Source organism: Pseudomonas sp. PWP3-1b2 (genome assembly GCF_049896045.1).
GTDB lineage: Bacteria > Pseudomonadota > Gammaproteobacteria > Pseudomonadales > Pseudomonadaceae > Aquipseudomonas > Aquipseudomonas antarctica_B.
The window spans coordinates 1-51937 of sequence record NZ_JAFCTN010000041.1; the positions used below are offsets into that span (position 1 = coordinate 1).

At 61.1% G+C, this 51937-nt stretch carries 51 protein-coding genes and 1 pseudogene; 34 read left to right on the forward strand and 18 right to left on the reverse strand.

Annotation, left to right across the window (positions count from 1 at the left end):
- The first annotated feature begins 299 nt into the window (after positions 1–299).
- Genes ACP7A2_RS21805 through ACP7A2_RS21820 form a run of 4 tightly spaced genes read left to right on the forward strand, consistent with a single transcriptional unit; the run spans position 300 to position 4989 of the window.
- Positions 300–773, forward strand: coding sequence for a MarR family winged helix-turn-helix transcriptional regulator (locus ACP7A2_RS21805; RefSeq protein WP_426135908.1), 474 nt, complete (start codon positions 300–302; stop codon positions 771–773).
- Positions 770–2227 carry an efflux transporter outer membrane subunit gene (locus ACP7A2_RS21810; protein WP_426135909.1) on the forward strand — a complete coding sequence of 486 codons (1458 nt, stop codon included), beginning with the start codon at positions 770–772 and terminating at the stop codon, positions 2225–2227. Before ACP7A2_RS21805 ends, ACP7A2_RS21810 begins: the two co-directional genes overlap by 4 nt.
- 15 nt (positions 2228–2242) lie before the next feature.
- A complete protein-coding gene (locus tag ACP7A2_RS21815) occupies positions 2243–3460 on the forward strand; it encodes an efflux RND transporter periplasmic adaptor subunit (RefSeq protein WP_426135910.1) in 1218 nt (405 codons plus the stop codon).
- Positions 3460–4989: a DHA2 family efflux MFS transporter permease subunit gene (locus ACP7A2_RS21820; RefSeq protein WP_426135911.1), complete on the forward strand. Its 1530-nt coding sequence runs from the start codon at positions 3460–3462 to the stop codon at positions 4987–4989. Before ACP7A2_RS21815 ends, ACP7A2_RS21820 begins: the two co-directional genes overlap by 1 nt.
- A gap of 167 nt (positions 4990–5156) precedes the next feature.
- Here ACP7A2_RS21820 and lpxH read toward each other — a convergent pair whose 3' ends face one another.
- Positions 5157–5906 carry a UDP-2,3-diacylglucosamine diphosphatase gene (gene lpxH, locus ACP7A2_RS21825; RefSeq protein ID WP_426135912.1) on the reverse strand — a complete coding sequence of 250 codons (750 nt, stop codon included), beginning with the start codon at positions 5904–5906 and terminating at the stop codon, positions 5157–5159.
- Complete coding sequence (locus ACP7A2_RS21830; protein ID WP_348062013.1) at positions 5903–6406, reverse strand: peptidylprolyl isomerase; 504 nt, start codon at positions 6404–6406, stop codon at positions 5903–5905. The genes lpxH and ACP7A2_RS21830 overlap by 4 nt, the downstream gene beginning before the upstream one ends.
- 247 nt (positions 6407–6653) lie before the next feature.
- Here ACP7A2_RS21830 and ACP7A2_RS21835 point away from each other — a divergent pair, with 247 nt between their 5' ends.
- From ACP7A2_RS21835 to ACP7A2_RS21845, 3 genes are all read left to right on the forward strand, one after another.
- Entirely contained in the window at positions 6654–8354 is a 1701-nt protein-coding gene (locus ACP7A2_RS21835) for a glutamine--tRNA ligase/YqeY domain fusion protein (RefSeq protein ID WP_426135913.1), read from the forward strand.
- A 13-nt stretch (positions 8355–8367) separates the two neighbouring features.
- Positions 8368–9756: a cysteine--tRNA ligase gene (cysS, locus tag ACP7A2_RS21840; RefSeq protein WP_426135914.1), complete on the forward strand. Its 1389-nt coding sequence runs from the start codon at positions 8368–8370 to the stop codon at positions 9754–9756.
- A gap of 538 nt (positions 9757–10294) precedes the next feature.
- The gene (locus tag ACP7A2_RS21845) at positions 10295–10753 is read left to right on the forward strand and encodes an HIT family protein (protein WP_426135915.1); all 459 of its coding nucleotides are present in this window, start codon (positions 10295–10297) and stop codon (positions 10751–10753) included.
- Positions 10754–10878: 125 nt separating this feature from the next.
- Here the strand turns inward: ACP7A2_RS21845 and ACP7A2_RS21850 are convergent, their stop codons facing one another.
- The 7 genes from ACP7A2_RS21850 to ACP7A2_RS21880 all read right to left on the reverse strand — a co-directional run bounded on the left by ACP7A2_RS21850 (position 10879) and on the right by ACP7A2_RS21880 (position 18040).
- Positions 10879–11217 carry a Na+/H+ antiporter subunit G gene (locus tag ACP7A2_RS21850; protein WP_426135916.1) on the reverse strand — a complete coding sequence of 113 codons (339 nt, stop codon included), beginning with the start codon at positions 11215–11217 and terminating at the stop codon, positions 10879–10881.
- Positions 11214–11492, reverse strand: a complete 279-nt coding sequence (locus ACP7A2_RS21855; RefSeq protein ID WP_017527140.1) for a K+/H+ antiporter subunit F — start codon at positions 11490–11492, stop codon at positions 11214–11216. The genes ACP7A2_RS21850 and ACP7A2_RS21855 overlap by 4 nt, the downstream gene beginning before the upstream one ends.
- The gene (locus tag ACP7A2_RS21860) at positions 11489–11977 is read right to left on the reverse strand and encodes a Na+/H+ antiporter subunit E (RefSeq protein ID WP_426135917.1); all 489 of its coding nucleotides are present in this window, start codon (positions 11975–11977) and stop codon (positions 11489–11491) included. The genes ACP7A2_RS21855 and ACP7A2_RS21860 overlap by 4 nt, the downstream gene beginning before the upstream one ends.
- A complete protein-coding gene (locus ACP7A2_RS21865) occupies positions 11974–13656 on the reverse strand; it encodes a monovalent cation/H+ antiporter subunit D (protein WP_426135918.1) in 1683 nt (560 codons plus the stop codon). The genes ACP7A2_RS21860 and ACP7A2_RS21865 overlap by 4 nt, the downstream gene beginning before the upstream one ends.
- Positions 13653–13997 (reverse strand): Na+/H+ antiporter subunit C, encoded by a 345-nt coding sequence (locus ACP7A2_RS21870; RefSeq protein ID WP_003192163.1) that lies wholly within the window; start codon positions 13995–13997, stop codon positions 13653–13655. Before ACP7A2_RS21870 ends, ACP7A2_RS21865 begins: the two co-directional genes overlap by 4 nt.
- A complete protein-coding gene (locus tag ACP7A2_RS21875; protein ID WP_426135919.1) occupies positions 13997–16918 on the reverse strand; it encodes a monovalent cation/H+ antiporter subunit A in 2922 nt (973 codons plus the stop codon). The genes ACP7A2_RS21870 and ACP7A2_RS21875 overlap by 1 nt, the downstream gene beginning before the upstream one ends.
- Positions 16919–17110: 192 nt before the next feature.
- A complete protein-coding gene (locus ACP7A2_RS21880; protein WP_426135920.1) occupies positions 17111–18040 on the reverse strand; it encodes a DMT family transporter in 930 nt (309 codons plus the stop codon).
- Positions 18041–18132: 92 nt separating this feature from the next.
- Between ACP7A2_RS21880 and ACP7A2_RS21885 the strand changes: the two genes are divergently transcribed.
- From ACP7A2_RS21885 to ACP7A2_RS21910, 6 genes and pseudogenes are all read left to right on the forward strand, one after another.
- The gene (locus tag ACP7A2_RS21885; protein ID WP_426135921.1) at positions 18133–18696 is read left to right on the forward strand and encodes a helix-turn-helix domain-containing protein; all 564 of its coding nucleotides are present in this window, start codon (positions 18133–18135) and stop codon (positions 18694–18696) included.
- A gap of 155 nt (positions 18697–18851) precedes the next feature.
- Positions 18852–20048, forward strand: a complete 1197-nt coding sequence (locus tag ACP7A2_RS21890) for an SfnB family sulfur acquisition oxidoreductase (protein ID WP_426135922.1) — start codon at positions 18852–18854, stop codon at positions 20046–20048.
- 10 nt (positions 20049–20058) lie between these two features.
- Positions 20059–20385 (forward strand): acyl-CoA dehydrogenase, encoded by a 327-nt coding sequence (locus ACP7A2_RS21895; protein WP_426135923.1) that lies wholly within the window; start codon positions 20059–20061, stop codon positions 20383–20385.
- Positions 20385–21764: an LLM class flavin-dependent oxidoreductase gene (locus ACP7A2_RS21900; protein WP_426135924.1), complete on the forward strand. Its 1380-nt coding sequence runs from the start codon at positions 20385–20387 to the stop codon at positions 21762–21764. The genes ACP7A2_RS21895 and ACP7A2_RS21900 overlap by 1 nt, the downstream gene beginning before the upstream one ends.
- A 67-nt stretch (positions 21765–21831) precedes the next feature.
- Positions 21832–21927: pseudogene (locus tag ACP7A2_RS21905) on the forward strand (ABC transporter ATP-binding protein); the annotation flags it as partial.
- Between the two features lie 12 nt (positions 21928–21939).
- On the forward strand, positions 21940–23334 hold the full coding sequence (locus tag ACP7A2_RS21910; RefSeq protein ID WP_426135925.1) for an FAD/NAD(P)-binding protein: 1395 nt from the start codon (positions 21940–21942) through the stop codon (positions 23332–23334).
- Positions 23335–23734: 400 nt separating this feature from the next.
- On the opposite strand, the gene ACP7A2_RS21915 is transcribed toward ACP7A2_RS21910, so the two are convergent.
- Both ACP7A2_RS21915 and ACP7A2_RS21920 read right to left on the reverse strand, forming a co-directional pair.
- Positions 23735–24796: an FUSC family protein gene (locus tag ACP7A2_RS21915; RefSeq protein ID WP_426135926.1), complete on the reverse strand. Its 1062-nt coding sequence runs from the start codon at positions 24794–24796 to the stop codon at positions 23735–23737.
- An 89-nt stretch (positions 24797–24885) separates the two neighbouring features.
- Complete coding sequence (locus tag ACP7A2_RS21920) at positions 24886–26502, reverse strand: NADP-dependent glyceraldehyde-3-phosphate dehydrogenase (protein ID WP_426135927.1); 1617 nt, start codon at positions 26500–26502, stop codon at positions 24886–24888.
- A gap of 138 nt (positions 26503–26640) precedes the next feature.
- Between ACP7A2_RS21920 and ACP7A2_RS21925 the strand changes: the two genes are divergently transcribed.
- Positions 26641–27516 carry a Dyp-type peroxidase gene (locus ACP7A2_RS21925; protein WP_426135928.1) on the forward strand — a complete coding sequence of 292 codons (876 nt, stop codon included), beginning with the start codon at positions 26641–26643 and terminating at the stop codon, positions 27514–27516.
- 100 nt (positions 27517–27616) lie between these two features.
- Here the strand turns inward: ACP7A2_RS21925 and ACP7A2_RS21930 are convergent, their stop codons facing one another.
- The gene (locus ACP7A2_RS21930; protein WP_426135929.1) at positions 27617–28093 is read right to left on the reverse strand and encodes a winged helix-turn-helix domain-containing protein; all 477 of its coding nucleotides are present in this window, start codon (positions 28091–28093) and stop codon (positions 27617–27619) included.
- A gap of 680 nt (positions 28094–28773) precedes the next feature.
- Here ACP7A2_RS21930 and ACP7A2_RS21935 point away from each other — a divergent pair.
- From ACP7A2_RS21935 to ACP7A2_RS21965, 7 genes are all read left to right on the forward strand, one after another.
- The gene (locus tag ACP7A2_RS21935; protein ID WP_016969018.1) at positions 28774–28935 is read left to right on the forward strand and encodes a hypothetical protein; all 162 of its coding nucleotides are present in this window, start codon (positions 28774–28776) and stop codon (positions 28933–28935) included.
- A gap of 143 nt (positions 28936–29078) precedes the next feature.
- Positions 29079–29966: a SctD/MshK family protein gene (locus tag ACP7A2_RS21940; protein WP_426135930.1), complete on the forward strand. Its 888-nt coding sequence runs from the start codon at positions 29079–29081 to the stop codon at positions 29964–29966.
- Positions 29967–29992: 26 nt separating this feature from the next.
- Positions 29993–30349 carry a hypothetical protein gene (locus ACP7A2_RS21945; protein ID WP_426135931.1) on the forward strand — a complete coding sequence of 119 codons (357 nt, stop codon included), beginning with the start codon at positions 29993–29995 and terminating at the stop codon, positions 30347–30349.
- Positions 30349–30684, forward strand: a complete 336-nt coding sequence (locus ACP7A2_RS21950) for a tetratricopeptide repeat protein (protein ID WP_426135932.1) — start codon at positions 30349–30351, stop codon at positions 30682–30684. The genes ACP7A2_RS21945 and ACP7A2_RS21950 overlap by 1 nt, the downstream gene beginning before the upstream one ends.
- Positions 30681–32819 (forward strand): type III secretion system export apparatus subunit SctV, encoded by a 2139-nt coding sequence (gene sctV, locus ACP7A2_RS21955; RefSeq protein WP_426135933.1) that lies wholly within the window; start codon positions 30681–30683, stop codon positions 32817–32819. Before ACP7A2_RS21950 ends, sctV begins: the two co-directional genes overlap by 4 nt.
- Positions 32816–34096: a type II and III secretion system protein family protein gene (locus tag ACP7A2_RS21960; RefSeq protein WP_426135934.1), complete on the forward strand. Its 1281-nt coding sequence runs from the start codon at positions 32816–32818 to the stop codon at positions 34094–34096. The genes sctV and ACP7A2_RS21960 overlap by 4 nt, the downstream gene beginning before the upstream one ends.
- A 13-nt stretch (positions 34097–34109) precedes the next feature.
- Positions 34110–34490, forward strand: coding sequence for a hypothetical protein (locus ACP7A2_RS21965; protein ID WP_426135935.1), 381 nt, complete (start codon positions 34110–34112; stop codon positions 34488–34490).
- A gap of 569 nt (positions 34491–35059) precedes the next feature.
- On the opposite strand, the gene ACP7A2_RS21970 is transcribed toward ACP7A2_RS21965, so the two are convergent.
- On the reverse strand, positions 35060–35824 hold the full coding sequence (locus ACP7A2_RS21970) for a tetratricopeptide repeat protein (RefSeq protein WP_426135936.1): 765 nt from the start codon (positions 35822–35824) through the stop codon (positions 35060–35062).
- Positions 35825–35872: 48 nt separating this feature from the next.
- Here ACP7A2_RS21970 and ACP7A2_RS21975 point away from each other — a divergent pair, with 48 nt between their 5' ends.
- From ACP7A2_RS21975 to ACP7A2_RS22035, 13 genes are all read left to right on the forward strand, one after another.
- Complete coding sequence (locus tag ACP7A2_RS21975) at positions 35873–36433, forward strand: type III secretion protein (RefSeq protein ID WP_426135937.1); 561 nt, start codon at positions 35873–35875, stop codon at positions 36431–36433.
- A 15-nt stretch (positions 36434–36448) separates the two neighbouring features.
- Positions 36449–36682 (forward strand): hypothetical protein, encoded by a 234-nt coding sequence (locus tag ACP7A2_RS21980; protein WP_078743373.1) that lies wholly within the window; start codon positions 36449–36451, stop codon positions 36680–36682.
- Between the two features lie 9 nt (positions 36683–36691).
- Positions 36692–37126 carry a hypothetical protein gene (locus tag ACP7A2_RS21985; protein ID WP_426135938.1) on the forward strand — a complete coding sequence of 145 codons (435 nt, stop codon included), beginning with the start codon at positions 36692–36694 and terminating at the stop codon, positions 37124–37126.
- Between the two features lie 4 nt (positions 37127–37130).
- Entirely contained in the window at positions 37131–37913 is a 783-nt protein-coding gene (sctJ, locus tag ACP7A2_RS21990) for a type III secretion system inner membrane ring lipoprotein SctJ (RefSeq protein ID WP_395606780.1), read from the forward strand.
- Positions 37910–38524 carry a type III secretion protein gene (locus ACP7A2_RS21995; protein WP_426135939.1) on the forward strand — a complete coding sequence of 205 codons (615 nt, stop codon included), beginning with the start codon at positions 37910–37912 and terminating at the stop codon, positions 38522–38524. Before sctJ ends, ACP7A2_RS21995 begins: the two co-directional genes overlap by 4 nt.
- Positions 38521–39105: a type III secretion system stator protein SctL gene (sctL, locus tag ACP7A2_RS22000; protein WP_426135940.1), complete on the forward strand. Its 585-nt coding sequence runs from the start codon at positions 38521–38523 to the stop codon at positions 39103–39105. Before ACP7A2_RS21995 ends, sctL begins: the two co-directional genes overlap by 4 nt.
- On the forward strand, positions 39102–40424 hold the full coding sequence (locus ACP7A2_RS22005; protein WP_426135941.1) for a FliI/YscN family ATPase: 1323 nt from the start codon (positions 39102–39104) through the stop codon (positions 40422–40424). Before sctL ends, ACP7A2_RS22005 begins: the two co-directional genes overlap by 4 nt.
- Before the next feature lie 85 nt (positions 40425–40509).
- Complete coding sequence (locus ACP7A2_RS22010; RefSeq protein WP_348058436.1) at positions 40510–40956, forward strand: hypothetical protein; 447 nt, start codon at positions 40510–40512, stop codon at positions 40954–40956.
- Entirely contained in the window at positions 40953–41960 is a 1008-nt protein-coding gene (gene sctQ / locus ACP7A2_RS22015) for a type III secretion system cytoplasmic ring protein SctQ (RefSeq protein WP_426135942.1), read from the forward strand. Before ACP7A2_RS22010 ends, sctQ begins: the two co-directional genes overlap by 4 nt.
- Entirely contained in the window at positions 41957–42613 is a 657-nt protein-coding gene (gene sctR, locus ACP7A2_RS22020; protein ID WP_016969170.1) for a type III secretion system export apparatus subunit SctR, read from the forward strand. The genes sctQ and sctR overlap by 4 nt, the downstream gene beginning before the upstream one ends.
- A gap of 36 nt (positions 42614–42649) precedes the next feature.
- Entirely contained in the window at positions 42650–42919 is a 270-nt protein-coding gene (sctS, locus tag ACP7A2_RS22025; RefSeq protein WP_078743366.1) for a type III secretion system export apparatus subunit SctS, read from the forward strand.
- A gap of 6 nt (positions 42920–42925) precedes the next feature.
- Positions 42926–43738 (forward strand): type III secretion system export apparatus subunit SctT, encoded by an 813-nt coding sequence (gene sctT / locus ACP7A2_RS22030; protein ID WP_426135943.1) that lies wholly within the window; start codon positions 42926–42928, stop codon positions 43736–43738.
- A 3-nt stretch (positions 43739–43741) separates the two neighbouring features.
- A complete protein-coding gene (locus tag ACP7A2_RS22035; RefSeq protein WP_426135944.1) occupies positions 43742–44788 on the forward strand; it encodes an EscU/YscU/HrcU family type III secretion system export apparatus switch protein in 1047 nt (348 codons plus the stop codon).
- Positions 44789–44815: 27 nt separating this feature from the next.
- Here the strand turns inward: ACP7A2_RS22035 and ACP7A2_RS22040 are convergent, their stop codons facing one another.
- The 5 genes from ACP7A2_RS22040 to ACP7A2_RS22060 form a co-directional block, all read right to left on the reverse strand.
- Positions 44816–45490, reverse strand: a complete 675-nt coding sequence (locus ACP7A2_RS22040) for an amino acid ABC transporter permease (protein WP_426135945.1) — start codon at positions 45488–45490, stop codon at positions 44816–44818.
- On the reverse strand, positions 45483–46217 hold the full coding sequence (locus ACP7A2_RS22045) for an amino acid ABC transporter ATP-binding protein (RefSeq protein WP_426135946.1): 735 nt from the start codon (positions 46215–46217) through the stop codon (positions 45483–45485). Before ACP7A2_RS22045 ends, ACP7A2_RS22040 begins: the two co-directional genes overlap by 8 nt.
- Positions 46218–46233: 16 nt before the next feature.
- A complete protein-coding gene (locus ACP7A2_RS22050) occupies positions 46234–46881 on the reverse strand; it encodes an amino acid ABC transporter permease (protein ID WP_426135947.1) in 648 nt (215 codons plus the stop codon).
- A gap of 3 nt (positions 46882–46884) precedes the next feature.
- Positions 46885–47628: a transporter substrate-binding domain-containing protein gene (locus tag ACP7A2_RS22055; protein ID WP_426135948.1), complete on the reverse strand. Its 744-nt coding sequence runs from the start codon at positions 47626–47628 to the stop codon at positions 46885–46887.
- 571 nt (positions 47629–48199) lie between these two features.
- Positions 48200–51727 (reverse strand): hypothetical protein, encoded by a 3528-nt coding sequence (locus tag ACP7A2_RS22060; RefSeq protein WP_426135949.1) that lies wholly within the window; start codon positions 51725–51727, stop codon positions 48200–48202.
- Positions 51728–51937: the final 210 nt, after the last annotated feature.

A 51937-nucleotide genomic window follows, 5' to 3' on the forward strand; every position in this document is an offset into this window, starting at 1 on the left:
CGGCCCACGGATTCAAGCCTGCGTGCGGGCACACCGAGCCTAAGCGAGGTGCCGAGTGGTGGGGCGAAGACCTTTTGCTTACTTTTGGGTCTTTCCAAAAGTGAGCCGCTGTAAGAGCGGAACCATAAGCAGCCGTCACCACAGCAACGGATATGCACTCACCCCCCCCCCCCCCCAAAAACCATCCCCATCTTTCGCAAAAATACCAAGCAAGCTAATAATTCCATTTGACATTCGCTGCCTAAGCAGTAACATCTTGTCATACATTCACTGCCTAGGCAGTAATAAGGTGACTTCCGATGACCCACTACACCCCTGACAGCTTCCGCAACTGCCATCTAGGCCTGCTGCTGGGCCGTGCTGCGCTGCTCAAGGACCGCATCATCGACACCCACATGGAACCCCACGGCGTCACCGCCGCGCAGTTCAAAGTGTTGATCATCATCGCCCAATTCGACATCGACACCCCGGCCGAGCTGTGCCGCAACCTGTCCCTGGACAGCGGTTCCATGACCCGCATGCTCGACCGGCTCGAGCAAAAGGGCCTGCTCGCGCGCAAGCGTTCCGAACTCGACCGGCGCCAGGTCCAGCTGGTGCTCACCGAAGACGGCCAACGCCTGGCAGACATGCTGCCGCACATCGGCGCGCAGTCGATGAACGAACTGGCCGGCGCGTTGGCGCCGGGCGAGTTGCAAACCCTGGAAGCCATCCTCACCAAAATTCTCATAGCTGCCGGTGACGCCATCGTCATCCAGCGGGTAGGTAATCAATGAACACACGCGCACTGAGCCTGGTGCTGGTGGCAATGAGCATGGCGGGTTGCGCCAACTTCAGCGGCCTCGATACCCAGGGCAAACGTCTCGACGCCAACACCCTGCAAACCGGCAAGACCCTGAGCGGCGTAACCCTCTCAAGCGCCGCCTGGCCAAGTGCCGACTGGTGGAAAAGCCTGGGCGACCCACAGCTCGACGGGTTGATCGCCGAAGCCTTGCAAAACAGTCCCGACATGCAAGTCGCCAGCGCCCGCGCCCATCAGGCCGAAGCCGCAGCCTATGCCGCCAACGCCGCACGCCTGCCGACCCTGGACGCCAGCGCCGGCGTGAGCCGTTCGCGTCTGGCCAAGGACCAGGACCCACGCGGCGAGGGCGATGCCTACGCCACCGTGCGTAACATCGGTGCCAGCTTCAATTACAACTTCGACCTCTGGGGTGGCCAGCGCGCCGCCTGGGAAGCCGCGTTGGGCGAAGCCCGTGCTGCCGAAGTCGATCAACAGGCCGCGCGCCTGACCCTGGCCGCCAACGTGGCCAAGGCTTACAGCGATCTGGGCCAGGCGCACATCGTGCGTGACCTGGCGAATGACGACCTCAAGCGCACCCGCCAGATGCTCGAATTGAGCCAGCGTCGCCTCAGTTCCGGCATCGACAGCCAGTACCAGTACCAACAAACTGAAAGCCTCGAAGCCAGCTCCCAGTCGCAACTGATCGATGCGGAAAAACAACTGCAGAGCGCCAAGATCAGCCTGGCCGTATTACTCGGCAAAGGCCCCGACCGGGGCAGTGAGCTGGCGCGCCCGAACGTGCTGAAACCCAGCGCTGTGGCCGTGCCCTCCGTCCTGCCCGCTGAGTTGCTCGGCCGTCGCCCGGACCTGATCGCCGCCCGCTGGCGCGTCGAGGCCGCAAGCAAAAACGTCGCTGCGAGCAAAACCCGCTTCTACCCCAACCTCAACCTGAGCGCGAGCGCCGGGGCGGAATCGTTGTTGGGTGACGCGATGTTCGGTTCGGCCAGCCGCTTCTTCAGCATTGCGCCGACGATCTCGTTGCCGATTTTCGACGGTGGCCGCCTGCGTGCCGACCTCGATGCCCGCGATGCCGATTACGACCTGGCCGTGGCGCAGTACAACAAAACCCTGGTGCAAGCCTTGGGCGATATCGGCAACGGCCTGGTGCAGTTGCGTGAAACCGGGCGGCAGATCCAGGCGCAGCAACACGCCGCAGACATCGCCCAGCAGTCCTACGACACCGGCGTTCAGCGTTACAGCTCAGGTATCGGTAACTACCTGGACGTGCTCAGCATCGAGCAGCAACTGCTGCAGGCCCAGCGTCAGCTGGCGACGCTGAATGCCGCGCAAATCGATCTGTCGATTCAATTGATGCAAGCCCTGGGTGGCGGATTTAACGCCGATAACGTGGCCGCGACCACGACCCGTCCCGCCACCCGTACGGAATAATTTGAGGTATTTGTCATGGCCACTGCCGACAGCAACAACACACACGAACAACCCAAAGAGCAACCCAAAGAAGATAGCAACCCGCGCAAACGCAAAGTCTTGCTGATCGGCCTGGCGCTGATCGTGATTCTCTGCGGCGTGGGCGTCTGGGGCTGGTATGAATTCTACGGGCGCTTCAGCGAAAGCACCGACGATGCCTATGTAAACGGCAACGTGGTGGAAATCACCCCGCTGGTTACCGGCACCGTGGTGAGCATCGGCGCTGACGATGGCGACCTGGTTCATGAAGGCCAGGTGCTGATCAACTTCGACCCGAACGACGCCGCCGTCGGCCTGCAAAGTGCCCAGGCCAACCTGGCCCGCACCGTGCGCCAGGTGCGTGGTTTGTACAGCAACGTCGATGGGATGAAAGCCCAGGTCAATGCACAGAAAGCCGACGTGCAGACGGCTCAGGACAACTATAACCGTCGTAAAACTCTGGCCCAGGGCGGGGCGATTTCTCAGGAAGAGCTGTCCCATGCCCGTGACAGCCTGACGGCGGCAAAAAACGCGCTGACTAACCTTGAGCAACAACTCAAGACCAGCAACGCGCTGGTCGATGACACGGTGATTTCATCGCACCCGGATGTGCAGGCCGCCGCCGCGCAATTGCGTCAGGCCTACCTGGCCAATGCGCGTAGCACCTTGATTGCGCCGGTCACCGGTTATGTCGCCAAGCGCACCGTGCAATTGGGTCAGCGGGTCCAGCCGGGCACTGCACTGATGGCAGTGATTCCGCTGAATCAGCTGTGGATCGACGCCAACTTCAAGGAAACCCAACTGCGCGACATGCGTATCGGCCAACCGGTGGATATCGAAACGGATATCTACGGCAGCGATGTGAAGTACAGCGGCACTGTCGACAGCCTCGGCGCCGGCACCGGCAGCGCGTTTGCCCTGCTGCCTGCGCAGAACGCCACGGGTAACTGGATCAAGATCGTGCAACGGGTACCGGTGCGCATCCACGTGAATGCCGAAGAATTGGCCAAGAACCCTTTGCGCGTGGGCTTGAGCACGGTAGTCACGGTGGACCTGCACGACACCAGCGGCCCGGTGCTGGCGCAACAGGCGCCGCAGAAGGCCTCGTTCACCACTAACGTGTACGACCGCCAACTGGCCGAAGCCGACGCCATGATCACGCAGTTGATTCATGACAACAGCAGTGCCGCGGCTCCCAAGGCTGCGCAACGCTGATGAGCAATAACGCCTCCTTCACGCCACCCAGCCTGTTGATGGCCACTATTGGCCTGTCGCTGGCGACCTTTATGCAGGTGCTCGACACCACCATCGCCAACGTGGCGTTGCCGACTATTTCCGGCAACCTGGGCGTAAGTTCGGAGCAAGGCACCTGGGTGATCACCTCGTTTGCGGTGAGTAACGCGATCGCCTTGCCGCTGACCGGCTGGTTAAGCCGCCGGTTTGGCGAGGTGAAGCTGTTTCTTTGGGCGACCCTGCTGTTTGTGCTGGCGTCGTTCCTGTGTGGTATTTCCACCTCGATGCCCGAGCTGATCGGCTTTCGCGTGCTGCAAGGCTTGGTGGCGGGGCCGTTGTACCCGATGACCCAGACCCTGCTGATTGCGGTCTATCCACCGGCAAAACGCGGCATGGCCCTGGCGTTACTCGCCATGGTCACGGTGGTGGCGCCGATTGCCGGACCGATTCTGGGTGGGTGGATCACCGACAGCTACAGCTGGCCGTGGATCTTCTTCATTAACGTGCCCATCGGCATCTTTGCGGTGATAGTGGTGCGCTCGCAATTGAAGAAGCGCCCGGTGGTCACCAGTTACCAGCCAATGGATTACATCGGCTTGCTTAGCTTGATCGTTGGTGTTGGCGCTCTGCAAATCATCCTCGACAAGGGCAACGACCTCGACTGGTTTGAATCGAATTTCATCATCATTGGTGCGGCAATTTCGGTGGTTGCCCTGGCGGTGTTTGTTATTTGGGAAATGACCGACAAACACCCGGTGGTCAACCTGCGGCTGTTCGCGTATCGCAACTTCCGCATCGGCACCATCGTGTTGATTCTCGGCTACGCGGGCTTTTTCGGCATCAACCTGATCCTGCCGCAATGGCTGCAAACCCAGATGGGCTACACCGCAACCTGGGCAGGCCTGGCAGTGGCGCCGATCGGCATTTTGCCGGTGCTGATGTCGCCGTTTGTCGGCAAGTACGCGCACAAGTTCGACCTGCGCTTGCTGGCCGCCCTGGCGTTCCTGGCGATTGGCTTGAGCTGCTTTATGCGGGCCGGTTTCACCAATGAGGTGGACTTCCAGCACATCGCGATGGTGCAGTTGTTCATGGGGATCGGCGTGGCGCTGTTCTTTATGCCGACCTTGACCATCCTGATGTCCGACTTGCCGCCGGCGCAAATTGCCGACGGTGCTGGCCTGGCAACGTTCCTGCGCACGCTGGGCGGCAGCTTTGCGGCGTCGCTGACCACCTGGATCTGGATTCGCCGGGCAGACCAGCACCATGCGTACATGAGTGAAAACATGACCACCTACGACTCGGCGACCCGCGACGCCTTGCAGGCGCTGGGTGGGGCAGGGCAGAAGGCGTATGCGCAGCTGGATCAGATCCTCACCAGCCAGGCGTACATGATGTCCACCGTGGATTACTTCACGCTGCTGGGGTGGATGTTCATGGGGCTGATGTTGCTGGTATGGCTGGCGAAGCCGCCGTTCGGCGCCAAGGCCGGGCCTGAGGCCTCCGGCCACTGATCATGGGATGTACGCGGTCAAAAATGTGGGAGCTGGCTTGTGTGGGAGCTGGCTTGCCTGCGATGCAGACACCTCGGTGTAGCAGATGTACCGAGGTGATGCTATCGCAGGCAAGCCAGCTCCCACATTTTGATCTCTGTTCACATTGGATCGGGGGTGTTTGAGGTTCAGGCGCCAGGCAGTGCCAGCTGTGGGTTCACAAAATCAAACGCCGCCAACTGAAACCCTTGCTCATCCACCTGCAACGCCCAGCCCTGCTTGTCCCAATCCCCCAGCACAATGCGCTTGGCCGCTTGCTCACCAATCTGCAACTTATGGATCGCCGGGCGGTGCGTGTGGCCGTGGACCAGGGTGCGCACGCCGAATTGCTGCATTACCCGCGGCACTTCCTCGGGCGTTACATCAACAATGTCGTTGGCCTTCATGCGCGTCTGCGCGCGGCTTTCACTGCGCAGTTTGCGCGCCAGTTTATGGCGGGTACGCAAGGGCAGATGGCGCAGAATAAACAGTACAAGCGGGTTACGCAGAATGCGCCGCAGCTTCATGTAGCCGACGTCGCGGGTGCAGAGGCTGTCGCCGTGCATCAAGAGCACGGGTTCGCCGTAAAACTGCACGACACTCGGGTCCTTCAGCAAGGTGGCGCCTGCTGCTTTGCAGAACGCTTTGCCGATCAGGAAATCGCGGTTGCCGTGCATGATAAAAACCGGGGTGCCGCTGTCGCTCAGCTCGCGCAGAGCCTCGCCAATCGAACGCTGGAAAGGCGTCATCCCATCGTCGCCAATCCAGGCTTCAAAAAAGTCCCCCAGAATGTACAACGCCTGGGCGCCACGGGCGCGGCCGTGGAGCAAATCCAGAAACGCCCGGGTAATGTCCGGGCGTTCCTCTTCCAGATGCAAATCTGAAATCAGTAATATCACCCAACGATCTCGGCTTTCTCGACGATAACGTCTTCTACCGGAACGTCCTGGTGACCGGCTTTACCGGTGGTCTGCACGCCTTTGATCTTGTCAACGACGTCCTGGCCTTCGGTGACTTTACCGAATACCGCGTAACCCCAACCCTGGGTGTTCTTGCCAGTGTGGTTGAGGAAGGCGTTGTCGGCGACGTTGATGAAGAACTGCGCGGAGGCCGAATGCGGCTCCATGGTACGGGCCATGGCGACGGTGTACTTGTCGTTGGAAAGGCCGTTGTCCGCTTCGTTCTGGATGCTTGGGCGCTTGTCTTTCTTTTCTTTCATGCCAGGCTCGAAACCGCCGCCCTGGACCATGAAGTTGCCGATGACACGGTGGAAAACAGTGTTTTCGTAGTGGCCGGCGTTCACGTACTCGATGAAGTTGGCGACGGTGATCGGCGCTTTCTCGGCGTTCAGCTCGATGACGATGTCACCGTGGTTGGTGGTCAGTTTGACTTGAGTCATGTTCATTACTCTTTTCAGGGAATTCGTGGGTTTGGGTGCCTGGCACCACGACCGGTATGGCGAAATTGCGGCCAAGGCGCGCAGTTTAGCGTGCCCTGCAGGAATTTCGAGGTGGTTTTTTACCGCCGGTGCAATAAATGCAGCAGTTTTTGGCCGCGCTCTGTCAGGTACTTGACAGCATCGGCTATGATATCGCCTTTGTTTTGTCGGCCTAGCCCGGCCACGTACTTGTCTGTTCAAGGATCCTATGAGCAAGCCCACTGTCGACCCTACCTCGAATTCCAAGGCCGGACCTGCCGTCCCGGTCAATTTCCTGCGCCCGATCATCCAGGCGGACCTGGATTCGGGCAAGCACACGCAGATCGTCACCCGCTTCCCGCCAGAGCCCAACGGCTACCTGCACATCGGTCACGCCAAGTCGATCTGTGTGAACTTCGGTCTGGCCCAGGAATTCGGTGGCGTCACGCACCTGCGTTTCGACGACACCAACCCGGCCAAGGAAGACCAGGAATACATCGACGCCATTGAAAGCGACATCAAATGGCTGGGTTTTGAATGGTCCGGTGAAGTGCGCTATGCGTCCAAGTATTTCGACCAGTTGTTCGACTGGGCCGTCGAGCTGATCAAGGCCGGCAAGGCCTACGTCGACGACCTGAGCCCGGAACAGGCCAAGGAATACCGTGGCACCCTGACCGAGCCTGGCAAGAACAGCCCGTTCCGTGACCGCTCGGTTGAAGAGAACCTGGACCTGTTCGCCCGCATGAAGGCCGGCGAGTTCCAGGACGGCGCTCGTGTACTGCGTGCCAAGATCGACATGGCCTCGCCGAACATGAACCTGCGCGACCCGATCATGTACCGCATCCGCCACGCCCATCACCATCAAACCGGTGACACGTGGTGCATCTACCCGAACTACGACTTTACCCACGGTCAGTCGGACGCCATCGAAGGCATCACGCACTCCATCTGCACCCTGGAGTTTGAAAGCCATCGCCCGCTGTACGAATGGTTCCTCGACAGCCTGCCGGTTCCGGCGCACCCGCGTCAGTACGAATTCAGCCGCCTGAACCTGAACTACACCATCACCAGCAAGCGCAAACTCAAGCAGCTGGTGGATGAGAAGCACGTGCACGGCTGGGACGACCCACGCATGTCGACGCTGTCGGGCTTCCGCCGTCGCGGCTACACCCCGGCGTCGATCCGCAACTTCTGCGACATGGTCGGCACCAACCGTTCCGACGGCGTGGTTGACTTCGGTATGCTCGAATTCAGCATCCGTCAGGACCTCGACGCAAACGCCCCGCGCGCCATGTGCGTGCTGCGCCCGTTGAAAGTCGTGATCACCAACTACCCGGAAGGCCAGGTCGAAAACCTCGAACTGCCGCGTCATCCGCAAAAAGAAGAACTCGGCGTGCGCAAGCTGCCGTTTGCCCGTGAAATCTACATCGACCGTGATGACTTCATGGAAGAGCCGCCGAAGGGCTACAAACGCCTGGAGCCGAATGGCGAAGTGCGCCTGCGTGGCAGCTACGTGATCCGTGCCGACGAAGCGATCAAGGACGCCGATGGCAACATCGTCGAACTGCGTTGCTCCTACGACCCGGAAACCCTCGGCAAGAACCCTGAAGGCCGCAAGGTCAAAGGCGTGGTTCACTGGGTGCCGGCTGCGGCCAGCATCGAGTGCGAAGTGCGCTTGTACGATCGCCTGTTCCGTTCGGCCAACCCCGAGAAGGCCGAAGACAGCGCGAGTTTCCTCGACAACATCAACCCTGACTCCCTGCAAGTACTCACTGGTTGTCGTGCCGAGCCATCGCTTGGCGACGCACAGCCGGAAGACCGTTTCCAGTTCGAGCGCGAAGGTTACTTCTGCGCGGATATCAAGGACTCCAAACCCGGTCATCCGGTATTCAACCGTACCGTGACCTTGCGTGATTCGTGGGGCCAGTGATTAAGGAACTCTCGTGCTAACGATCTACAACACACTCAGCAAGACCAAAGAGGTCTTCAAACCGCTGGATGGCAACAAGGTGCGCATGTACGTGTGCGGCATGACCGTGTACGACTACTGCCACATCGGCCACGGCCGCAGCATGGTTGCCTTCGACCTGGTGACCCGCTGGTTGCGATTCAGCGGTTATGACCTGACCTATGTGCGCAACATCACCGACATCGACGACAAGATCATCAATCGCGCCAACGAAAACGGCGAGTCGTTCGACGCGCTGACCGAGCGCATGATTGCGGCGATGCACGAGGACGAGGCGCGCCTCAACATCCTCAAGCCCGACATGGAACCGCGTGCCACGGACCACATCCCGGGCATGCACGCGATGATCCAGACCCTGATCGACAAGGGTTACGCCTACGCTCCAGGCAACGGCGACGTGTACTACCGCGTCGCCAAGTTCATGGGCTACGGCAAGCTGTCGCGCAAGAAAATCGAAGACCTGCGCATCGGTGCGCGTATCGAAGTTGACGAAGCCAAGCAAGACCCGCTGGATTTTGTGCTGTGGAAAGGCACCAAGCCCGGCGAGCCGAGCTGGGAGTCGCCCTGGGGCGCCGGGCGTCCGGGCTGGCACATCGAATGCTCGGTGATGTCCACCTGCTGCCTGGGCGAGACCTTCGACATTCATGGCGGCGGCAGCGACCTTGAGTTCCCGCACCACGAAAACGAAATCGCCCAAAGCGAAGCCGCCACCGGCAAGACCTACGCCAACGCCTGGATGCACTGCGGCATGATCCGCATCAATGGCGAGAAGATGTCCAAGTCCTTGAACAACTTCTTCACCATTCGCGACGTGCTGGAAAAGTACCATCCGGAAGTGGTGCGCTATTTGTTGGTGTCGAGCCACTACCGCAGCGCCATCAACTATTCGGAAGATAACCTCAAGGACGCCAAGGGCGCCCTGGAGCGGTTCTACCATGCGTTGAAAGGCTTGCCATCCGTGGCGCCTGCAGGCGGTGAAGCGTTTGTTGAGCGCTTTACCCAGGTGATGAACGACGACTTCGGTACGCCGGAAGCCTGTGCGGTGCTGTTTGAGATGGTGCGTGAGATCAACCGGTTGCGTGAGAGTGATCTCGACGCGGCGGCGGGTTTGGCGGCGCGTTTGAAAGAGCTGGCCAGTGTGCTGGGCGTGTTGCAGATGGAAGCCGATGACTTCCTGCAAGCGGGCGCGGAAGGGCGTGTGGATGCGGCTGAAGTGGATGGGTTGATTCAGGCGCGTTTGGCGGCTCGGGCGAACAAGGACTGGGCGGAGTCTGACCGGATTCGTGACCAACTGACTGCGATGGGTGTGGTGTTGGAAGACGGAAAGGGTGGGACGACGTGGCGGTTGGCTGATCAAGCCTGATCGCTGATTGCTGAATAGAAAACGCCCCGACTGGTTCGGGGCGTTTTTTTGTGCGGGGTACACGCGATCCAAATGTGGGAGCTGGCTTGCCTGCGATGGCATCAACCCGGTTTGCCCTGATGTACCGAGGTGTCTGCATCGCAGGCAAGCCAGCTCCCACAGAGAAGCGGACCAGTGTATGAAGATGGTGAAGTCTTACTCGGTCAGAACTGTGGGAGCGGGCTTGCTCGCGAATGCGGTGGGTCAGTTGATGGATTTGGTGGCTGATGCACCGCATTCGCGAGCACGCCCGCTCCCACAGTTTTTACGCTCTGAGTTGTGTTGGCGCTGAGGTTCAGGATTCAAATAATGGTTAATCTCTGCGGCGGATTCAGACTGTCTTTAATCATTGCAAATCTCCTGGAGTATGAGATCCACTAGCCAACGCTGAGAAACGATACCCCGGTCACTGTATTTGCAATGACATGTTTGACGCGCCGAATCGTAGCTTTAGATGGCCCACACGACCAAACCCATGATGAAACTGGCGGTGATTTAAATGGATTGTATTTTTTGCAGCATCGTTCGAAAGACCTCTCCCGCCCACATTCTGTGGGAGGACGAGCAGCACATGGCGTTCCTCTCGATCTTCCCCAACACCCCGGGTTTCAGCGTGGTTATCCCCAAGCAACACTACGGCAGCTACGCGTTTGCGCAGTCGGATGAGGTGCTGGCCGGGCTGGTGGTGGCGGCGAAGAAAACCGCGTTGCAGATTGATCGGGCATTTCCCGATGTGGCGCGCACGGGAATGATGCTGGAGGGGTACGGGGTGGATCACTTGCATGCGAAGTTGTTTCCCATGCATGGGACCCGTTCGGACAGTGCGTTCAAACCGTTGAGTTCTAAGGTGGATAAGTTTTTCGAGGCTTATGAAGGCTATATTTCGTCCCATGACCATGCGCGGGCGGATGATGCGGCGCTGGCGGAATTGGCGGCGCACATCCGATCTTTTGCCTGACACCCATCCAAATGTGGGAGCTGGCTTGCCTGCGATGAGGGTGTGTCAGCCACCGAATAGATTGGCTGGGCCACCGCTATCGCAGGCAAGCCAGCTCCCGCATTTGACCGTGTTTACTTCAGGGCTCAGCGGCGGCTGCTGACTTCGGCGGGCACATCGTCACCGGCCATGCGCTTGCGGAACAGCGCCGTACGCGCCAACAGCAACGTGGTCACCGGCACCGTGATCGACAGCAAAATCGGAATCAGCCAGCCGTGCAACACCGGGCCGGATTTGAGCGTCGAAAAGTAAATAATCGACGCCAGCGCCACACACCACGCGCCCAAAGTCGAGGCCAGTGCCGGCGGGTGCATGCGCTGGAAAAAGTCCTTCATGCGCAACAACCCCACCGCGCCAATCAGCGCGAATACGCTGCTCAATAGCAGCAGCACCGCCACCACCACTTCCACCCATAACGGCATCATTCAATCACCTCGCCACGCAGCAGGAATTTCGCCAGGGCAAACGAGCCCACGAAGCCAAACAGCGCAATCAGCAGCGCCGCTTCAAAGTAGGTGTCACTGGCGTAACGGATGCCGAGCACCAGCATCATCAGCATCGCCAGGATGTACAGGTAGTCCAGCGCGAGTACCCGGTCCTGGGCCGAAGGGCCTTTGAACAGGCGCACCAGCGTCAGCACCATGGCCAGGGAGAACAGGAACAGGCTGAACAGGATCGCATTGGCGAGCAGGGCGCTCATTCGAAGATCTCCATCAGGGGCCGTTCGTAGTCGTGTTTGAAGTGCTGGATAAAGCGCGCTTCATCCTCTAGGTCGAACACGTGCAGCAACAGGATGCTGCGGTCCAGCGCCAGTTCCGACCAGACCGTGCCGGGCGTGACGCTGGTGATCATCGCCAGCACGGCCAGCCCGTTGGCGTCGCGCAGGTCCAGGGGGATTCTGATAAAGCCGGAACGTGGCGGCCGCGCGCCGCAGGTCAGGATGCCCCAGGCCACGGCGAGGTTGGAGATGATCACGTCACGCCCCACCCGGAAGAACAGACGAATAATCACCCCAGGGCGACGAATGCGGATCGGCAAAGGCCGCAGCGGCGCCATCAGCAGCGGCGCAAGCAAGCCCAGCAGTGCACCGAGCAACAGGTTGCCGGGGCTCATGGACAGGTTCAGCACCAGCCACAATAGCCACAATGCCAGCGACAACCATGGGGCAGGAAACAGGCGCTTCATGGCTGCACCTCCAGCGCGGCGGCCTTGGCTTCAGGGCTTGGCACCGGGCGTGTTGCCATGACGGCCATCACGTAGTTCTCGGGGTTGTTCAGGCTCTGGGCGGCGCCCTGGGTGTAGCGCATCAACGGTTCGGCCTTGAACGTCAGCAGCACGCTGAGGCCGAGCAGGAAGAAGATCGGCACGCACTCATAACGGCGCAGCAGGGGCGATGGGCGCTCTTCCGGGGTCCAGAAACGCTGGATCCCCAGGCGCGCGAAGGCGATCAGCGAGGCCAGCCCGGAGAGGATCAGCAGCGCCACAAGGCCCCACGCGGCAGGGCGGATCGGCTCATCCACCGCATTGCCCAGGCCCATTGGGTTGATCAGCGCACTCAACAGGCTGAGCTTGCCGATAAACCCGGACAACGGCGGCATGCCGATAATCAGCAGTGCACAGGCCACAAAGCTCAAGCCGAGGAACGCCATGGTCCACGGAATCACCTGGCCGACGACGGCTTTCTGTTCGTCATCAAGGTTCACGCCGGGACGCGGGTGCAGGGATTCCATGGCTTTGGGCAGCGCATCGATTTCCTCATCCAGCGGCAAATCGTTGGCTGAGCGCGAACGCTCGATCAGCTCGGCCAACAGGAACAACGCGCTCAATGCCAGGGTGGAACTGACCAGATAGAACAACGCGCCAGCGGTGAGGCTCGGTTGAGCAAAACCGACTGAAGACAGCAAAATTCCGGCCGAGACCAGAATGCTCAGGCTGGCCATACGCTCCAGCCTCTGGGCTGCGATCATCGCCAGTGCCGCGCAAATAATCGTCGCCATGCCGCCGTACACCAGCCAGTCGCCGCCGAACAACGCCGAGGCACCGGCCTGGCCGGAGAACAGCAGCGTCCACAGGCGCAGCACGGTGTACACGCCGACCTTGGTCATGATCGCGAACATCGCCGCCACCGGCGCACTGGCCGAGGAATAGGCGGGCGCCAGCCAGAAGTTCAGCGGCCACATGCCGGCTTTGGCCAGGAATGCCGTGGCCAGAATCGCCGCACCGGCGTGCAACAGGCCGCGGTCGGCCTCAGGCACCAGCGGGATTTTCAGCGCCAGGTCAGCAAAGTTCAGTGTACCGGTCACGCCGTAGATCATCGCCGCGCCAATCAGAAACAGCGACGAGGCCAGCAGGTTGATCGCGATGTAATGCAGCCCCGACGACACCCGCGCGCGGCCCGAGCCGTGCAGCATCAGGCCATAGGACGCGGCCAGCAGCACTTCGAAAAACACGAACAGGTTAAACAGGTCAGCGGTCAGGAAGGCGCCGTACAGCCCCATCATCTGAATCTGAAACAACGCGTGAAAACTGGTGCCCGCACGGTCCCAGCGCGCCATGGCAAACAGCAGCGCGCTCACGCCGATGACCCCGGTCAGCACCAGCATCAGTGCCGACAATTGGTCGACCACCAGCACAATGCCGAACGGCACTTGCCAGTTGCCGGGCAGGTACACGCCAATCGAGCCGGGGCCGCCTTTTTGCGTCCAGTACAGCAGCAGAATCGCGATACCCAGGCCCAGCATGCTCGAGACCAGATTGATCTGAGCCTTAAGCGGCCGGCGCTTTTCGCCGAGCATCAGCATCAGGCCGGCGGTCAGCAGCGGCAGCAGGATTGGCGCGACGATCAGTTGGTTGACCCAATTCATTCCTTGGGCTCCCGGCCGTCTACATGGTCGGTGCCGGTCAGGCCACGGGAGGCCAGCAGCACCACCAGAAACAAGGCGGTCATGGCAAAGCTGATCACGATGGCCGTCAGCACCAGGGCTTGGGGCAAGGGGTCGGTGTAGTTGAGCAAGTCTTGCGGCACGCCGTCCTTGATGATCGGCTCTTTGCCGATGAACAGGCTGCCCATGCTGAAAATGAACAGGTTGACCCCGTATGACAACAGGCACAGGCCCATCACGACCTGGAAGGTCCGTGGCCGCAGGATCAACCAGACGCCGGAGGCCGCCAGGACCCCAATGGCAATTGCGATGACTTCTTCCATCAGGCGGCTCCTTCCGTAGCGGCAACGGCTTTGGCCTGGTTGCTCGGTTTGTGCGCCCGCACGGATTGGTGACCGAGGGCGGTGAGCATCAGCAGCGTCGAGCCGACGACCATGGCGTACACGCCGACGTCGAAGAACAAGGCGCTGGCGATATGGATGTCACCCAGCACCGGCAGGCTGAAATGCCAGGTATGGGTGGTGAGGAACGGGTACCCGGCAAACAGCGCGCCGAGCCCGGTCAGCGTGGCTGAAAGCAAGCCGAAGCCCATCCAGCGCATCGGCCGCAGGCTCATCTGCGCCTCGACCCACTGCGTACCGGCGACCATGTATTGCAGGATAAACGCCACCGACATCACCAAGCCTGCGACGAAACCACCGCCCGGTTGGTTGTGGCCGCGCATAAACAGGTAGAACGACACCACCAGCGCAATCGGCAGCAGCAGGCGCACCAGCACCGCCGGTACCATCATGAAGCCCAGCGCGGTATCGCTGGCCTGGCGCGGGTTGACCAAATCGGTCGCCACGTCCTGCGCCAGTTGGCGCTGTTGTGCGGGCAGTTGCATGCTTTCCCTGGACGGGCGGAAGCGCCGCAGCAAGGCGTACACGGTCAGTGCCACGGCGCCGAGCACGGTGATTTCGCCGAGGGTGTCGAAACCCCGGAAGTCCACCAGCATCACGTTCACCACATTGCTGCCGCCGCCTTCGGGCAGCGCGCGGCTCAGGTAGAACGAGGAAATGTCGTTGGGCGTCTGGCGCGTCAGCATCGCGTAAGAGAGCAACGCCATGCCGCCGCCGACCACGGTGGACAGCAGGAAGTCGCGCAGGCGGCGAATGCGCGCCTTGCGCAGCGAGCCCGGCAATGGCGAGACTTCTTCGATCCGCCGTGGCAGCCAGCGCAGGCCCAGCAGGATCAGCACGGTGGTGACCACTTCGACCACCAATTGCGTGAGCGCCAGGTCCGGCGCCGAGAACCACACGAAGGTGATGCAGGTCATCAGCCCGCACACACTGACCATGGTCAGGGCTGCCAGCCGGTGGTACTTGGCTTGCCAGGCGGCGCCGAGGGCGCATGCGATTGCCAGCACCCAGAGGGTCACGAACACGATGGAGCCCGGAATCTTCGGCCGGTCGCCCCAGCTGAGGCCGCTGTTGAGCATGGGGATCAACCCGGCGATCACCGCCGCCAGTACCAGCAGGAACAACTGGGTTTGCAGGCGCTTGGTGCTCATGCGTTTTTCGATCTTGCGCACGCCGCGCATCATCACCACCAGGCAGCGCTCGAACATGCGCTTGCCATTGAAGTAGCTGATGATCGGCGGGTATTTGAAGCGGCCGCGCTTGAGTTGCTTGCGCAGCATCAGGTACAGCACCACGCCGCCACACATGGCCACCAGGCTCATGATCATCGGCGCGTTCCAGCCGTGCCAGATGGCCAGGCTGTATTCGGGCAGCACGCCGCCCACCACTGGCAAGGCAGCAGCGGCGAGGATTGAACCGACCACCTGGGCCGGGAAAATCCCCACCAGCAGGCAGGTGAACACCAGCAATTCAACCGGCGCACGCATCCAGCGCGGCGGCTCATGCGGGGTGTGCGGCAAGTCTGTGGCGGCGGGGCCGAAGAACACATCGACCGTAAAGCGCAGCGCGTAGGCCACGCTGAACGTGCCGGCGATGGTCGCAATGGCGGGCAGGGCGATTTCTACCCAGGCTGTCGACGAAATAAACACGGTTTCGGCGAAAAACATCTCCTTGGACAGGAAGCCGTTGAGCAATGGCACACCCGCCATCGAGGCGCTGGCAACCATCGCCAACGTCGCCGTAAACGGGATCAACCGCACCAGACCGCTGAGCTTGCGGATATCCCGCGTGCCGCTCTCGTGGTCAATGATGCCCGCCGCCATGAACAAGGAGGCTTTAAAGGTGGCGTGGTTGAGAATATGGAACACCGCAGCGACGGCGGCCAGCGGGCTATTCAGGCCCAGCAGTAAGGTGATCAGGCCAAGGTGGCTGATGGTGGAGTAGGCCAGCAGGCCCTTTAGATCGTTCTGGAACATGGCGCAGTAAGCGCCGAGGAGGAGGGTAATAGCGCCGGCGCCGCCGACGATCCAGAACCATTCTTCGCTGCCGGACAGCGACGGCCACAGGCGGGCCAGCAGGAACACGCCGGCCTTCACCATCGTGGCCGAGTGCAAATAGGCTGAAACCGGCGTCGGCGCCGCCATTGCGTGGGGGAGCCAGAAATGGAACGGGAACTGCGCGCTTTTGCTCAAGGCGCCGATCAGCACCAACGCCAGCATCACCGGGTACAGCGAATGCGCGCGAATCTGATCGCCCGCCGCCAGCACCTGGTCGAGGTCGTAGCTGCCGACGATATGCCCCAGCAGCATCACGCCCGCCAGCAGGCACAAGCCCCCGGCGCCGGTGACCATCAGGGCCATATACGCACCGCGCCGTGCGTCGGCGCGGTGGTGCCAGTAACCGATCAGCAGGAATGAAAACAGGCTGGTCAGTTCCCAGAAGAACACGATCTGGATCAGGTTGCCGGAGATCACCAGCCCGAGCATGGCGCCCATGAAGGCCAGAAAAAACGCAAAGAAGCGCGGCACCGGGTCGTCCGGCGACATGTAATAGCGCGCATACAGCGCCACCAGCGTACCGATGCCGAGCACCAGCATCGAGAACAGCCAGGCGAACCCGTCCATGCGCAACACGAAGTTCAGCCCAAGGCTGGGCAACCACATGAATTCTTCGCGGATCACGCCACCGTGGGCGATCTGGGGGTAGAGCAGGGCGACTTGAACGGTGCCGATCAGCGCCACCAGGCCGGCGAGCAGGGATTCGGTGTTACGTGCATTGTGCGGCAGCAAGGCCGCCAGACAGCTGCCGATAAAAGGCAGAAGCAGTAGAACTATCAGGGACATAGGCTTCTAATCTGCGGGAGTTTGGGATGCATCATACGTGCCGCTTTCTCGATCACCAAACGGCAAGATGTGGCAGGATCCTACAAGGTAGGCCGAAACTTCCTATATGCAGGTGTTTCAGAGCTGACCGTTCCCTGTGGAAGCCGGGCTTGCCCGCGATAGCGATCCAACGGGCGCCACAGCACTCGGACCTCAGCCCTGACGCTCCTGTTCCAACGCATCCTGCAGTTCAACAGCCTTCTGCGCCTTGGTTTTCATCTCACTCACAATCACCGCCGCCACAATCAACGCGGCCCCCAGCATCGCAATCGGCGGGAAACGCTCGCCGGCAATCCGCCCGACCACGCCAGCCCACACCGGCTCCCCGGCATAAATCAACGTGGCCCGCGTTGGCGAAACACTCTGCTGGGCCCAGTTCATCGCCACCTGAATCACCGCACTGGTCAAGCCCAGGCCCACCGCGCTGAACAGCAGCAGCCACGAGAACCCCGGCAACCGCTCGCCCATCGGCACCACCATCATGAATGACAGCACCGACGCCGTGGCCAGTTGAACCACCGTCACCCGGCGCACATCGACCTGCCCGGCAAATGCACTGATCAAAATAATCTCGGCTGCAATGGCGATTGCGCCGATCAACGTAGCGATTTCGCCGGGGCTGAAATTCAGCGAAGCGCCCGCAGGCCCGGTCAACAGCATCAGCCCGGCAAACGCCAGCATGATGCCAATGCTCGGCATCAACCCCGGGCGACGGCCCAGCACCATCCATTGCAGCAGAGGCACAAACGGCACGTAGAGCGCGGTGATAAACGCCGACTGGCTGCTCAAGATGGTTTGCAAGCCAATCGTCTGCAGGCCATAGCCAAACATGATCGCCACGCCGATAAACACGCCGGCCTTCAATTCAAACAGCGTCAGGTCGCGCAGGGTGCGCAAGGAAAAGAAGCCCACCACAACCGCCGCTGCGGCAAACCGCAGGCCCACAAAAAACATCGGCCCGCTGACGGTCATGGCGTGCTGCACCAGCAAAAAGGTGCCGCCCCAGATCATCGTGATCACCACCAGGATGCATTCGGCTTTGCTGAAACGGTTGAAACGCGAAGGGGAGTTCGGGGCAGTCATGGCGGCTCGGTCTTGCAAGGGAAAGGCACGGACCGCACAATGCGCCGCACGCTGGGCAGTATACTGCGCACACCCACCCATTGAGCAATATAGTGCACAAAGAAAATCCACAACGGGCTTCGGTCCTGCAACACGTGAGCCAGAATGTCCGTCGGCTGCGCCATGCTGCGGACCTGAGCCAAACCGCGCTATCGGAAAAATCCGGCGTCAGCCGGCGCATGCTGGTGGCCATCGAGGCGGGCGAGAAAAATGTCAGCCTGTCCACCCTGGATCGCGTTGCCGAGGCCCTGAACGTGGCGTTCAGCGACCTGATCCAGGCCCCGGACGCGCCCGATCACAGCCGCATCAACGAACTGGCGTGGGCTGGCGATATTCCCGGCAGCAAAGCCGTATTGCTGGCCAGGGCCAATGCCAGGCGTGAAGTGGAATTGTGGGAAATGCGCCTGGAGCCGGGTGATCGCTACAGCCCCGAGCCGGACCCGGTAGGCTGGAGCGTGCAGCTGTTTGTGTTCGAAGGCAGCCTGACCCTGATCGTCGATGGCGACGAAAAACACGTCGCCGCCGGTGAGTTCTTTATGTTCGCCAGCCTTCACGCCCACGGCTATCGCAATGACGGCGAGGTGGCGGTGCGCTTCGTGCGCAATGTGGTGATCTAACTGTTCGCCCCGCAACAGTGGATCGACACTTTGCTGGTTTAACACGCGAATAAGCGCACTGTATTCACCGCAACCCTCTGATTTTATTGCTTATTAAAATCGGGCACGACTCCTGCAATCACTCCGTTATCTCATTCGGAGCCTGGAGTCGGCCCATGTCAGCCCACCCTCAACACCCTGCCCATATCATCCGCTCGGACGCCGAAGCCATCGAGGTTGCCACGCGGTTAGCTGCGCGTTTTGCGGTCGACGCCAGCGAGCGCGACCGCGAGCGCCGCCTGCCGGTGGCTGAACTCGACGAATTTTCCGCCAGTGGCCTGTGGGGCATCACCGTTCCCAAAGCCTACGGCGGCGCCGAGGTGTCTTACGTGACCGTGGCCGAGGTGATCAAATTGATCTCCGCCGCCGACCCGTCTTTAGGGCAAATTCCGCAAAACCATCTCGGCGTGGTGGACATCCTCCTGCAGACCGCGACGGAGCAGCAAAAGCAGGATTACTTCGGCAAGGTCCTGCAAGGCTACCGGTTCGGCAACGCCTTCTCCGAAGCCAAAAGCAAAAACGCCGGCACCTTCGACACACAAATTCGCGTCCACGGCGACACCGCGCAAATCAATGGCGAGAAGTTCTACTGCACCGGCGCGTTGTTCGCCCATATCGTGCCCACTGTCGGTAATAACGAAAACGGCCAGGCGTTTATCGCCTTCGTCGAACGCGATGCTCCGGGCCTAAACGTTGTCGACAGTTGGGACGGCTTTGGCCAGCGCACCACCGCCAGCGGCGGCGTGACCCTCGACGGCGTCAGCGTGCCCCTGAGCGCGGTGATCCCCGCGCACCAGGCATTCGACCAACCCACCGCCAATGGCCCGATCTCGCAAATCATCCAGGCGGCGGTCGACACCGGCATCGCCGTCGGCGCCCTTGAACAGGCCAAGATCTACGCCCGCCAGGCGCGCCCGTGGATCGACAGCCAACAGGATCACGGCTGGCAAGACCCGTTCACCATCGCCGCGATTGGCGACCTGCAGTGGCGCGTGCACGGCACCGAAGCCATCCTCGCCAAAGCCGGCAAGGCCGTGGACCTGGCCCTCGCCGAGCCAAATGAAGACACGGTGGCCAACGCGTCCTTTGTCGTCGCCCAGGCCAAGGTGTTGTCCGCCGAAACCGCGTTGCTCGCCAGCAGCAAACTGTTCGAACTGGCCGGTACCCGCTCGGTCACCGGCAAACACAACCTCGACCGTTTCTGGCGCAACGCACGCACCCACACCCTGCACGACCCGGCCCGCTGGAAATACCACCTGATCGGCAACTTCGTGCTCAACGGCGTGAAGCCTGCGCGCCACGCCTGGAACTGAGGAGCTTGCCATGACTGCACTAAACCTCGCGCGCCAACTGCTGGACAGCACCCGCCGCCACGTCGAGACAAGCGACGACCCTTACGTGATCAGCCGCTTCGGCGATTGGCAGATCCGCGTCGATGTAGCCGCCGCCTTGCTGGAACGCGCCGAAACTCACCCCAGCCTGGTCGCCGCCACCGAAGCGCACATCGCCGCTGCCGAAGCCTTGCTGTTTGCCAGTGCCACCGAATTCGAATTGACCGGCCAGCGCACCGCGCTGCCGCCGACGCTGGATGACCCGCTGCGCGACAAATACAGGGTTGTCGGCAACTACCACCTCAACGGAGTGCTTTGATGTCCCGTGAAATCCGCTTGAATGCCTTCGACATGAACTGTGTTGGCCACCAATCTCCCGGCTTGTGGGCGCACCCGCGCGACCGTTCGTGGCAGTACAAGGACCTGGAATACTGGACCGACCTGGCTAAAATCCTTGAGCGCGGCAAGTTCGACGGCCTGTTCATCGCCGACGTGCTGGGCATCTACGACGTGTACAACGGCAACGGTGACGCGGCGATTCGCCAGGCCACGCAAGTGCCGGTCAACGACCCGCTGTCGCTGATCGCGCCGATGGCGCTGGTCACCGAACACCTGGGGTTTGGCCTGACGGCTTCATTGTCATTCGAACATCCGTATCCGTTCGCGCGCCGCCTCTCGACCCTTGATCACCTGACCAAAGGCCGCATCGGCTGGAACATCGTCACCTCCTACCTGGAAAGCGGCGCGAAAAACCTCGGCCAGAAAGCCCAGACCGAACACGACGCGCGCTATGACTACGCCGAGGAATACCTGGAAGTTTGCTACAAACTCTGGGAAGGCAGCTGGGAAGAGGGCGCCGTGCTGCGCGACCGCGAACGCCGGATCTTCAGCGACCCGAGCAAAATCCACGAGATCCGCCACGTCGGCAAGCACTTCCAGGTGCCCGGCATTCACCTGTGCGAGCCCTCGCCGCAGCGCACGCCGGTGCTGTATCAGGCCGGTGCATCCAGCCGTGGCAAGCAATTCGCCGCCGAGCAGGCCGAGTGTGTGTTCGTTGCCGCCCCGTCCAAGGTGCTGTTGAAAAAGACCGTCGCCGATATCCGCCGTCGCGCCGCCGAAGCGGGGCGTGATCCGAGGAAAATCCTGATTTTCAACTTGCAGACGGTGATCGTCGGCGAGACCGACTCACAGGCCAAAGCCAAGTTCGACGACTACAAAGCCTACGTCAGCTACGAAGGCGCGATGGCGCTGATCTCCGGCTGGACCGGTATCGATTTCAGCCAGTTCAAGCCGGATGAGCCGCTCAAACACGTGCACACCAACGCCATCCAGTCGGCGGTGGAAGCGTTCTCCACGGCCGATCCGAACAAGGTCTGGACGCCGAACGAACTGGCCGATTGGGTGGGCATCGGCGGCTTTGGGCCGCTGTTCGTGGGCGGCCCGCAAACCGTGGCGGACCTATTGCAGGAGTGGATTGAAGAGACCGACGTGGACGGTTTCAATCTCGCTTATGCGCTGACCCATGAAACCTTTGTCGACGCCGTTGACCTGCTGGTGCCCGAGCTGCAAAAGCGTGGCGTGTACAAGACCGAATACGCCCAGGGCACGTTGCGCGAGAAGCTGTTTGGCGACGGCGCACGCTTGGGCGCCCATCACCCCGGTGCGAGCTACCGCGACCTCAAGGCCACCACGCTCTAACTGAAACACCTCGGTCACTGTGGGAGCTGGCCGTGTGCTGATCCAAATAATCCCGCCAGCGGACCGCTTTACGCTGGATACTCGGCGGGTGGCCTTGAGTGGCAGCGCCGCTGAACCGTTGGCGCGGGGCGATCTGCATGATATTTACCTGGGTAAACAGTAAGGGCGAACCTGCATGACTGAATCCATCCGCAACGCTGATGTGCTGATCATCGGTGGCGGCCTGAGCGGCACGATGCTGGCGGTGCAATTGCTGCGCCTGCCTGGGCAGCGGCATATTCTGGTGATCGAACCGCGCGCCGAACTTGGCCGTGGCGAGGCCTATAGCGCGGTCGAACTGGGCCACACCTTGAACGGCAACGCCGCGCGCATGAGCGTTGACCCGGACAACGCCGACGACCTGACCCAATGGCTCACCGACTACATCGGCGCTGGCGGTTGGCCCGAGTCTTTTGAGCAACCTGTGCCGATCAGCGAACTGTTCCCGCCGCGCGGGATTTTTGGTGTGTATGCCCAGCAGCGTTTGGCGCAAGCCAAAGCGTTATCCGCGTCCACCGTCGAGCACGTGCGCGCCGAGGTGGTCGATCTGCAGGTGGACGAGACGTCCACGTTTGTGACCCTTGATAACGGCGAGCAATTGCGTGGCGCTTACGCGGTATTGGCCACCGGTATGTTTCCGGCGGCGCGCACGCCACAGACCGAATCCAGCGGCTTGAACGCGGCGGCGGTGGACCCGTGGGACGTCAAGGCCATGGCCCATATCGACCCACAGGCGACGGTGCTGATCATCGGTTCCGGGCTGACTATGGTGGATGCTGTGGTGTCCCTGGAACAAGCGGGCCATCGCGGGCCGATCGAGATTTTTTCACGCCACGGCTTGCTGCCCCACGTGCGACGGCAGCCGCCGAGCTGGGTGGATTTTCTGGCCGAGGACCACAGCGTGCGCAGCCCTCGGCAACTGTTGCGTGAAGTGCGTCGGCAATGCCGCTTTGCGCAGGCGCAGGGTATTGATTGGCAAGCGCCGCTGGACACCGTGCGGGCGCACATTGGGCGCTTGTGGAGCCAGGCCAGTGAGCGTGAAAAGCGCCAGTTCGTGCGCCATGTGCGGCCGTGGTGGGAAAGCCATCACCATCGCTCGCCGCCGTTGAGCGCGCAGCTGGTGGCGCGCTTGCAGGGGGAGGGACGGTTGCGGGTTCAGGCGGCGTCGTTCAAGGGCTTGGTGCCTTCGCAGGAGGGGGTACGTATCCGTCTGCGTCATCGCGGCGAGCAGGCGATGGTTGAGGTGTCGGGCGCGGCGCTGATCAACTCCAGCGGCATTGAGTACGACTGGCGCCGCGTCGCCAAGCCGTTGCCGCAGCAGTTGCTCAAGCGCGGGTTGATCCAGCCTGGGCCGCTGGCGCTGGGGATTGCGGCAGATACATCGGGGGCGTTGGTGGATGCTCAAGGTCGGGTGAGTCACCGGTTGTTTGCCATGGGCCCGCCGTTGCGCGGAGTATGGTGGGAAAGTACCGCAGTGACGGATGTGGCGATTCAAGCCAAGGCGCTGGCCGCCAAACTTGCACATCTCTAGCTGATGCAGCGCCCTTATGGCATGCAGACTTCCTTGTGGCGAGCGGGGCTGTCGTGGCGAGCGGGCTTGTTGTGGCGAGCGGGCTTGCCCCGCGTTGGGCTGCGCAGCAGCCCCAAAACCCGCCGCCAAAGAGTGCCTGATACACCGCATTCGTCTTCACTGGGGGCGCTGCGCACCCCAACGCGGGGCAAGCCCGCTCGCCACGACAGCCCCGCTCGCCACAACAAGCCCGCTCTAAACCCCAGGCAAAAAAAAGCCCGCTGGGGCGGCGGGCTTGATGTGCAACGTTTGTAACGGATGAGGCTCTACCCTACGTCTCTGAATGTGAATAAAGCGTGAAAAATATGTAAGAGAAACTATGAAAGTAAAGACGGGTGTAAACGCGGCGAAAGGCCATCTCCTAGATCTTCCAATGTCCGGCACTTTTGGCCAGTCGCTGGCGCATACCTTCCACATTCGCTGCCAGCTGTAGCGTCAACAACCGATACCCATCCAGCGCGCTGTAAACCGGCGTATCCAGGATTGGCTCACCACTTCCCACTGCGCTCGGCCGCTCCAACCGCTCCGTCACGCCAGACTTCAACGCCCGCGCCATGCCGACCAGTTGCACCCGAATCTGCCGGTGTTCGGCCTTCAACATCATCTGCATCCTTGCCATCGCCTGCTCATCCCGTGGGTCCGGCCGGGTATTGCCCAGAATCTCCAGCGTGCTGATGCACATCCTCAAATGCCGCTGGATGGCATCCAGCTCCGTCATGGAAATTCTCACTTCCTTGGACACCGACGGCATTAACGAACGCAATTGCAGCATGGCCGCGTTCAGTCGGTTGAGCTGCTTGAGGTGTTCATCGTCGGTGACTGACTGGCCGCTGATGATGCGGCTGTAAATCGCCGCGCAGTCGCGCAGGGCGCTGGCCAGGTTGTAGCGCCACGAGTACACGGCATACAGCGGCAGGGCGAACGAGAAGGCCAGGGCCAGGGCGATGCCGATGAGGATGTCGACGGTGCGCCACAAGCCGTCCGATAGCGGGTTGTCGCCGTGGCCGGCGACGATAAACACAGTGATCGCCGACAGCAACGCGATGTAGCCGCCTTTGCCGATGGCGTGGTAGGAGAAGAACCCGCACACGATGGACATCAGCAAATAGGTCACCAGCGGTTGGCCCAGGTAGGCCTGTTGCGCCACGATCGCCAGGCCGACGCTGGCGCCGATCAGGGTGCCGTAAGCGCGCTCCACGGCTTTTTTGCCGATGTTGCCGTGGTGTTGCAAGCCGCCGATCACGATCAGCATGGTCACCGAGGCCCACTCACCGTGGGGCAGGTTGATGCCGGTGGTGAGGAGGATAGTGGCCAGCAAGCCGATGGACACGCGCACGGCGTGGATCAGCTTGGCGTGGCGGTAGCGGCGGTAGGGATCGAGTAGGGGGCGCAGCAGGCGCCGGGCGAAGAGGGGCAGGTTCATCGTTATTAAAAGGGCCTCGGTGGTCAGGGTGAATAAGATTTACTGCAGGCGCTGGCTTTTGTGGGAGCAGGCAAGCCAGCTCCCACACTTCAGAAGATGTAGTCGGTTGTGAGGAAGCTTGAGTCGCGGTTGCGCAGGATGTCGCTGACCAGCGCCTTGTTGCTCTCCTGAAACTTGGTCGCCACCAGGGTGCGGATCGAAAACACGCGCAAGGCGTCATGCACTGACAGCGTGCCCTCGGCCGAGTTCTTGCGCCCGTTGAAGGGGAACGTGTCCGGCCCGCGCTGGCACTGGGCGTTGATGTTGATGCGGCCGACCTGGTTGGCGAACGTATCCACCAGCCGCCCAACTTCCACGGCATTGGTGCCGAAGATGCTCAGTTGCTGGCCGAAGTCCGAATCCAGCACGTACTCGATCACGCTGTCCAGGTCGCGGTACGGCACGATGGGCACCACTGGGCCAAACTGTTCTTCGTGGTACACGCGCATCTGCGGGTTCACCGGGTACAACACTGCCGGGTAGAAAAACGAGCCACGGCTGCTGCCGCCATTGTCATTCACCACTTTGGCGCCATACAGCGCAGCATCGGCCACCAGCGCGTTGAGGTAATCCACCTTGCCCACTTCCGGCAGCGGGGTCAGCGACACGCCGTCTTCCCAGGGCATGCCGGGCTTGAGCGTCGCCAGCTTCTTGTTGAATTTCTCGATGAAGCTGTCGACCACGTCTTCATGCACAAACAGGATTTTCAGCGCGGTGCAGCGCTGGCCGTTGAATGACAGCGAGCCGGTCACGGCTTCGCTCACGGCATTGTCCAAGTCGACTTCGGGCAGCACGATGCCTGGGTTTTTCGCGTCCAGGCCGAGCGCTGCGCGCAGGCGATGGGGTTTTGGGTGCAGTTTTTTCAGGTCGCTGGCAGCCTTGTTGGTGCCGATAAACGCAAAAATATCGATCTTTCCGCTGGCCATCAGCGCGCTGACGGTTTCACGGCCGCTGCCGTAAATTACGTTGATCACGCCTGCCGGGAAGCTGTCGCGGAACGCTTCCAGCAACGGGCGAATCAACAACACGCCGAGCTTGGCCGGCTTGAACACCACCGTGTTGCCCATGATCAATGCCGGGATCAGCGTGGTGAAGGTCTCGTTCAGCGGGTAGTTGTAAGGGCCCATGCACAGCGCCACGCCCAGCGGTACGCGGCGGATTTGGCCGAGGGTGTCCTGCTCCAGCTCGAAACGGCTGGAGCGGCGGTCGAGTTCCTTGAGGGCATTGATGGTGTCGGTGATGTAGTCGCAGGTGCGGTCGAATTCTTTCTGCGAGTCCTTGAGGTTCTTGCCGATCTCCCACATCAGCAGCTTGACCACCGCATCGCGTTGTTCGCGCATGCGCCGCAAAAAGGCTTCCACGTGCTGGATGCGGTCGGCCACGCGCATCGTCGGCCATTCACCCTGGCCCCGGTCGTAGGCGCGCACGGCGGCGTCGAGGGCAGTAAGGGCGGTCTCGGCATCCAGCAGCGGCGTGCTGCCGATATGCACGCGTTCATCACCCAGTTGTACCGGGCTTTGCACGGTGGCCAATGGGCCGTTCCACACTTGCAACTGGCCATCGACCAGGTAATCACGCTGTTCAATAGGCGCTGCCAGGCGGAACTGTTCGGGAATGTCGGCGGCGCAGGTGGGAAACAGCTGGGCGAGCAAGTCGCTGGTGGTCATGTCGTTACCCCAAGAATAGTTGCAAAACATGACTAGAGAGTCACCCAACACAGGGCTCTATGGCAAGGCCTGTGCGCTTTCTCCTGCGCACGGCGGGCTCTTCGGGATAAACTGCGCGGCTTTCTTGAAGGAGTTCACATGAGTCACTACCAGCCGGGCATTCTTGCCGCACCGGTGCCGTTGCAGGCACGCCATCTGTTTTTCGCCGTTGATGTGCTCGCAGCTGTCCCCGCCGCGTTGGACGCGCTGGTGCACCTGACGGATTCGGCCGCAGTGGTGGGTTTGGGTGAGCCGCTGGTAAACGCGTTGGGCGCGCAGGTTGAAGGGCTGCGTGCATTCCCCGCCGTCAGTGCGCCGGGCGCGCACAACCCGTCGACCCAGCAGGCGTTGTGGGTGTGGCTGCACGGTGTGGATCGTGGTGAGCTGCTGTTGCGCAGCCGCGCAGTTGAAAAGGCTCTGGCGCCGGCGTTTCGCCTGGTACAGATGACCGAAGGCTTTCGCTACAAGACCGGCTTTGACCTGACCGATTACGAAGACGGCACTGAGAACCCCCACGACAGTGCCGCCGTGGACGCCGCGTTGACCGACAGCGGTGCCAGTTTCGCCGCGATCCAGCAATGGCAGCACGACCTTGACGGTTTTGCCGCGTTGCCCGCCCAGGAGCGCGACCACATCATTGGTCGTCGCCATGGTGATAACGAAGAGTTGGACGACGCGCCGGAGTCCGCGCACACCAAGCGAACGGCCCAGGAAAGCTTTACCCCAGAAGCCTTTGTGGTTCGACGTTCCATGCCGTGGGCGGAGAATGGTCAGGCGGGGTTGATGTTTCTTGCGTTTGGCCATTCGTTTGATGCGTTTGAAGCGCAGTTGCGGCGCATGAGCGGGTTGGAGGATGGGATTGTCGACGGGTTGTATCGCATCAGCAAACCGTTGACCGGTGGGTATTACTGGTGCCCACCACTGAAAGATGGGCATCTGGATTTGAGCGCTGTTGCCGTTACACCAGCACTCTAAAATTGTGGGAGCTGGCAACCAGCTCCCACATTTGATTGAGGTTGGCTGTTAGATCACCCCACACACCAGGCGCTCACCGCCGCCCAATGTGCCAGGCAGATCAACTGTTTTGCATATCCATCCGCACCGGCTGCATGGGCGCAAGCAGCGGCATCATGGCGGCGTCGCGGCAGTGTCGGCAGCCATACACGCCGAGCAACACTGGCTCTTTCACCGCAGGCGCCGGCGCACGCTCAAACCAGGTGGGCGCGACAAACCGGTAGCCCTGGCCTGCGGCCGTGGCGATGTAGAACGAGTCATCGTCGCCCAAGGCGCGTCGGATCGCCCTGATCTGCGTGCGTAAGTTGCATTCTTCCACCACCCGTTTGGACCAGGCAATGTCGAGCAACTCGGTTTTGCTCATCAGCTCGCCGGGCCGCGAGGCGAGCGCGAGGAGCAGGGTCAGGGCGCGATTGCCCAGGGCCACGGGTTGCCCGTGCTTGAGAAGCAGACGACGTTGTGGCAGCAGGCGGAACGGGCCGAAGTGAATCTCAAGGCAAGCGTCATCGTTGAAGTGGCTGCGAGTCGAGTACGTCATGTGATTAAACCTTTTCGCGTTGGAAAAACAGCGTGGCGCGGCTCCCTTTTGGGCCAGGCTGCCAGAGAGGATGAAGATGTCGCTTATTAAGCTCCAGGTTCTTTCCTATATAAGCGCGTGCCAACTAACAGTTCCGGCTATTAGTGCAACTGCACTAATCGGTTGTTTGAAATTAGTTGCTCGAAGGCATTAAGGTCGTTCGCGCCGTGCTATCAAACGCGATGAGTAAGTCGCTTTTGTTACAAATGGAAATATCTGGGAAGTTAGGCAAAAGGCTATTAGTGAAAAATGTGAACTCGATCCAGGAAATGGTGCGCACGGAGATCCGGATACCCCTCAAAATCTGACATCAACCTGCAATATCTCCCCTCAGTGGCGTAGAAAGGCCGAGCAAACACTGGGTTTTTTCGTGTTTTGTTTTTTTCATAAAAGTTCAATGCCGTCAACGAGATGAGATTTTCTCAACGCCAGGTTGAGCGAAACCTTTCACGTCTTGTATCTCACACGTTTCACAAGCTTTCACAGCGAAGGCGTTTTGATCGTGAGTAGTATGGATCCCATGCAAACCAACGGCGGTTCGAAGGCTCACTGTCTGACGTTTTGGGCATTCACCGGTTTGCATACTTTCAGCTTGCTGTTGCGCAACTGAATAACTTCCCTATCGATGCAAGGAGATGAACATGGCTGATGTCCCACCAGTAAAAGCAGGCGGCGCCGACGACGCTATCGCGAAGATGGAAGCGACCTTCAACATGGCTATCGAGAAGTCGGCCAAGATCACCGAAATCAGCACCGCGAAAAAAGCTGAGCTTGACGCTACCAAACAGCGTCCGCAGAACTGATTTGCCAAACGGGCGGCGCCGGCGCTGCCCGTTTACCCATCGTTTTCGTTTGAAAAAAACCGAGCTTTGAAAAAACGTTGCACCGTTGTTGATCCACGCAGGCGTGCATGCGGCCTGTGATTCTCAAGGGGGCAAACCCAAACATGACAGCCTTGATTTCCTTGGGCCCGGTCGCCGGTATTGGCGCACCGACCCTGACTGTGACCGGCGGTTTGCACCAGGGCAGTTCCCTGATGCTCGACCGGCCTGTCTACACCATCGGCGCGGACCTCGCGGCCGATCTTGTGCTCAGCGATCCAGGCATTGCCGGTTCTCACCTGCGCCTGCGGTTTTTTGAGGGCGGCCACGTGGCCGTTGAGGCTCTGGGCGGCGAAGTGCTGCTCGGTGGCAACGTGCGTATTCCCCAGGGCAGCGGGCATCGCGCGCGGCTGCCATTGCAACTGCGCATTGGCTCGGCCAGTGTGAGCCTGGCCTTGCCCGAAGGTGCTGAAAAACCGTCGCATGCCCCGCGTAAATACACTCCCTGGATTGTCGCGACCGTGTTGCTGTTCATGTGTGCGGGTGCGTTGGCCTTTCGCAACGACCCACCGCAAAGCCCAGTCGCCGCTGCCGTCGATGCAGCACCCGTGAAAAAGACTTCCCGTGAGCAAGCCAAGGCCTGGCTGGAGCAACAACTTCAGGCCGCTCACCTGGACGCGGTAAAAGTCAGCAACAGCAACGGCCAGCTCAGCGCCGTCGGCAGTTTTGAACAGTCACAAAAACCGCAGTGGCTGGCTTTGCAGCAAGCCTTCGACCAGCGCTACGGCCAGCAAATCGTACTCAACCCCAAGGTGGCCGTGCGCGCTGATGCCGCGCGCCCGCGCGTGCGTTTCCAGGCCGTGTGGTTCGGCACCAACCCTTACGTGATCAACGACAGCGGCAAGCGCCTGTACCCCGGCGCGGCCCTGGCGGACAACTGGGTGCTGGAGCGCATCGAGAACAACCAAGTGATTCTCGCCCGAGGCGAGGAGCGCTTCACTTTCACGTTATGACCACGCTTTTTAGCTAAGGCCCTGGGATGAAAGTCGAACCCCGCCCGTTAATTCCCAGTGATGTGCGCAGCGCACCGGTCGAAGCCATTCGCCCGGTCAACTCGCGCCAGGCCACCGCCTTCGAAGCGGTGCTGAAAACCCGCAAGACCCAAAGTCGCCGCTCCCTGCGCAGTGACCTCGAAGAACTCACCAGCGCCGCCGGCGTCGACTCGTTGCTGTTTGGCAGCGCCCGTTCCCTGGAGCTGCTGGAGCACGTGATGGAACACATCCTGCCGACCCTCGACGCCGAGCCGGAGATCAAGGCGTTGGCGCATGCCTTGATCAGTGAAGAGATCGAAGCACGGCGCAATCTCGAACAGCAACGCTCGGAGGTACATGCCTGATGGCCCGCGAGAACGACGACGCCGTGCAACTGCTCAAGGGCATCGGCGAACTGTACCGCCGCAATGGCCAGTCCCAGCGCGCGCTGGTGATGCTGTTGATCGCCGTGAGCGTCGCGCCGCGCGACGGCGTATTGCTGCGCTCGCTGGTGCTGGCGTTTACCGACAGCGGTGACGCGACCCGCGCCCTGGGCGCCCTCGACCGCTTGGTGGCGCTGGAAGGCGAGTCCGCCAGCCTGTTGCTGCTGCGCGCCCGCGCGCTGTGGTATGGCGAGCGCAAAGACGAAGCGCGCCAGTGCTTCAAACGCTATTTGACAGCACGCAGGGCCAACGCATGACCTTGCTCAACCGCCTGAACAACCTGGCGCGCATGGCCGCGCAGCGCACGGACGTGATTATTGTCGCGTTCATGTTGATGGCGATTGTGATGATGATCATCCCGCTGCCCACCTATTTAGTGGATGCGCTGATCGGTCTCAATATCGCCCTGAGTATCCTTATCCTGATCGTTGCGTTCTACATCGGCCACTCCGTGGAATTCTCCGCGCTGCCGCCGCTGATTCTGCTCAGCACGTTGTTTCGCTTGTCGCTGTCGATCACCACCACCCGTTTGATCCTGCTGCACGGCGACGCCGGCCACATCGTCAAGGCTTTCGGTGACTTCGTGATCGCAGGGCAAGTGGTGGTGGGCATGGTGGTGTTCCTGATCATCACCGTGGCGCAGTTCGTGGTCATCACCAAAGGCGCCGAGCGCGTGGCGGAAGTGGCCGCGCGTTTCACCCTGGATGCCATGCCCGGCAAACAAATGAGCATCGATAACGACCTGCGCAACGGCGATATCGACCAGGCCGAAGCCCGTCGCCGTCGCTCGCGTCTGGAGCGTGAAAGCCAGATGTTTGGTGCGATGGACGGCGCCATGAAGTTTGTGAAGGGCGACGCCATCGCCGGTCTGGTGATTCTGGCGGTCAACCTGCTCGGCGGCATGATGATCGGCATGATCGAGCGCGACATGCCGTTCGGCGTGGCGGTGCACACCTACTCGCTGCTGACCGTGGGTGACGGCCTGATCGCACAGATCCCGGCGTTGTTGATTTCGGTGGCGGCGGGCACCGTAGTGACGCGCGTGAACAGCGATGGCGAAGCCGGCGACCTGGGCAGTGAAATCATCAAGCAACTGGGCGCCAGCTACCGTGCGCTCGGCTTGACGGCCTTGATCATGATCGGCGTGGGCCTGCTACCGGGCTTCCCCACGTGGGTATTCCTCGGGTTGTCCGTGGCCTTTGGCAGCGCAGCCTTTGTGATGTATCGCCGCCACACCCGTCAGCCTGAGGGTGAGATGGAAGTGTTGGCTGAAGTGCCGGAACCGGTGGTGGACGTTCAGGCTGAACTGGACGACAACCTGTTGCCCGACACCCGCGTGTTGCTGACCATCGGCGTCGGCGTGTCCCAGAGTGCGCCGCGTCAATTGCTGCGTCAGCGGGTTGAAGCCTTGTGTCACGACATCCGTACCGAACTGGGCGTGGAGGTGCCGGTGCCGGGTATCTACATGGAAACCAAGGCGCCGCCGGGTGGTTTTCGCGTGTCTCTGGAAGGTGTGCCGGTGAGTGAAGGCGAGATGCCGGTCAACTGCCTGCTGTTGCAGGACGACCCGGTGCACGTGCAGTTGCTCGACATCGCCACGCTGCCATTCGATTCGCCGCTCAATGGCCGCAGCGCCCACTGGATTGAACGTCAACACGAAGAGACCTTGCGCAACGCCGGCATCGGTTTCCTGTTGCCCGATGAAGTGCTGCGCGGCGTGCTGGAGCGCAGCCTGCGCCGCTATGCCGCCGACTTCCTCGGCATTCAGGAAACCCGCCTGTTGCTGGAGCGCACCGAAGCCACCTACGGCGAACTGGTCAAAGAAGCCTTGCGCCTGGTGCCGCTGCAACGCGTCGCCGAGACCTTCCGCCTGTTGGTCGGCGAAGGCGTCTCCATTCGCAACCAGCGCGCCTTGCTCGAAGCCATGGTGGAGTGGGGCGCCCGCGAAACCGACGCCGGGCGTTTGGCCGAACATTTGCGTGCAGCGTTGGCGCGCCAGATCAGCCATCAATACGCCGACCGCAACCGAGTGATTGGTGCGTTGGTGTTGGCTCCGGGCCTGGAAGACCAATTGCGCGCCTCGTTGCGCCGTCAGGAACCTCAACGTGAATTGATCCCCGAGGACGTCAGCCGCGCGTTGCTTGTTCAACTGCGTCAAGCCTGTGAAAACACCCGCGAGGCCAACAGCGCTGTGTTGCTGGTGCACCCGGAACTGCGCCGCAGCCTGCGTCGCCTGGTGCTGCGCGGCGAGCTGGAATTGGCGGTGCTGTCGTTCCGCGAGCTGGCCACCGAGTACAACCTGCAAGCGCTGGTGACCATCAGCCTCACCGATATCTCCAACCGCCGCGCGCCTGCCGCGGCTTCCGTCACCCCCCTGGCGTCTGCCTCATGATGCGTTTTTGTGTGCTGTTGCTGAGTCTGTTTGCGTGCGTGTGCCAGGCTCAGGAGATTGCCGCCGGTGCCGGTGGCTCGATCAACCTGGCGTCCGGCGAAGGGCGCATCCTGCATTTTGTCGCGCCGGTGGAGTCGGTGCTGGTGGCCGAGCCCAACGTGGCCGACCTGCAAGTGGTGTCGCCGGGCACGATTTATATCTTCGGCAAGGCGCCGGGCACGACCAGCCTGATCGCCCTGGGCGAAAACGGTAAGCAACTGGCGAGCTTGAACCTGTCTGTCAGCAGCGCTACCCAGGGCGTGAGCGCGCCGATGCAGGAACTGCATCCGGGTAACCGCGCGCAGATCACCGGCGCGGGCAACCGTCTGATTGCCAAAGGCAGCGTCGGCTCGGTGGCCGAAGCGACAGACCTGAATGCGCTGCTCAACCCTCAGGGCCAAGGCTTTCAAAGCGCGATCAACACCACTGAATACACAGGCTCCGCCCAAGTGAACCTGCGTGTGCGTTTCGCCGAAGTGTCGCGTTCCGAACTGCTGCACTACGGCGTGAACTGGAATGCGATGTTCAGCAACGGTACGTTCTCGTTCGGCCTGATCACCGGTGGCGGCTTGGCGGCAGCCACAGCTGGCGGCCTGGCCACCGCAGGCACCGGCTCCGGCAACGTGAACATCGACGGCATGCTGGATGCGTTGCAGGCCAACGGCGTACTGCAGATTCTTGCCGAGCCGAACATCACGGCCATGACCGGCCAGACCGCGAGCTTCCTCGCTGGCGGCGAAGTGGCGATTCCGGTGCCGGTCAACCGTGACCTGGTGGGCATCGAATACAAGTCGTTTGGTGTGTCGCTGCTGTTCAACCCGACCCTTTTGCCCAACGGCCGCATTGCCCTGCAAGTGCGCCCTGAAGTCAGCAGCGTGGTCAGCGGCGGCACCGTGGATTTCGGCAACTTCCATGTGCCGTCCTTCAGCGTGCGCCGCGCCGACACACGGGTAGAAGTCGGCAGCGGGCAGACCTTCGCCATCGCGGGCCTGTTCCAGCGTGAAAGCAGCCAGGACATCGAAAAACTGCCGCTGCTGGGCGACTTGCCGATCCTTGGCAACCTGTTTCGCTCCAAGCGTTTTCAGCGCAATGAGACTGAACTGGTGATCCTGATTACGCCTTATCTGGTGGAGCCGGTGCGCGCTCGCACCCTCGCCACGCCATTGGACGCGCCACCGGTTACCGCAGCAGCCACCGGACCGCGCAGCGGCGGGGCGTTCGGTTTCTACATGAATTGAGGAGGGGCTTGCGATGACTGTTTTGCGTGTGTTGATGCTGCTCCCTCTGGCGCTGATGGGTTGCCAGACTCACTTGGCGCCGGTGTATTACTCCTCCGAGTTTCGCGCCGATGGTGTGCCGACTCAGTGTCAGCAGCCGCCTGCGACCGACACGATTGGGTTGGACGAGGATTTCAAGCCGACTCTGGCGTTGGGCTGTGCGAATAATTTGAATTTGATGCAGATGGTGGAGCGTAAGCAGGACCTGACCCAGGGCCGCGCCACGGGGCCTGCGATGGCGGCGCCGGTGGGGCGAGCGGCGCAGGTGTATATCGAGGGGTTTGATCGGGAGCAGTTGCAGCGGCGTAAGGATCAGCAAGAGGCCAAGGCTGGCGCTACCGGAGGTCAGCAATGACCGGGTCTGCGCTGATCTCCTGTGGGAGCTGGCTCCCAGCCACCCCAAATCTACCTGGCATTCCCCAGTCAAACTGTGGGAGCTGGCTCCCAGCCACCCAAAATCTACCTGGCACTCCCCAATCAAACTGTGGGAGCTGGCTTGCCTGCGATAGCGCCCTCCCAGCCAACCCATATCTACCTGATGCTCCCCAATCCAAATGTGGGAGCGGGCTTGCTCGCGAAAGCTATGTGTCAGGCGCTACATTTTTTGGGGCGGAGTACATATCCATTGCTGTGGTAACGGCCACCTATGGTTCCGCTCTTACAGCGGGTCACTTTTGGAAAGGCCCAAAAGTAACCAAAAGGCCTTCGCCCCACCACTCGGCACCTCGCTTAGGCTCGGTGTGCCCGCACGCAGGCTTGAATCCGTGGGCCGCCGCGATGGGCCATCCCTGGCCCAGCGCGGCTAACCCGGCGTCCTGCCGGGTTGCCCACGGATTCAAGCCTGCGTTCGGCCAGCGTGGTTTTACGGGGCGACTGAGATCCAAAGCAGATCAAAAGCCAAATCAAAAGCGGGAGAGCGGTTTGTCAACTCGGGTCAACCAAACCCAGTTCCTTGGCTTGCGCCACCGGATCGCTGATGGCCTTGATGCGCTTCGCTTCCGTCATCAACCGTTCACGCTCGGCGGCAGGGATGTCATCCAGCGGCAGGCCTGCAACCCGTTTTTCGTAACCGGCCAACACCATCACCAGCAGCTCATTACGCTGATGCCTTGGCAGCGCACGGGGCGATTGGGTGACGGGGGCGATGGTGTCGAGGGCTTGTTGCGATTGCCCGCCGAGGGCGTAGGCCAGGGCGAGGTTGCAGCGGTTGTCGAGGTCGTCGGGTTTGAGGCTCAGGCTTTTGGCGAAGGCGGTTTGGGCTGCAGCGGCCTGGCCGTTGAGAATTTGCGCGACGCCCAGGCGGGTGTAGGCGACGGGCAGGTGGTTGATCTCGGCCGCCTGGCCCAGGGCGGTGATGGCGCGTTGGGTCTTGCCCAGTTGCAGTTGGGCAGTGCCCAGGCCGAGCAGGGCGTCGGCGCTGTGGGCGTCAACGCCCAGGGCTTGCTGGAAGGCACGTTCGGCGCCGAGGGCGTCTTTGGCGTCGAGCCTGGCTTGGCCGAGCTTGAGCCACAGGTCGAGGCTGGCCCCCGGTTGCCGGGTAGCGCGCTCGTACAACGCGGCCGCGCTGGCGTAGTCGCCGCGTTTGCTCAGGCCATCGGCCAGTTGCAGGGACTTGTCGGAATCGCTCGCCGGTTTGCTGGAGCAGGCGGCGAGAAGCAGGGTACTGGCAAGCAGGAAATTCTTGGACATCGTCACAACTCGTCTGGCGAAGGCGGAGGCCATGTAAGCATATTTTTGATGGCCGTCCTATGCCTGTTCGGTACACGTTTGGCCAATGCCGCCGAAGAGCCCGCGTGGTTTTCCCAACCCTACGCCTACGTGCTGGTGGACCAGGATGTACGCAGCGCCCTGGAAGAATTCGGCCACAACCTCGAGGTGCCGCTGGTGCTCTCGGAGAAGGTGCGCGGCAAGGCGCGCAGCACCATTCGCGCGGCCACCGCCGGTGAGTTTCTGCAAACCCTGTGCAGCACCAACGGCCTGACCTGGTACTTCGACGGCAACCTGCTGTACCTCAACACCAGCGACGAAATCACCACCAAGCTGTTCAAGTCCAGTGCCTTGAACCTGGACCAGTTGCAGGCCTACCTGAACAACCTCGATGTGTTCGGCCAACAGTTGTCCATGCGCAATGGCCCTGAGGGCGATGAAGTATTTGTGTCCGGACCACCGCCGTACCTGGCGTTGGTGCAACAGCACGTGGATCACCTGCAACCCACACGCGCGGCCGCCCCGGTGGCACGCGTGCAGGGTGTGCGGGTGTTCCGCGGTGCGCAAGTCAGTACTGAAACCCCCAACTGATAAAGGAGCAGCACCATGTCTGTAACGGCCGTAGACAGCAACCTCGCCCCGGGTGGCGCCAGCCCTGAAGCCAAGTTCAATGCCGCGGTGGATAACGCCAAGGCTGCCGACAAACCGACGGAAACCACGGACGCGGAATTCAACGATGCGTTGATCACCCAGGCCGTCACCATCGGTGGTCAGTTCATCATCATGCCGAAGATGCAGGAACTGCTGAACGACGCCATGTCCGATGACGACGAAGAGTAGGGAACGCCCATGACTATCAGTCTCGCCGCTGGCGCCTCGGCCTTGCCGCCGTCCGCTGGCGCGGGGCCCGCCGGGGCCTCGCAGAATCTGTTCGAGCACATGGCCAATACCGCCAAGGGCATGCCCGAAGGCGCGAGCCCGCACCAGATCGGCTCGGGCTTGATGGAGCGCATGAACAGTTTTATTGACCGCACGCGGGCGTTTTCCGAGCGCGCCGACGTGCTCACCAACAACCCGTCGGCGCCACCGACGGCCTCCCCGCAAATCCGTACGGCGAGTGCTTCGCCGCAAGCTGAACCGGGGAAAAAAGTCGGCGAGCAACAGGTCGATCAGATCGTCCATTCCCTGGGCAAGATGTTCGACTACTCCATCGAAACCCAGATGGTGGTGCGCGGTGCGACGCAGATTTCCGGTTCCGCCAACACGTTGCTCAAGGGTCAATAACGCCATGCCAAGCCCAAACCGCGCCCTGCGCCTGTTGCTGATCGGCTTGCTCGCCAGCCTGTTGCAGGCGTGCAACACCGACCTCTACACCAACCTCAGCGAGCGCGACGCCAACGCCATGGTCGCGGTGCTGCTGCGCGGTGGCATCCCGGCAGAGCGCAAGACCCAGGACAACGGCCAGCTCAAGGTCGTGGTCGATGAAGAGCGCTTCGCCGAGGCCATGACCCTGCTCGACAACGCTGGCCTGCCGCAGCAAAGTTTTTCCAACATGGGCGAGGTGTTCAAGGGCAATGGCCTGGTGTCGTCGCCGGTGCAGGAACGGGCGCAGATGATCTATGCCCTGAGCGAAGAACTGTCGCACTCGGTGTCGCAGATCGACGGCATCGTCGCCGCCCGTGTGCACGTAGTGCTGCCGGATAATGACCTGCTCAAACGCGTGATTTCGCCGTCGTCGGCCTCGGTGCTGGTGCGCTACGACCCCGGCACCGATATCAATACGCTGATCCCGCAAATCAAGACGCTGGTGGCCAACGGCATCTCCGGCTTGAGCTACGACGGCGTCTCGGTGACGGCGATCAAGGCCGCTGTCGCCATCAGCCAGAACCCCGCGCAGCCGCGACTCGCACGCTTTATGGGCCTGTGGATGCTGGAAGACAATGTGCCCCAGGCGCGCTTCATGTTTGGTGGCTTGTTGCTGATTGCCCTTGGCGCTCTGGGTGTGTTGGCTCGCCAGCACTGGGCGCGGCGCCAATCCCAGGCGCTGTACGTGCTCAAGGAGGGTGAATGAGCCTTTTTGAACGCTGGCAAGGGCTGATCGCCGAGCCCTTGCAGTTTGTGCGCGGGCCGAGCCTGGGCGCGTGTTTTGCCGATGACCTGCCGGCGCAGGTGCTGCAGGCCATGCAGGCCCAGCCACGTTTTCGCCAGCGCCTGGAAAAATTGCTGGTCAGCCATTACCAGTTGGCGCCGCTGGAGCAGCTTGTTTCACCCTTGGCCGCTGACTTGCCGGTGTTGCTGCTGTCGGACGCACAGTTTGCCCGCCTGCCGAGGTTGTGCGGCGCCATCTGGCATGCCTCGACCTTGAGCCGCGAAATTCGCCGTGACGTGGTCAACGAGCTGCGCGCAGGCCTCGGGACCGAGGTGTTCAGCCAAGCGCTGGCGCTGCGGCAACTGGGTGGCGCGGCGGATTTACTGCGCGACCCCGCCGAGCTGATCGAAGCCATCGACCGCGACGGTCAAGGCTGTGTTGCCGCCTGGCTGCACGCCCAGCACGCCGATTTTCAGGGCTGGCTGCGTTTGCGTTTCGCTTTCCCCCAGGGCTACAGCGCACGCCTGCCCCGCGACCTGGAGATCGTTCAGGCCGCTGCCGCGTGCCTTGCCGCCGAGGACATTGCCCCATGAGTGACTTACCGAGCCGCCCGACCGCGCGCATCTTGCGCGCTGAAGAAGCCGCGCTGTGGACGGAGGGTTTTGCCTTTCTGCAAGCGGCCAAAGACCAGGCCGCGCAGGTCAAGGCCGACAGCGACGAATGGCTGCAAGCCGCCCGCGCCGAAGGGTTTGAAAGCGCGCGGCAAGAGGGCGCCGAGCAGGTTGCGCAATTGCTCGTGCAGACTCAATCCCAGGTGCAGCACTACTTGAGTAGCCTGGAAACGTCACTGGCCGACTTGGCCTTGGGCATCGTGCGCGAAGTGCTCGGTGAATTGGACAATGCCGACCGCGTGGTGCGCTGCACGCGTCAGGCGTTGAGCGCGTTTCGTCAGGATCAGGCATTGACCCTGTGGGTTGCGCCCGCTGAAGTGGACGCCTTGCGCCAGCGTCTCAAGCTCGAAGGCCTGGCCATCGCCGTGGACGCCGATGAACAGTTAAGCGCCGGTCAGGCGCGACTGAGCAGCGCCGCCGGTTCCGTCGAACTGGGCCTTGAAGCGCAGTTGCAAACCCTGCGCCGCAGCCTGTTGCCGTTCGCCGAAGAGGGCGTGGCATGAACCTTGAGCAGTTGCTGCCGCGCTTGAATGAGCGCCTGGCTCAGGCGCGACTGCGGCCCATGCACGGCACGGTGTTGAGCATTCGCGGCGTGTTGCTTCGCGCCAGTGTCGCCGGCGCGAGCATCGGTGAGTTGTGCCAGCTGCGCGACCCGGGCAGTGGTCGCAGCCTCAGCGCCGAGGTGATCGGCTTTGATGGCGACGAAGCGATTCTGTCGCCCATCGGTTCCATGGAAGGCCTGTCGACCCGCACGCAAATCACCGCCACTGGCGAGACCCTGGGCGTGGCAGTCGGCGATGCGCAGCTCGGGCGGGTGATCAGCCCCATGGGCGAATTCCTCGATGGCGACGGCATTCCACCGACCGTGGCCTTGCAGCGCTACCCGTTGCACGCCGAACCGCCTGCGCCGTTTTCGCGGCAGTTGATCGTACGTTCGATGGCCTTGGGCATCCGCTCCATCGATGGCTTGCTGACCCTGGCCCAGGGCCAGCGCATGGGCATCTTTGGTGAGCCCGGCGTGGGCAAATCCTCATTGCTCGCCAGCATCATCCGCAACAGCGAAGCCGATGTGATCGTGATCGGCCTGATCGGCGAGCGGGGCAGGGAAGTGCGCGAGCTGCTCGACGTGCAACTCGACGCCCAGGCCCGCGCGCGCACCGTGGCGGTGGTCGCCACGTCGGACCGCCCGGCGGCCGAGCGCGTGCGGGCCGCGTTTGTTGCCACCACGCTTGCCGAATACCACCGCGATCAGGGGCGCAATGTGCTGCTGCTGATGGACAGCCTGACCCGTTTCGCCCGCGCCCAGCGTGAAATCGGCCTGGCAGTGGGCGAACCGCCAACGCGGCGCGGTTACCCGCCGTCGTTCTTTTCGGCCTTACCGCGCCTGCTGGAGCGCGCCGGCCCTGGCCCCACCGGCAGCATCACTGCGCTGTATACCGTGCTCACCGAAGGCGATGCCGCCAGCGACCCAGTGGCTGAAGAGGCGCGGTCGATCCTCGACGGGCACATCGCCCTCAGCGCTGAGTTGGCCCAGCGCAACTACTTCCCGGCGGTCGACGTGCTGCGCAGCCGTAGCCGCTTGATGGAGCAGGTTGCCGGTGAAGAACACAAACGCCTGGCCATGCGCATCCGTGAACTGATGGCGCGTTATGGCGAGATCGAAATGCTCATCCGCGTGGGCGAGTACTCCGCCGGCAGCGACCCGTTGGCCGACGAAGCCATTACCCGCCATGGGGCTATCGAAGCCTTTTTGCGCCAGAACGCCGGCGAGCCGAGCAGCCTGGAACAGACCCTGATCCGCATGCGCCAGGTGTTGGCATGAGATGCCAGGGATGTACCCCGAACCCCTGTGGGAGCTGCATGGATGTACAGAATTGTTGTGCCAGCATGACGAAGGAGCTAATCCAATGAAAACCAATGAATTGCGCACCCTGCAGACCCTGCGGGTGCTGCGCGAACAACGCGCCGCCAGCCAATTGGCAGCCCAGCAACAGCGCTGCGAGCAAACCCACGGCGTACTCACCGACGCCAAGGAGCAACTGCGCCTGCACCGCGAAGCCATCGCCGAGGAAGCGCGGCAGGTGTATGCGTCCCTCACCGAAGGGTTGTCGGTGGCCAGTTGGCAGGCCGCGCAAGACCGCCTGCGCGGGCTGTCGGATGACCAGCAGGTGCTGGAAAACGACGTCACCCATGTGTCCACCACCCTGCAAAGCCAGGAGCGCGAGCGTGACCTGTTTCGTCAGGAGCGCCTCAGCCGCCAGCGCCAGTCCGACGCCTGGCAAAGCCTAGTCGAAGGCCGCGAAAGCGATGAACGCCGCATCGGTGAGCTGCGCGATGAAGGCGTTGGCACATGATCGCAGCCCTTGCCGACCCACTGTCGCCGTGGCTGACCCACTACGACCCGGCGTTGCTGGCGCTGCATAACCAGCTGCACCGCCGCCGTCGCGCCTGGCAGGGCCGTTGCGCCGGGCAGGACCTGCGCGTGAGCTGGGCCGCCGAGTCGCACACCCTGAATGCGCCGCGCGATGTGCTGTTGTTGCTCGGCCGCGCCCCGGTGCGCCTGCGCGTGTCGGCGGCCGCCCTTGAACAGGTGATGGTGCCGCTGGCGTTGCAGTTCGATGCGCAGCAATTGCCGTCGTTGCCGCGCTCGTTGCTGTTGGAGCTGGCGGTACTCGACCTGATCGAGACTCTGGAGCCGCTGCTCGGCCATCCGGTGCAATTGCTCGAAGCCACCGAAGGTATGGAGCAACGGCCCTTTGCCGTGCACCTGGCCCTGCAATTGAGCTTCGGCAACGGGCCTGCCATGAGCGCGCAACTGGACCTGAGCGAAGGGGCCGCCGTGCTGGTGGCGCAGCTGCTCGCGCACTACGGCGAAGTTGAACCCGACCCGCTGCCCGCGCTGCGCCAGACCCTGGCCGTGGTAGCGGGGCGGCAGTGGCTGAGCCTCGGCGAACTGCGCAGCCTGCGCCCCGGCGATGTGCTGATGCTGGAACAAGGCTCGGGCTTGCTGCTCGACCTGGACGGCCGCTTGCAGGCTCGCTGCGAACACCAGGGTGACGCGCTGCGCCTGCTGGAAGAATTGAAAGCGCCCCTTTTGGACATGGAGAACACAATGACTGACGTTGATGCGACTGCGGCCCTGGATGACTTGCCGCTCAAACTGGTGTGTCAGGTGGGCAGTCTGGAACTGACCCTTGCGCAATTGCGCGAGCTGGGCGCCGGCAGTCTGTTGCAGCTCAACAGCCACGGCGTGGATAACGTCGACCTGATGGTCAACGGCCGCCGCGTCGGCCAGGGCCAACTGGTAAAAATCGGTGACGGCCTGGGTGTGCGCCTGCTGAGTTTTGCCACTCCATGACCGGTTATCAGCCGAACCTGATCGAGATCATCCTGGTCGTTGCGACGATCGGGCTGATCCCGTTGGCGGTTGTGACGCTCACCGGTTTCATGAAGATCTCGGTGGTGCTGTTCCTGATCCGCAACGCCCTTGGGGTGCAACAGACTCCGCCGAACCTGGTGCTGTACGGCATCGCATTGATCCTGTCGGTGTACGTGACCACGCCGTTGATTGGCGACATGTACCGGCAAGTGGAGGGCCGCGACCTCAACATCGAGCATGTGGAGCAGCTCAAGGATTTGGGTGATGCGCTGCGGCCACCGTTGCAGGCGCACCTGAAGCGCTTCGCGAATGAATCCGAGCGCGGCTTTTTTGTGCAGGCCACCGAGACCATCTGGTCGCCGGAAGCCCGCGCCGACCTGCGTGACGATGACCTGGTGGTGCTGATCCCGGCGTTTGTCAGCTCGGAACTGACCCGCGCGTTCGAGATTGGCTTCCTGCTCTATATCCCGTTTTTGGTGGTGGATTTGCTGGTGTCCAACGTGCTGATGGCGATGGGCATGTCGATGGTCTCGCCGAACCTGATCTCTATCCCGCTGAAGATCTTTTTATTCGTGTCGTTAAGTGGCTGGTCGCGCCTGATGCACGGTTTGATTCTGAGTTACGGCGGCTAAACCCTGCAGGGTGAGTGTGCATTGAAGGGGTGAGTGATGGGCCAGGACGTTTTCTTATCGTTGATGAAACAGGCACTGATGACGGTGCTGATGCTCTCCGCCCCGGCGCTGGGCGTGGCGATTATCGTGGGCTTGAGCGTGGGGCTGTTCCAGGCGCTGACGCAGATTCAGGATCAGACGTTGCCCCAGGTGGTGAAGTTGGTGGCGGTGCTGCTGACCATCGTATTCCTCGGCCCGGTGCTTGCCGGGCAGGTCGCCGAACTCGGCAGCCAGGTGCTGGACAACTTCCCGATGTGGACGCGCTGACCGCCCATGGATGCCAGCCTGACCGCGCAGTTTCTGGAAGTCGCCTACCCGGTGATCAGCTCGGCTTCGCTCGCCGCCTGCCGCGCCATGGGCGTGGTGGTGATCACCCCGGCGTTCAACCGTTTGGGCCTTACCGGGATGATTCGTGGCTGTGTGGCCGTGGCCATTTCCATTCCGATGTTCTTTCCGGTGTTCGAAGCGCTGACTGCCATGCCCGAACACGGCAGCGTGTTTATTGCCGGGTTGCTGATCAAGGAGTTTTTGATCGGTATTTTGATTGGCCTGCTGTTCGGTATTCCGTTCTGGGCCGCCGAGGTGGCGGGGGAGTTGATCGACCTGCAACGCGGCTCGACCATGGCGCAACTGGTGGACCCGTTGTCGTCTGGAGAATCCAGCGTGATGGCGACCTTGCTGACGGTGATGCTGATCACGCTGTTCTTCATGTCCGGCGGTTTTATCCTGATGGTCGACGGCTATTACCACAGCTACCAGCTATGGCCGGTGACCTCGTTTACACCGGTATTTGCCAGCTCCGCGCTGCTGGCGGTGCTGTCGATCCTCGACCAGATCATGCGCGTTGGTGTGCTGATGGTGTCGCCGTTGCTGATTTCGTTGCTGATCACTGACCTGATGTTGGCGTACCTGTCGCGGATGGCGCCGAACCTGCATATTTTTGACCTGTCACTGCCGGTGAAGAACCTGTTTTTCAGCATCCTGATGGTGATCTACATCGGCTTTTTGATCCCGTTGATGCTTGATCAATTGGCAGAATTTCGCGGCACCGTCGAGCTGCTCAAAACCCTGGCAGGCATGGAGTAGCCCATGGCCGATACCAGCGAAGAGAAATCCCAGCCGGCCACGGACAAAAAGCTCAAGGACGCGCGCCAGAAAGGCCAGGTCGCCAAGAGCCAGGACCTGGTGTCGGGCATGGTGATTCTGTTCTGCACCCTGTGCATTTCCATCCTCGCGCCCCGGGCCAAGGCCCAGGTCACGGCGCTGATCGACCTCACCGCGCAAATCTATGTCGAACCGTTCGCCACCGTGTGGCCGCGCGTGCTCGACCATGCCGAGCAACTGGTGATAGGCATCACCCTGCCGGTGATGGCGGTGACCACAGGCGTGGTGATTCTGACCAACATCATCACCATGCGCGGCTTTGTGTTCTCGGTGGACCCGATCAAACCCGAGTTCAAACGCATCAACCCGGCGGAGGGCATGAAGAAAATCTTCGCCCTGCGCAACCTGGTGGAGTTCATCAAGGGGCTGATCAAGGTGCATGTGCTGGCGATCGCGTTTTACGTGATTGGCAAACACGCGTTGCAGGCACTGATGGAATCGTCGCGTTGTGGTGCCGAATGCATGGAGTCGACGTTTTTTCTGGTGCTCAAGCCGCTGGTGTTCACCGTGCTGTGCGCGTTCATCCTGGTGGGCGCGGTGGACGTGATCATGCAACGCTGGCTGTTTGGTCGCGACATGAAAATGACCCGCAGCGAAACCAAGCGCGAACGCAAAGACATCGACGGCGACCCGCTGATCAAGAGCGAACGCCGCCGCCAGCGCAATGAAATGCAGGCGCTGGCTACCAAGCTCGGCTTGGGGCGCGCGTCGATGATGATCGGCACCACCGATGGCTGGGTGATTGGCGTGCGCTATGTGCGCGGGGAGACGCCGGTGCCGGTGATCGTCTGTCGAGCGTCACCCGAAGAGGCGTTGCTGATGTTGCAGGAGGCGTATGACCTGGGCATTCCCCATGCGCCGGACAAAGGGTTGGCGGCGGAGATCGCCCGCCGCACCGTGCCCGGCGATCCGGTGCCGGACGCATCGTTCCAGGCCGTCGCGGATTGGCTGGTAGCCGCACGCCTCATCTGAAGACGCGCACAGAACGGCTGGTCGCAGTCAATCCCAGGACAGCCGTGCATTGCGCCGTTCGAGGAACCGGGAAGCGAAAAACACCGCCGAAGCCAGCAGCACGTAAAACACTGCGGTCAGCGTGTAGGTTTTAAAGAACTCAAAGTTGCCGCCGGCCAATTCCTGCATACGCGCAAAGAACTCCGGGCACTGCACCAGAAACGCGATGGAACTGTCTTTGAGGTTGTAGATGATCTGGTTGGTCAGCGCGGGAATCGAGGTGCGCAACACCTGGGGAAGGATAATGCTCGTGTAGATCTGCACATCCGTGAAGCCTTGCGCTGTGGCGGCCTCCAGTTGGCTTTTATCCAGGCCGTTATAGGCCGTCAGCAAATAAGCCGCATTGTAGGCGCCCACGTTGGCGGTAAACCCGATAACCATCACTTCAAACGGGCTGAGCCGCAGCCCCAGTCCCGGCAGACCGTAGTAAAGAATATAAATAATGCAGATCAGCGGCGTACCGATAAAAAACGACTTGTACGCTTCGACACACCTGGCCACTCCCGCGCGCTGACTCAAGCTCAGGAAGAACACCAGCACGCCCAGCGCGAAGCCCATCACCGAAACGGTGAGCGTCAACTTGATGGTCGCCAGGATACCGGACGCAATCAACGGCCACTGTTCAAGGAAGTCCTGGTAAAAGCTCAACCAGCTTTCAATCATGGCGTTTCTTCCCGAAAAACCAGGCGACTTCGGGAATCTGCGCGTGAGATGCCAGCTGTGCAACCGGGCCTTGGGCGACGATTTTCCCCGCGTACATGAACACCACGTTCTGGCTGATCTGATCGGCAAAGGCGATGTCGTGAGTGACGCAAACCGTGGTGATCTTTCGGGCTTCGAGCTTCTTGATCAGCAATGCCACTTCCTGACTCATCAAGGGGTCCAGCGCCGAAGTGGGCTCGTCCAAAATCATGATTTCGGGTTTCATCACCAAGGCTCGGGCCAGTGCAACGCGCTGCTTCTGGCCACCGGACAGTTGTGCCGGAAACTTCTTTTCGTGGGCTGCCATATCGAAGTAGGCCAACTCCTCCAGCGCCAGGGCCCGCGCTTCTTCGCGGTTCTTTCCTTGAAGCTTGCGCAAACCGAGGGTGATGTTATCCAGCACGCTCAGGTGCCTGTAGAGGGCGAAGTTCTGAAAGACAAACCCAATGTTCTTGCGCAGTTTGCGCACATCCAGTTGCGGGCTGAGCAGGTCTTCTCCATGAAACAGAATCGACCCCTGATCAGGCCGCTCCAGAAGGTTCATGCAACGAATCAAGGTGGTCTTGCCGCAGCCCGAAGGGCCCATGATCACCAGCGTGTCCCCGGCATGCACAGTCAGGTCGATGCCATTGAGCACCGTATGATCGCCAAATGTTTTTACCAGGTTGCTTATTTGCAGGATCGACATGTCGTTCTTCCGGGTATTACTGACCATCAAAGCGGCGCCGAATAGTCAGCATCGCCAGGGCGAAAATTTTATAGATGCAAAAGTACATGAGGCCCGCGACAAGGTAGATGTTCACGCCCAGCGAAGTGGAGGCCGTGAGCGCCTTGGCTTGCCCGAGAATCTCGGTGAAACCGACGGTGTAGGCGAACGGTGTGTTTTTCAAAATGGCGGTCAGCTCATTCATCACCCCCGGCAGGGAGAAGCGCAACATTTGCGGCAGCTCTATGTAAAAGACCACTTGCAGGTCACTGAAGCCCATCGCTTGGGCCGCCACCCGTTCATTGTGCTCAACCGAGGCGAGTGCACCCCTGAAGACCTCGGAGATGTAGGCACCGCCAATCACCCCCAGGCTGAGGTTCATCGCGATCATCGGCGAGGGGCGAATACCCAGGCTCGGCAAGCCGAAATACACTAGAAACAGCAGCACCAGCACCGGGATAGAGCGAACGATGAACACCACGGCGCTCAGCAAGGCGCCTGTACGATGGCCGGAAAGCCGCCGTAACACGGCGACCCCCAAACCCAATGCGAAGGCGGTGATGAAGCACGACAACGTGATGTAGAAAGTCGCCACGACCCCGTGCAACAACAGCCCTATGACATCGAAGAACTGACGATCAAGCATCAGTTACGACTTCAACCACTTGTCCATGATGGCGGCCAGCTTCTTCGGGCCCAATTCTTTCAGGTAGGCATCAAAATCCTCACGGATCGGCGAGCCTTGCTGGAAGGCAAAACCGAGGTGGTCAACGCCCTTGAAAGAATAGCTGACGGTGATGGGCAGTTTCTGGTGGAACTTGTAGTTGTCGTACACGGGCTCTTCGATAAAGGCCAGATCGAGGTTGCCATTTTGTAGATCAGTTATCACTTCATTGTACGAAGGGTACAACTTGGCATCGGCAACTTTGTAAATGCCTTTGGGTTCCAGGTCGTTTTTGATCAAATCGGCGTAGGCCATGCCGCGCGGGTAGCCGATGCTGTACTTCTTCAACTGTGACAAGTCAGTCAAGGTGAGTTTTTTGGATTCCATGCTCACCAGGTTAAAAGAGTTCTCATAATATGGGATCGAGAAGTCCATTACTTTCTTGCGCTTGTCGGTAATTGAAATGCCCGAGAACGCCAGGTCCGCTTGTTTACTGGCTACTGCGCCCAGCATACCGTCCCAGTCGTATTCGGTAGTCTTGATCGTGCAACCGCGTGACTTGCAGTAACCGTTGAAAATTTCCAGGTCCACGCCCTGCAGGTGGCCGTTCTGGTCCTTGAACAGCATCGGTGGCGAGTTAGGAGAAACGGCGACCTCAAGGGTTTTCCCTTTCAGCATATCGTTCGCAGAAGCCGCGACGGCGACCAGGCTCAACAGGGATGCAAACATTATTTTTTTTAAGCTTCGCATATCACTCTCTCATGAAGATTCAGGGAACAAACCAGGAAGGTTTCAGCCAGTTGAGACCCGTGATCCATCACACATTCACAGATAACTCTCCCGATGAATACGGGTGAGCAGCTGTTTCCAAATTAACTATTTACACAGTCAAAAGCGTAGTTAGCCTATGGCCATACATCGCTGCGAACAATAAGAGTAAAAGCACTAACAAGTGGATCAAATAACTCTGCCATTAATGCAGCCGGATCCAATCCTGCGTACTTTGCGTTGTCGTATTTATGATACTGACACACTTTGACGGCGGCAAATGAAATGGTTCAACCGTGAATTTAGTTTTGTATTGGATTGTGCTTGATTGGAACTAAGTGTTGGTGCCCAGGCAGCAAAGGGCGGCTTGAATGCGAACATGCCTGGCTTAATAGCCGTCATCAAAACGGGTATCAGAGGGGGAAGGAGAGCGCCGTGAAACCCGGCGGCCCTCCGTGATGGACGATCATCCTGGCGCCGCCGGCGAGACCCAGCCGGCGGTCAGCTAATCGATGCCGACAAGCCTTCCAGGTCAGCCGTTATCTACATCGTGATAAGGGCCGCCGTAGCCATCGCCCACCCGCCAGATAATGTCGTGGTTGTCATTGGTCCATTCCGACGGTTTGAGCGAGTACTTGAAGTCCTCCGATCTGCGGTTGTTGCCGTCGCCGATGTAGTCCGCGTGATCGCGCTGATGATCGCCGCTCTTAACGGTCGCGCGGGCATCCCATTCGCTTTTGCGGAAGTCAAAAATGCTCTGGTCTTGCGGCGCATCGCGCTGGCCCCAGTCGGAGAGGTAGGTTTGCAGCCACACGTAGGCTTCGTCGCCATTGGGTTTGAGCAAGCCGTCGCTTTTGAAGTCCTGGATCTGGTCCCAGTTCTGCATCGAAATCTTGTGCAGTTTGTGCGACTGCACGGTGCTCAGGATTGCGCCGACAAATGACAGTGCGCCGGAGATCAGGAAACCCACCGGGCCCAGGAACGGAATGACTCGGCCGGTAACGCCAAGGGTGGTGAGCACACCGCCGCCGGCCGCCACCAGGCTGCTGACGCCGCCGGCCATGGAGAGTGAACCGGAGGCGATTTTGATCGGGTCTTTTTCCCGCACGCCGTCGCGCAGGGTGAAGGCGGCCTGGACCACGCTGATCACGCCGCCCGCGACGTCGGTGGCCATGCCGATGACCTTGATCGCGCTGCTGGCGAACTTGGCGCCAAACCCGGCGCCAGCAACGCCGCCACGGCTGGCGATACCTTTTTCAATGCCTTCCTGAACCTTCTTCGCGCTCTCATCACTCCAGCCGCCGCTGTTGAGCACCTTGCCCACGTCTTTGCCGTCGTCCATGGCCTGGTCGACGATGTCGAAGTACTTCTTCTGGATGGCCTCGGCGTCTTTGGGCAAGGCGTGATAGCCCTCGCCGGGCTTGGCCCACAGGTCGGGCAGGGAGCGGTCGAAACCCATTAGTTTGTAGGCGTTGGTGCCGCGCAATTTGTCGTAGACCTTCAGGCCCAGCGTGGCGAAATGCGAGCCGGTGCCGAGGAAACCAAGGAAGTCGTTGGCGATGCCCAAGCGTTTCATCGGGGTGTCGGCCAGCTTGCCGCCCTGGCCCGCCAGTTGGTAAACGATACGGCCCATGCCGATGGCCCCGCCGACCGAGCCCAGTACGCCGTTGTCCTTGAGGAAGGTCAGGTTCTTCACAAACGAGCTGCGGTTCTCTTCGCTGAGGCTCGGCATGATCTCCTTGCTGACTGCGTGCTCGATATCGCTGAAGCTGATCACGCCGTTTTTCTGCCAGGTATCGCCCAGGGAAATCATTGCCTTGCCGAAGTCGGCGGCAGCGCCCTTGTCCTTGAGCAATTGGTCGACAAATTTGGAATACACCCCCAGCGCCTGGCGCGGCAGGCCGTCGGCGCCGCCCTTGAGCATCGACAGGATCGCCATGGTGTTGTCGGTGGTCGCCAGCGCGGTGTTGTCGTCGCTGATCTTGCTCGGGTCGTCCATCAGCTTTTCAACGGCGTCGGTATAGCCGTCGATCTGCAGGTTTTGCATGAAGCTGTCGGCCTTGGCCGGGTCGATATCGGCGAGGGCGGTGTAGGCGGTCTGGATTTCCTGGGTCGCCAGTTCGGTCTTGCCACCGTCCTGCAGGGACTTGATGTATCGGGTGAAGTTCTCTGAGGAGGTGCTGTCTATCAGCTTCTGGTGTACTTCATCGACCTTGGCCTGGCCGCCGTCGACCTTGCCCAGCGCCGCGTCGTGGTTGGACTTGATATCGGCCTGGATGGTCGAGTCGCCGAGCAGCTCGCCGATGGTTTTGTCGATGGATTTGGTGTCGAAAATGTTGTCGCGCACATCCCGTGAATTGACGTCGATTGGCGACGTGGCGGTGCCCTGGTTAGTGAAGCCGTGCTCGGGAATGATCGACATGCCGTTGTCGGCCATGCTCTTGGCTTCCACCGCGCGCAAAAACTTGGCGCGTGGGTCGTCCTTGCCGATGCTGCCGTCCTTGACCCCGGCGCGATAGCTGTCCACCAGGGTTTTCATCGACAGGTCTTGCACGCTCAGCGGGTTGCCGCTTTCGTCTTTTTCGGTGGTGGCCAGGCTGTCGACCGACACATCCTTGAGCGGTGGCAGGCCGTTGTCGGCGCGTAATTTGTCGACGTCGGTGGTCTGTTGCGCGATGTCGGTGCGGTAGCTGGAGATCTGCTCGAACATCTGCGGGTTGCTGTCTTCGCTGACGACGATTTTTTCTTCGCTGCCGCCCGGTTTGTGTTGAGTGAACGCAATGAGGCCGGGGCCGTAATCACCCACGCCGCCGACGCTCATGATGTCTTCGGTGGACGACAAATACGCATCCGGCCCAGCCAGGCTGTAGCCGTCGCCCTTGGCTTTCTCGATGCCAGCCAGGGTCTGGCCTTTGGTGGTGTAGGCGGCGAAGGCTTCGGGGGTGATGTCTTTGCTCACCACCAGCAGTTTGCCGTCGGTGCCGTTGACCACCAGGATGCCGTCCATGGGCGCGTCGACCTTGCTGATATCGCCCAGCTTGAGGCTGGCCTCGTCTTTGCGCAGCAGTTCCTGGCCGGGCAGGGATTGGGCGTTCTTGATGTAGTCGAACGCTTGGGTGCCAGCGCTTGCGTGTACGGCGTGGAGAAAGTTGTACAGGCTGCTGCCGGCGTTGGGGTTGGGGTTGCTGAGGTCCGCGCCGGGCTGCGGCAGCGCGGCCTCGGATTGGCTGATCATGTATTTCTTGCCTTGGTGCTCGAACAGGATCACCCCGGATTTCGGGTCTTCGGAGGTGACTTTGAGCTGGCTGAAATCCAGGTTGCCGGGCAGGCTGGTGACTTCTTCGTAGCCCTTGGCTTTGCCGTCGGCGAGGGCCTCTTTGGTCACGCCGGCGTTGTTGTAGCTGGCGAAGGCCTGGGGCGTGAGCGCTTCGCAAATCACCAGGGTCTGGCCGCTTTCCATTTTCACTTTGACTACGCCGTCTTTGGCTTCCCCGACTGATTTGATGTTGGCCAGGCGCACGGTGGGGTCGTCTTCGCGCAGCAGTTGCTGGTCGGGGTTGCCGAGGGCTTCGCGGATTTCCTTGCCGGCGGGGGTGCCTTGGGTTTCGGCCAGGGTGTGTAGCAGGTCGTAGAGTGGAGTGCCTTCGTCCGGGCCGCCCTGGTTCACTGGCGCTACGGCGTGGCCGAAGTGCAGGCCTTTGAGGGTGTCGAAGCCTTCCTGGGCGTTTTCGGCGCCCTCGCGGGTGATCTTGAGTTTGGCGCCGTTTTGTTCGAAATAGATGACGCCGGTGTCTTTGTCTTCGGAGATGACCTTGAGCGTGTCGATGTCGAGTTTGGCGGGGAGGGCGGTGACCTCCTTGTAGTCGTCGGGTTTGATGTCGGCTGGTTTTTTCAGGGCGTCGTCGGAGTGGGTCGCGAGTACTTTGGGTTTGAAGGTATTGTCGCCTGACCCGGCGGCCGCCAGGGTTTTGGCTTTGGATAGCAGGGCGTCGAAGATACGCTCTGGTGCTTTGGTTTCGCTTGCGCGCGGTGAGGCGGCTGGTTCGGGTCGGTTGATCATTGGTCAGTCCATGTGATGAGAGCGCACGAGGACTTGATATTAGGCGTTGAGGGGGTGTGAAAATGGGGGTGGTGGCTAGATCGCACAAGCTTTCACGGCTGTGAAATCGGTGTATATATCCGTTATTTGGGTGACGGCGGCTTAGGGTTCCGCTCTTACAGCGGCTCACTTTTGGAAAGACCCAAAAGTAAGCAAAAGGTCTTCGCCCCA

Excerpts from the sequence above, each read along its gene's own strand:
- ACP7A2_RS21815 (WP_426135910.1), top strand. The coding sequence starts at position 2,243 with ATGGCCACTGCCGACAGCAACAACACACACGAACAACCCAAAGAGCAA.
- ACP7A2_RS21980 (WP_078743373.1), top strand. The coding sequence starts at position 36,449 with ATGTCTGTAACGGCCGTAGACAGCAACCTCGCCCCGGGTGGCGCCAGC.
- ACP7A2_RS21855 (WP_017527140.1), bottom strand. The coding sequence starts at position 11,492 with ATGAGCGCCCTGCTCGCCAATGCGATCCTGTTCAGCCTGTTCCTGTTC.
- ACP7A2_RS21915 (WP_426135926.1), bottom strand. The coding sequence starts at position 24,796 with ATGAACCTGCCCCTCTTCGCCCGGCGCCTGCTGCGCCCCCTACTCGAT.
- ACP7A2_RS21890 (WP_426135922.1), top strand. The coding sequence starts at position 18,852 with ATGTCAGCCCACCCTCAACACCCTGCCCATATCATCCGCTCGGACGCC.
- ACP7A2_RS21935 (WP_016969018.1), top strand. The coding sequence starts at position 28,774 with ATGGCTGATGTCCCACCAGTAAAAGCAGGCGGCGCCGACGACGCTATC.
- ACP7A2_RS21805 (WP_426135908.1), top strand. The coding sequence starts at position 300 with ATGACCCACTACACCCCTGACAGCTTCCGCAACTGCCATCTAGGCCTG.
- ACP7A2_RS21975 (WP_426135937.1), top strand. The coding sequence starts at position 35,873 with ATGGCCGTCCTATGCCTGTTCGGTACACGTTTGGCCAATGCCGCCGAA.
- ACP7A2_RS22010 (WP_348058436.1), top strand. The coding sequence starts at position 40,510 with ATGAAAACCAATGAATTGCGCACCCTGCAGACCCTGCGGGTGCTGCGC.
- ACP7A2_RS22060 (WP_426135949.1), bottom strand. The coding sequence starts at position 51,727 with ATGATCAACCGACCCGAACCAGCCGCCTCACCGCGCGCAAGCGAAACC.
- sctV (WP_426135933.1), top strand. The coding sequence starts at position 30,681 with ATGACCTTGCTCAACCGCCTGAACAACCTGGCGCGCATGGCCGCGCAG.
- ACP7A2_RS21945 (WP_426135931.1), top strand. The coding sequence starts at position 29,993 with ATGAAAGTCGAACCCCGCCCGTTAATTCCCAGTGATGTGCGCAGCGCA.
- ACP7A2_RS22005 (WP_426135941.1), top strand. The coding sequence starts at position 39,102 with ATGAACCTTGAGCAGTTGCTGCCGCGCTTGAATGAGCGCCTGGCTCAG.
- ACP7A2_RS21995 (WP_426135939.1), top strand. The coding sequence starts at position 37,910 with ATGAGCCTTTTTGAACGCTGGCAAGGGCTGATCGCCGAGCCCTTGCAG.
- ACP7A2_RS22050 (WP_426135947.1), bottom strand. The coding sequence starts at position 46,881 with ATGCTTGATCGTCAGTTCTTCGATGTCATAGGGCTGTTGTTGCACGGG.
- ACP7A2_RS21860 (WP_426135917.1), bottom strand. The coding sequence starts at position 11,977 with ATGAAGCGCCTGTTTCCTGCCCCATGGTTGTCGCTGGCATTGTGGCTA.
- ACP7A2_RS21970 (WP_426135936.1), bottom strand. The coding sequence starts at position 35,824 with ATGTCCAAGAATTTCCTGCTTGCCAGTACCCTGCTTCTCGCCGCCTGC.
- ACP7A2_RS22045 (WP_426135946.1), bottom strand. The coding sequence starts at position 46,217 with ATGTCGATCCTGCAAATAAGCAACCTGGTAAAAACATTTGGCGATCAT.
- ACP7A2_RS21845 (WP_426135915.1), top strand. The coding sequence starts at position 10,295 with ATGGATTGTATTTTTTGCAGCATCGTTCGAAAGACCTCTCCCGCCCAC.
- ACP7A2_RS21880 (WP_426135920.1), bottom strand. The coding sequence starts at position 18,040 with ATGACTGCCCCGAACTCCCCTTCGCGTTTCAACCGTTTCAGCAAAGCC.
- ACP7A2_RS21920 (WP_426135927.1), bottom strand. The coding sequence starts at position 26,502 with ATGACCACCAGCGACTTGCTCGCCCAGCTGTTTCCCACCTGCGCCGCC.
- ACP7A2_RS21965 (WP_426135935.1), top strand. The coding sequence starts at position 34,110 with ATGACTGTTTTGCGTGTGTTGATGCTGCTCCCTCTGGCGCTGATGGGT.
- ACP7A2_RS21835 (WP_426135913.1), top strand. The coding sequence starts at position 6,654 with ATGAGCAAGCCCACTGTCGACCCTACCTCGAATTCCAAGGCCGGACCT.
- sctT (WP_426135943.1), top strand. The coding sequence starts at position 42,926 with ATGGATGCCAGCCTGACCGCGCAGTTTCTGGAAGTCGCCTACCCGGTG.
- ACP7A2_RS21875 (WP_426135919.1), bottom strand. The coding sequence starts at position 16,918 with ATGTCCCTGATAGTTCTACTGCTTCTGCCTTTTATCGGCAGCTGTCTG.
- ACP7A2_RS22040 (WP_426135945.1), bottom strand. The coding sequence starts at position 45,490 with ATGATTGAAAGCTGGTTGAGCTTTTACCAGGACTTCCTTGAACAGTGG.
- ACP7A2_RS21820 (WP_426135911.1), top strand. The coding sequence starts at position 3,460 with ATGAGCAATAACGCCTCCTTCACGCCACCCAGCCTGTTGATGGCCACT.
- ACP7A2_RS22035 (WP_426135944.1), top strand. The coding sequence starts at position 43,742 with ATGGCCGATACCAGCGAAGAGAAATCCCAGCCGGCCACGGACAAAAAG.
- ACP7A2_RS21895 (WP_426135923.1), top strand. The coding sequence starts at position 20,059 with ATGACTGCACTAAACCTCGCGCGCCAACTGCTGGACAGCACCCGCCGC.
- sctL (WP_426135940.1), top strand. The coding sequence starts at position 38,521 with ATGAGTGACTTACCGAGCCGCCCGACCGCGCGCATCTTGCGCGCTGAA.
- ACP7A2_RS21850 (WP_426135916.1), bottom strand. The coding sequence starts at position 11,217 with ATGATGCCGTTATGGGTGGAAGTGGTGGTGGCGGTGCTGCTGCTATTG.
- ACP7A2_RS21940 (WP_426135930.1), top strand. The coding sequence starts at position 29,079 with ATGACAGCCTTGATTTCCTTGGGCCCGGTCGCCGGTATTGGCGCACCG.
- ACP7A2_RS21810 (WP_426135909.1), top strand. The coding sequence starts at position 770 with ATGAACACACGCGCACTGAGCCTGGTGCTGGTGGCAATGAGCATGGCG.
- ACP7A2_RS21910 (WP_426135925.1), top strand. The coding sequence starts at position 21,940 with ATGACTGAATCCATCCGCAACGCTGATGTGCTGATCATCGGTGGCGGC.
- ACP7A2_RS21960 (WP_426135934.1), top strand. The coding sequence starts at position 32,816 with ATGATGCGTTTTTGTGTGCTGTTGCTGAGTCTGTTTGCGTGCGTGTGC.
- ACP7A2_RS21985 (WP_426135938.1), top strand. The coding sequence starts at position 36,692 with ATGACTATCAGTCTCGCCGCTGGCGCCTCGGCCTTGCCGCCGTCCGCT.
- ACP7A2_RS21865 (WP_426135918.1), bottom strand. The coding sequence starts at position 13,656 with ATGAATTGGGTCAACCAACTGATCGTCGCGCCAATCCTGCTGCCGCTG.
- sctR (WP_016969170.1), top strand. The coding sequence starts at position 41,957 with ATGACCGGTTATCAGCCGAACCTGATCGAGATCATCCTGGTCGTTGCG.
- ACP7A2_RS21830 (WP_348062013.1), bottom strand. The coding sequence starts at position 6,406 with ATGACTCAAGTCAAACTGACCACCAACCACGGTGACATCGTCATCGAG.
- ACP7A2_RS21950 (WP_426135932.1), top strand. The coding sequence starts at position 30,349 with ATGGCCCGCGAGAACGACGACGCCGTGCAACTGCTCAAGGGCATCGGC.
- sctQ (WP_426135942.1), top strand. The coding sequence starts at position 40,953 with ATGATCGCAGCCCTTGCCGACCCACTGTCGCCGTGGCTGACCCACTAC.
- sctJ (WP_395606780.1), top strand. The coding sequence starts at position 37,131 with ATGCCAAGCCCAAACCGCGCCCTGCGCCTGTTGCTGATCGGCTTGCTC.
- ACP7A2_RS21870 (WP_003192163.1), bottom strand. The coding sequence starts at position 13,997 with ATGGAAGAAGTCATCGCAATTGCCATTGGGGTCCTGGCGGCCTCCGGC.
- ACP7A2_RS21900 (WP_426135924.1), top strand. The coding sequence starts at position 20,385 with ATGTCCCGTGAAATCCGCTTGAATGCCTTCGACATGAACTGTGTTGGC.
- ACP7A2_RS21930 (WP_426135929.1), bottom strand. The coding sequence starts at position 28,093 with ATGACGTACTCGACTCGCAGCCACTTCAACGATGACGCTTGCCTTGAG.
- ACP7A2_RS21925 (WP_426135928.1), top strand. The coding sequence starts at position 26,641 with ATGAGTCACTACCAGCCGGGCATTCTTGCCGCACCGGTGCCGTTGCAG.
- ACP7A2_RS22055 (WP_426135948.1), bottom strand. The coding sequence starts at position 47,628 with ATGTTTGCATCCCTGTTGAGCCTGGTCGCCGTCGCGGCTTCTGCGAAC.
- sctS (WP_078743366.1), top strand. The coding sequence starts at position 42,650 with ATGGGCCAGGACGTTTTCTTATCGTTGATGAAACAGGCACTGATGACG.